Origin of the sequence: Streptomyces sp. bgisy159, from assembly GCF_965341775.1 — a bacterium.
Classification (GTDB): Bacteria; Actinomycetota; Actinomycetes; order Streptomycetales; family Streptomycetaceae; genus Streptomyces.
Map to the genome: position 1 here is coordinate 55,508 of NZ_CBDQZH010000023.1, position 57,671 is coordinate 113,178.

General features: G+C 68.8%; 40 protein-coding genes and 4 pseudogenes (2 of these 44 running past the window's edge). 33 read left to right on the forward strand and 11 right to left on the reverse strand.

What is annotated here, in order from left to right; genetic code table 11:
* The 28 genes and pseudogenes from ACSLTV_RS22100 to ACSLTV_RS22235 form a co-directional block, all read left to right on the forward strand.
* Positions 1 to 55 carry the end of a hypothetical protein gene (locus tag ACSLTV_RS22100; protein ID WP_435612732.1) on the forward strand. 734 nt of this gene lie to the left of the window's left edge, so 55 of the gene's 789 nt are visible here — the last part of the coding sequence; its start codon lies beyond the left edge, outside the window; it ends in the stop codon at positions 53 to 55.
* On the forward strand, positions 52 to 903 hold the full coding sequence (locus tag ACSLTV_RS22105) for a relaxase/mobilization nuclease (protein WP_435612733.1): 852 nt from the start codon (positions 52 to 54) through the stop codon (positions 901 to 903). Before ACSLTV_RS22100 ends, ACSLTV_RS22105 begins: the two co-directional genes overlap by 4 nt.
* Before the next feature lie 34 nt (positions 904 to 937).
* Positions 938 to 1,618 (forward strand): hypothetical protein, encoded by a 681-nt coding sequence (locus ACSLTV_RS22110; RefSeq protein WP_435612760.1) that lies wholly within the window; start codon positions 938 to 940, stop codon positions 1,616 to 1,618.
* Positions 1,619 to 1,643: 25 nt separating this feature from the next.
* Positions 1,644 to 2,402: a hypothetical protein gene (locus tag ACSLTV_RS22115; RefSeq protein ID WP_351728234.1), complete on the forward strand. Its 759-nt coding sequence runs from the start codon at positions 1,644 to 1,646 to the stop codon at positions 2,400 to 2,402.
* Positions 2,399 to 2,602 (forward strand): hypothetical protein, encoded by a 204-nt coding sequence (locus ACSLTV_RS22120; RefSeq protein WP_351728203.1) that lies wholly within the window; start codon positions 2,399 to 2,401, stop codon positions 2,600 to 2,602. Before ACSLTV_RS22115 ends, ACSLTV_RS22120 begins: the two co-directional genes overlap by 4 nt.
* A gap of 275 nt (positions 2,603 to 2,877) precedes the next feature.
* The gene (locus ACSLTV_RS22125; RefSeq protein ID WP_061915785.1) at positions 2,878 to 3,261 is read left to right on the forward strand and encodes a hypothetical protein; all 384 of its coding nucleotides are present in this window, start codon (positions 2,878 to 2,880) and stop codon (positions 3,259 to 3,261) included.
* The gene (locus ACSLTV_RS22130) at positions 3,258 to 4,058 is read left to right on the forward strand and encodes a DUF317 domain-containing protein (protein ID WP_435612734.1); all 801 of its coding nucleotides are present in this window, start codon (positions 3,258 to 3,260) and stop codon (positions 4,056 to 4,058) included. The genes ACSLTV_RS22125 and ACSLTV_RS22130 overlap by 4 nt, the downstream gene beginning before the upstream one ends.
* A 29-nt stretch (positions 4,059 to 4,087) precedes the next feature.
* Positions 4,088 to 4,444 (forward strand): hypothetical protein, encoded by a 357-nt coding sequence (locus tag ACSLTV_RS22135; RefSeq protein ID WP_058082617.1) that lies wholly within the window; start codon positions 4,088 to 4,090, stop codon positions 4,442 to 4,444.
* Positions 4,435 to 5,256 (forward strand): DUF317 domain-containing protein, encoded by an 822-nt coding sequence (locus ACSLTV_RS22140; protein ID WP_435612735.1) that lies wholly within the window; start codon positions 4,435 to 4,437, stop codon positions 5,254 to 5,256. The genes ACSLTV_RS22135 and ACSLTV_RS22140 overlap by 10 nt, the downstream gene beginning before the upstream one ends.
* Before the next feature lie 74 nt (positions 5,257 to 5,330).
* On the forward strand, positions 5,331 to 5,855 hold the full coding sequence (locus ACSLTV_RS22145) for a hypothetical protein (RefSeq protein WP_435612736.1): 525 nt from the start codon (positions 5,331 to 5,333) through the stop codon (positions 5,853 to 5,855).
* Positions 5,852 to 6,187 (forward strand): annotated as a pseudogene (locus ACSLTV_RS22150) (DUF317 domain-containing protein); the annotation flags it as partial. The gene ACSLTV_RS22145 and the pseudogene ACSLTV_RS22150, both read left to right, overlap by 4 nt.
* A 70-nt stretch (positions 6,188 to 6,257) precedes the next feature.
* Complete coding sequence (locus ACSLTV_RS22155) at positions 6,258 to 8,051, forward strand: type IV secretory system conjugative DNA transfer family protein (protein ID WP_435612737.1); 1,794 nt, start codon at positions 6,258 to 6,260, stop codon at positions 8,049 to 8,051.
* Positions 8,048 to 8,506, forward strand: coding sequence for an XF1762 family protein (locus tag ACSLTV_RS22160; RefSeq protein ID WP_079060030.1), 459 nt, complete (start codon positions 8,048 to 8,050; stop codon positions 8,504 to 8,506). The genes ACSLTV_RS22155 and ACSLTV_RS22160 overlap by 4 nt, the downstream gene beginning before the upstream one ends.
* A gap of 181 nt (positions 8,507 to 8,687) precedes the next feature.
* On the forward strand, positions 8,688 to 9,284 hold the full coding sequence (locus ACSLTV_RS22165) for a hypothetical protein (protein ID WP_061915769.1): 597 nt from the start codon (positions 8,688 to 8,690) through the stop codon (positions 9,282 to 9,284).
* Between the two features lie 193 nt (positions 9,285 to 9,477).
* Positions 9,478 to 9,948, forward strand: coding sequence for a hypothetical protein (locus tag ACSLTV_RS22170; RefSeq protein WP_356307320.1), 471 nt, complete (start codon positions 9,478 to 9,480; stop codon positions 9,946 to 9,948).
* 97 nt (positions 9,949 to 10,045) lie between these two features.
* Positions 10,046 to 10,453, forward strand: a pseudogene (locus tag ACSLTV_RS22175) (tryptophan synthase subunit alpha); the annotation flags it as partial.
* 38 nt (positions 10,454 to 10,491) lie between these two features.
* A complete protein-coding gene (locus ACSLTV_RS22180) occupies positions 10,492 to 10,785 on the forward strand; it encodes a tryptophan synthase subunit alpha (RefSeq protein ID WP_435612738.1) in 294 nt (97 codons plus the stop codon).
* The gene (locus tag ACSLTV_RS22185) at positions 10,778 to 11,254 is read left to right on the forward strand and encodes a hypothetical protein (protein ID WP_435612739.1); all 477 of its coding nucleotides are present in this window, start codon (positions 10,778 to 10,780) and stop codon (positions 11,252 to 11,254) included. Before ACSLTV_RS22180 ends, ACSLTV_RS22185 begins: the two co-directional genes overlap by 8 nt.
* A gap of 97 nt (positions 11,255 to 11,351) precedes the next feature.
* Complete coding sequence (locus tag ACSLTV_RS22190; RefSeq protein WP_203349165.1) at positions 11,352 to 12,215, forward strand: hypothetical protein; 864 nt, start codon at positions 11,352 to 11,354, stop codon at positions 12,213 to 12,215.
* Positions 12,212 to 13,483, forward strand: coding sequence for a DNA cytosine methyltransferase (locus ACSLTV_RS22195; RefSeq protein ID WP_435612740.1), 1,272 nt, complete (start codon positions 12,212 to 12,214; stop codon positions 13,481 to 13,483). The genes ACSLTV_RS22190 and ACSLTV_RS22195 overlap by 4 nt, the downstream gene beginning before the upstream one ends.
* Positions 13,483 to 14,601 (forward strand): DnaB-like helicase N-terminal domain-containing protein, encoded by a 1,119-nt coding sequence (locus tag ACSLTV_RS22200; RefSeq protein WP_435612741.1) that lies wholly within the window; start codon positions 13,483 to 13,485, stop codon positions 14,599 to 14,601. The genes ACSLTV_RS22195 and ACSLTV_RS22200 overlap by 1 nt, the downstream gene beginning before the upstream one ends.
* A gap of 66 nt (positions 14,602 to 14,667) precedes the next feature.
* Positions 14,668 to 16,038 (forward strand): DUF317 domain-containing protein, encoded by a 1,371-nt coding sequence (locus ACSLTV_RS22205; protein ID WP_435612742.1) that lies wholly within the window; start codon positions 14,668 to 14,670, stop codon positions 16,036 to 16,038.
* A gap of 261 nt (positions 16,039 to 16,299) precedes the next feature.
* The gene (gene pglW / locus ACSLTV_RS22210; RefSeq protein ID WP_435612743.1) at positions 16,300 to 20,988 is read left to right on the forward strand and encodes a BREX system serine/threonine kinase PglW; all 4,689 of its coding nucleotides are present in this window, start codon (positions 16,300 to 16,302) and stop codon (positions 20,986 to 20,988) included.
* 61 nt (positions 20,989 to 21,049) lie between these two features.
* A complete protein-coding gene (pglX, locus tag ACSLTV_RS22215; RefSeq protein ID WP_435612744.1) occupies positions 21,050 to 24,796 on the forward strand; it encodes a BREX-2 system adenine-specific DNA-methyltransferase PglX in 3,747 nt (1,248 codons plus the stop codon).
* Positions 24,797 to 24,819: 23 nt separating this feature from the next.
* Positions 24,820 to 28,719, forward strand: coding sequence for a BREX-2 system ATPase PglY (gene pglY / locus ACSLTV_RS22220; RefSeq protein WP_435612745.1), 3,900 nt, complete (start codon positions 24,820 to 24,822; stop codon positions 28,717 to 28,719).
* Entirely contained in the window at positions 28,719 to 31,637 is a 2,919-nt protein-coding gene (pglZ, locus tag ACSLTV_RS22225; RefSeq protein WP_435612746.1) for a BREX-2 system phosphatase PglZ, read from the forward strand. Before pglY ends, pglZ begins: the two co-directional genes overlap by 1 nt.
* A 121-nt stretch (positions 31,638 to 31,758) precedes the next feature.
* Positions 31,759 to 33,111 carry a BREX system ATP-binding protein BrxD gene (gene brxD, locus ACSLTV_RS22230; RefSeq protein ID WP_435612747.1) on the forward strand — a complete coding sequence of 451 codons (1,353 nt, stop codon included), beginning with the start codon at positions 31,759 to 31,761 and terminating at the stop codon, positions 33,109 to 33,111.
* Positions 33,112 to 33,164: 53 nt separating this feature from the next.
* Complete coding sequence (locus ACSLTV_RS22235; protein ID WP_435612748.1) at positions 33,165 to 35,312, forward strand: DEAD/DEAH box helicase; 2,148 nt, start codon at positions 33,165 to 33,167, stop codon at positions 35,310 to 35,312.
* 246 nt (positions 35,313 to 35,558) lie between these two features.
* On the opposite strand, the gene ACSLTV_RS22240 is transcribed toward ACSLTV_RS22235, so the two are convergent.
* The 3 genes and pseudogenes from ACSLTV_RS22240 to ACSLTV_RS22250 form a co-directional block, all read right to left on the reverse strand.
* Positions 35,559 to 35,972 (reverse strand): NUDIX hydrolase, encoded by a 414-nt coding sequence (locus ACSLTV_RS22240; RefSeq protein ID WP_435612749.1) that lies wholly within the window; start codon positions 35,970 to 35,972, stop codon positions 35,559 to 35,561.
* Between the two features lies 1 nt (position 35,973).
* Positions 35,974 to 36,280, reverse strand: a pseudogene (locus ACSLTV_RS22245) (NUDIX hydrolase); the annotation flags it as partial.
* Positions 36,281 to 36,346: 66 nt separating this feature from the next.
* Positions 36,347 to 37,243: a DUF5655 domain-containing protein gene (locus ACSLTV_RS22250; protein WP_435612762.1), complete on the reverse strand. Its 897-nt coding sequence runs from the start codon at positions 37,241 to 37,243 to the stop codon at positions 36,347 to 36,349.
* A 101-nt stretch (positions 37,244 to 37,344) separates the two neighbouring features.
* Here ACSLTV_RS22250 and ACSLTV_RS22255 point away from each other — a divergent pair.
* Positions 37,345 to 37,530: pseudogene (locus ACSLTV_RS22255) on the forward strand (DNA-directed RNA polymerase subunit alpha); the annotation flags it as partial.
* A gap of 198 nt (positions 37,531 to 37,728) precedes the next feature.
* On the opposite strand, the gene ACSLTV_RS22260 reads toward ACSLTV_RS22255, so the two are convergent.
* The 4 genes from ACSLTV_RS22260 to ACSLTV_RS22275 form a co-directional block, all read right to left on the reverse strand.
* Positions 37,729 to 39,174, reverse strand: a complete 1,446-nt coding sequence (locus tag ACSLTV_RS22260; protein WP_392366071.1) for an argonaute/piwi family protein — start codon at positions 39,172 to 39,174, stop codon at positions 37,729 to 37,731.
* Complete coding sequence (locus ACSLTV_RS22265) at positions 39,171 to 40,466, reverse strand: HNH endonuclease (protein ID WP_435612750.1); 1,296 nt, start codon at positions 40,464 to 40,466, stop codon at positions 39,171 to 39,173. Before ACSLTV_RS22265 ends, ACSLTV_RS22260 begins: the two co-directional genes overlap by 4 nt.
* Positions 40,467 to 40,715: 249 nt before the next feature.
* Positions 40,716 to 40,925, reverse strand: coding sequence for a hypothetical protein (locus ACSLTV_RS22270; protein ID WP_435612751.1), 210 nt, complete (start codon positions 40,923 to 40,925; stop codon positions 40,716 to 40,718).
* A 53-nt stretch (positions 40,926 to 40,978) separates the two neighbouring features.
* Complete coding sequence (locus ACSLTV_RS22275; RefSeq protein ID WP_435612752.1) at positions 40,979 to 41,518, reverse strand: hypothetical protein; 540 nt, start codon at positions 41,516 to 41,518, stop codon at positions 40,979 to 40,981.
* Between the two features lie 933 nt (positions 41,519 to 42,451).
* Between ACSLTV_RS22275 and ACSLTV_RS22280 the strand changes: the two genes are divergently transcribed.
* Genes ACSLTV_RS22280 through ACSLTV_RS22290 form a run of 3 tightly spaced genes read left to right on the forward strand, consistent with a single transcriptional unit; the run spans position 42,452 to position 49,526 of the window.
* Complete coding sequence (locus ACSLTV_RS22280) at positions 42,452 to 43,579, forward strand: hypothetical protein (RefSeq protein ID WP_435612753.1); 1,128 nt, start codon at positions 42,452 to 42,454, stop codon at positions 43,577 to 43,579.
* Entirely contained in the window at positions 43,576 to 46,884 is a 3,309-nt protein-coding gene (locus tag ACSLTV_RS22285; protein WP_435612754.1) for a hypothetical protein, read from the forward strand. The genes ACSLTV_RS22280 and ACSLTV_RS22285 overlap by 4 nt, the downstream gene beginning before the upstream one ends.
* Positions 46,884 to 49,526: a pPIWI_RE module domain-containing protein gene (locus ACSLTV_RS22290; protein ID WP_435612755.1), complete on the forward strand. Its 2,643-nt coding sequence runs from the start codon at positions 46,884 to 46,886 to the stop codon at positions 49,524 to 49,526. Before ACSLTV_RS22285 ends, ACSLTV_RS22290 begins: the two co-directional genes overlap by 1 nt.
* A 268-nt stretch (positions 49,527 to 49,794) precedes the next feature.
* On the opposite strand, the gene ACSLTV_RS22295 is transcribed toward ACSLTV_RS22290, so the two are convergent.
* The gene (locus ACSLTV_RS22295; protein WP_399019630.1) at positions 49,795 to 50,211 is read right to left on the reverse strand and encodes a peptide deformylase; all 417 of its coding nucleotides are present in this window, start codon (positions 50,209 to 50,211) and stop codon (positions 49,795 to 49,797) included.
* 257 nt (positions 50,212 to 50,468) lie between these two features.
* Between ACSLTV_RS22295 and ACSLTV_RS22300 the strand changes: the two genes are divergently transcribed.
* Positions 50,469 to 53,729, forward strand: coding sequence for an N-6 DNA methylase (locus ACSLTV_RS22300; RefSeq protein WP_435612763.1), 3,261 nt, complete (start codon positions 50,469 to 50,471; stop codon positions 53,727 to 53,729).
* 610 nt (positions 53,730 to 54,339) lie between these two features.
* Here ACSLTV_RS22300 and ACSLTV_RS22305 read toward each other — a convergent pair.
* The 3 genes from ACSLTV_RS22305 to ACSLTV_RS22315 form a co-directional block, all read right to left on the reverse strand.
* Positions 54,340 to 55,230 carry a DUF5655 domain-containing protein gene (locus ACSLTV_RS22305; RefSeq protein WP_435612756.1) on the reverse strand — a complete coding sequence of 297 codons (891 nt, stop codon included), beginning with the start codon at positions 55,228 to 55,230 and terminating at the stop codon, positions 54,340 to 54,342.
* A 257-nt stretch (positions 55,231 to 55,487) separates the two neighbouring features.
* Positions 55,488 to 56,296 (reverse strand): IS5 family transposase gene (locus ACSLTV_RS22310; protein ID WP_435612757.1). Its coding sequence is split into 2 segments (ribosomal slippage): positions 55,488 to 55,957 and positions 55,957 to 56,296, totalling 810 coding nucleotides; the frame shifts between segments, so codons are not numbered across the junction.
* 505 nt (positions 56,297 to 56,801) lie between these two features.
* A protein-coding gene (locus ACSLTV_RS22315; RefSeq protein ID WP_328919206.1) for a hypothetical protein crosses the window boundary here: on the reverse strand, positions 56,802 to 57,671 show its 3' portion. The gene runs 108 nt beyond the window's last position; the window shows 870 of its 978 coding nt (coding positions 109-978); the start codon falls outside the window, past its right edge; it ends in the stop codon at positions 56,802 to 56,804.

A 57,671-nucleotide genomic window follows, 5' to 3' on the forward strand; every position in this document is an offset into this window, starting at 1 on the left:
CGACCTTCATCAGCACCGGCCGCCCACCCGCACGTCGAGCGGGGTGCCGTCATGATCCCCCGCCTGCACGCGCGGACCCACTCGCCGCGCGACCCGCTCGCCGAGGCACTCGGGCGGCCCCTTTCCCCGAACGAGGGTCTGACGGAGTACACCATCGTCGCCCACTGGCCGGACCTGGACTACTACACCCCCAACGACGAGCAGAGAACCTGGACATCCGCTCAGTGGGCCGAGCACCTCGAAGATCCCTACCTGGAGCATCCGTTCACTGCCAGTGCGGACGACGACCGACGGGCGATCCTCCATCTCGACATCCGCCTCCACCCGGACGACCGGGAGCTGACCGGTCCCGAGTGGGCCGAAACCGCTCACCGGTTCGCGCGAGCCGCCGGTATCGAGATACCCGGCGCCGCAGAGCACGGCTGGCGGTGGATCGCCGTCCAGGCACAGCCCGGGCGCCTGGACCTGATCGCCAACCTGATCCACCTCGACGGCACCTGGCGCACCCCGCCCTCAGACATACTGCGGCGCCTTGCGGACGAGGCACGCCGCATCGAACAGGACCTCAACTTGATCCCCGCCCGCACCGGACCCGCGACACGCCCCGCTGTCCGTACGGCGCCCACCGCATCCGCGCAGTTCGCGAGCGTCCTTACGCAGCTCGCCGACGAGCAGGCCGGCCCGCTGGCCACGGTCCGCGGACTGAGCGAGCACACCGCTCACCGCATCGCCCGCCAGCCCGGAGCCGCCAGCACCGAAGCAGCACACGGTCTGGAGCTGATCGCCCGCCGGCTCCACGCGATCCAGCAGGACCTGGACACCACCGCGGCCCACCTGGTCCGCCGGTCCCGGATCGCCGCCGCACCGCCCGTAGCCCGGCACACCGCCCACAGATCTCCGTAGGAGCAACGCCTTCTTGCCCCATACCGGCCGCTTCATGGACATCCGCCGCGACTCGAGCTCCAGCGAACTCCTCGCGCGCGGCGACGACTTGGAGGCACACAGCATTCTCCAGCGCGCGGGATTCATCGCGGTCGTCCGCCTCCACGAGACCTACCACCGCGGCCCCGCCGGCCTCACCGAGGACGACGAGTCCCGTCTCGCCACCGATGCCGTAGCGCGCCTGCGGGCTGCCGGGTACCACGTCGACTGCGACGAACCTTTCGACACCGACGCCCGCCCCGCGCGCTATCCCACGCTCGGTACCTCGGTCTCCCACCTCGCCGAACGCCTGCGCGAAGCCACCGACACCGCCGAGGCAGCCGACATCCTCACCGCACTCACCGCGCCCCACGACGGCATCCTCGCCGGGTTGGAGGAAACCCTCGGCGCTCTGGCGGAGTTCTTCGACGGACTCGGCAACGCGACCGATCCGCACACCGCCCGGCGCCTGCGCTACCTCGCCGACGAATACGTCCGCGTCATCCACTCCGACCTCGCGTACACCCGCGAACGGCTGGCCGACCGGCACGCCCCTCACCCCGGCCGCCGCCCCTGCGCCGAGCAGGTGCCCGACCACGAGCCCGAACGCTCCGCCGTGTGCGCCTGCCCACCCCCGCCGCGTGCACTGCCGGCCCCGGCACCGCCGCCCGTCGGTGCCACCCGCCTGCGCCGCTGAGCCCCTGCAACTGCCCAAGGACACCATGCACGACCACGACACCTCCGAGCACCTCGCCTCGTACGCCGACGTCCTCGCCGGTGAACTCCCCGATACCTGGACCAGCACGCACCTGACAGCCGATGCCAAAGACGACCTCGCCGAACTCGCCGACCGGATCTGGGACCTGGACCTGGTCGCCGCCTCCCTCGGCGAGCACCCGCTGACGCAGGCAGCCGTCCTCAGCCGCCCCGACGGCGCCCAGCTCGTCCTCCTGGACCGGCACGACGGACGCGACGGCTTCCTTCTCGCCGCCGTCGCCCCGCGCGCCCTGCCCGACGAGGCGTACCGGGCTGTCCCTGAGCCCAACGGCGTCGCCCTGGCAGACGACCCGTTCCTGAGTGCCGAGCAGGTCGCTGGCGATCTGCTCGCCCGCTACGACCGTGCGCTCGCACAGGTCCGGCACAACGCCCTGGGTGGCATCCAGCCCTCCCAGCCGGACCGGATCGTCCTGACCTGGCAGCCGGACGGCAGCGTCGCCACCGCCCCCGCCGACGACCGGGCCGGCACGATCCTCGTCGCCCACGGCTTCATCCAGGACCCGCAGAGCGGCATCTACCGCCTGGGTGGTGACGACACCCAGGTCCAGGCCCGCGCCCTGCGCGAGATCGGCCCGCGCCTCGACGCGCTCGGCATCGGTACCGCCCTCCAGCACCCCGCCGGACGAACCGCGCCTACCTCAGCCCCGGCATCCATGCCGCCGACCCCGTCCGGCACCCGTACGCCAACCGCCAGGACTCGATGAACCAGGCGGAGGCCGACCTGGGCATCCCCTCCCTGCTCCTGACCGGTCATGACGTCAAGTGCACGCCCGGCGTCTTCGACGAAGCCACCTACCGGCGGGCCATGCACGGCCTCCGCACCAGAGCGGCCCGTCCCGCAGCGCAGCAACCGGCACCGGACGGCTCCCCGTCGCACTCCGCACCGGCCCGCTGTACCCCGTAAGACGCCCGAGCGGCCCCGGCACCACGCCGGGGCCGCCCAGCACACCGCCCGACTCCCGGAGAAACCCGTAGCACCCCGCACACCCCCACCGATCAGCAACCGGCTCAAGCCCCGGCTCGCCACAGCCCTGTTCCGCCGCTATCTGCGCGCTTGCATACCGACCGGTCCCGACCACACCTCCCCGCTGACCGGCGCCCGCCCGGGGGGCGTCCTCACCGAGTCACAGCGCGTCGGGCAGCGCCACCACCACTGACCGTTCACCGCCCCGGAGGAGCATGTCCCACCCCGCCCCCTATCCGGTGAGACTGGCCGACGAGATCACCCGCCAGCTCGGCCAGCTCGCCGACCACCTCTCGCAGCTTCCCCCGCCCCAGGCCGCGCAGGTCATCGCCCGCGTTCTCGACCCGGACGCCGGAGTCCTCGGCGGCGTCACTCACCTCGTCGCCACCGGAAGCGTGTTCGCCAAGGACCAGGCAGAGCGCGGCGCGCTCCCCGCGGAGGTGTGGCTCGCTCTGGGCCGTGCCTCGAACGAACTGCACGACATCACCCTCGACCTGGACGAACACAAGGACGCCCTGGCGCACGTCAGCACCCAGCCCGCCACCACCGAGGCGAAGCGCCCAGTGCCCGCACCGCTCGTGGTCCGGCGGCGCCGGTGAAGAAGAAGCAGTGGCAGGGCTGGGGGCCCGGCGAGCAGGCCGAGCAGCACTACCTCGTCCAGCCCCGTGCCCTGGCAGGCGGCGGCGACGTCCGGCACGTCTCGGAGTTCCTGCGTGCCTCGGGCTGGCGGGACAAGTCCAAGACCGGCGGCCCTTTGTTAATGGAGAGCCCGGACCGGACCGTCCGCGTCGCCTACGACCCTTACGTCCTTCCCGGCGGCTGGACCATCCACGGCCGGGCAGACGGGGCCAGCGGCGAGTGGTCGGCGCACCTGGGCCGTCAGGCCCCGGTGGAGATCGTCGCCGGCCTGACCGACGCCCTCACCCGTCCCCGCTCCGCACACGCCCCCAACGTCTGGGCTCCGCTGCAGGAACAGAACTGGCACACGCGTTTCGAGGGCGAAAACTACGTGGCGACCAGCCCCGACAGCACCGCGTGGATGCAGTACGGCCAGAACCCCGACGGCACGGCGATGTGGTGGAGCGGAGCGCAGGACAAGCAGGGCAACGGCTGGACGGCCCACTTCACGCCGAACACCCCGATGCACCTCGTGCAAGCCTTCTCCACCGAACTCGCTAGCCCCGACCCCGTGATGCGCCCACGCGGACGCGTCCCGCACAGCGCGCAGATCCGCACCTGGTCGGTATCCGTCGAGCCCTCCCAGCTCAGCGCCTGGCAGCAGGCCCGCATCACGGCCGCCCGGGCCGCCACCTGGGCCCGCAACAGCGCCCGAAGCACCAGACCGCGCACCACCGCCCGCGCCCACGCCGCCGACGGCGCACGAACCCGCCGCTGACCACGACACCCACCACCCCGAGGAGCCCGATGCCCGCACTCACCCCGGACACCATCCGCGCCGCGACCGACACCCTGTGCCGTCTCACCGAATACCTGCGCGAGAACCCCGACCCCAAGGAGGCGCTCGCTCTCGTCGAGCCCCTCCTCGACGAATACACCGGCCTGCCCATCCAGCTCGGTGACACCCTGCGCGCCCTCGCCCGCGCCGTACAGAGCCACCCGAACACACCGCGCAGCGAGAAGATCAGTGATCTGGTCACCGAGCTGCGTGCCGCGGCGTGGGTGCAGACCGACCAGTACATGCTCCACTACGTCCTGGACGAGCTGCGCAAGGTGATCGGCAGCGCCGCCGCGAGTGAGCCGGGGTGCGGTCGGTGCCGCTGAGCGAACGGCAGCTCGCCGGGTTCGCCGACAAGCACGCCTGGCGGATCCCCTTCGACACCAGCCCCCGCCATCTCGCCGGCCCCGGGGATGCCCGCCACGTCACCCACGGCTTGGCCGCCGCCGGATGGAGCGCCGTCTCCGACCCTTTGAGTGCCGAGATCGTCCTGCGCAGTCCCGACCTTCGCCACAGCCTCCAGTTCGACCCGCAGTCCGCCACCTCTGCATGGTGGCGGCTGCGGGCCGAGCCCACCGACACCGAGCCCGGCTGGTACGCCGAGTTCGGTGAACTCGTGCCCGCCGAGGTCCTCGCCGGCTTCACCGATGCCCTCATCGCCCCGCCGCCACAACAGCCAGACCCGTGGCAGCCGGTGACCTCGGCGGGCTGGCACCGCGACTCGGACGGTACGGCGCGCTCGCCGGACTCCATGTGCCACATCGAACTGCGCCCGTTGAGCGAATTCAGTGGCCGGTCGTCCTGGCACGTTGAGACCTGCGAGCCCGGCGACGGGCAGTTCCCCGGCCCGCGCATCTGGCACGCCTACTTCGACAAGGACGTCCCCGCCCACCATGTCGGATCGTTCCTCACCGCGCTGGCCGACCGCAGCCCGCTCCAGCGCGGCATGTACGACCGCACCGGCCACTACAGCGCCGTGCAGGAGCCCAGCCCGCTGCGCCCGCAGCAGGTGGTCGACGCCCACACCGCCCGTATCGAGTCGCTCCGTGCCCGGGCACGCTCCGCCCGCAGGCAGCAGACGAAACCCGCACCGACGCCGGCAAAGGCCCACACCGCCCAGCCGGCCGCCCGCCGCTGAACCGACAGGACCCCTTTCCCATTTCCGCCGATCACCGCGCCCACCGCGCCCTCCTCCGTCACCTCGACCATTACGTGAGCGACAGCAAGAAGATCCGCGACGCCTGGGACGCCTACTCCGACGAACACACCGACCTCGACGGCTGGCCCTACGACGACCACGCCTACGGAAGGCGCGCGAGCCAGCGCGACGCCGACACCGCCGAGGCATTCGAGCCGCTCCGGTACGGCGCCCGTCACCTGCTGGCCACGGCCGAAACGCAACTGGCCCACCTGCCGGAGACCAACGTGCAGAGCCGCTGGGTCTACCAGCTGGGCGTCCTGCGCGACGCACTCGACCGACTCGACGAACTGCACGAGCAATGGCTGGTCACCCGCGACGCCCTCCCCGCCACCGCCAAGCCCGGCACCCCGGACTTCGACGACGCACTCGCCGCACATCACGCCGAATCGTGGAGCTACCTCGACGACTGGGCCACCCACGGCAAGGCGCTCCGCGAGATCAACACGGCCGCCCGTAAAGCCCCTTCACCCCTGGCTCCCACACCGACACCGGCCCCGGCCACCGCGCCCGACCGGCGAGCTACGGCACGGAAGTGAGCACGCCCCCGACTCCCGAGACCGTCGAGGTCGACTTCATCACGCCGCGCCATCTGGTCGGCGGCGGTGCCCCCGCCTGGATCACCGTCTCCCTGCACCGCGCCTGCGGCTGGAGCCACGGCAACGACCCCCTGATACCCCGCGTCCTGCTCTCCAGCCCGGACCAGGAGACCCTCCTGCGCCTGGAACCCGATCCCGACGGACAGTGGTGGACCCTCAACCATGCAGCGGAGCCGGACCGGCCCGCCTGGTACGCGAGTTTCGGCGCCCGCACCCCGGTCGAACTCATCGCCGCCTTCAGCGACATCCCGCCGGCAACTCCAGGCCCGCCGCGCCCGCCGCCGGCCAGGAACAGCCGCAGCCGCTGAATGCCCCGCCCCCGCCCGGAAGGCACGTAACTCTTTGCCCCCCACCTCCTCCAACAGTTCCACCGACGGGTACGACATCGTCCTGCGCCTCCTGATCGGAGTCGCAGCCGTCGTCGTCCCCCTGTCCCACCTCGCCTGGCTGTCCGGCAACATCACCGCCTACCTCACCGGAGGCGGCTGGGCGCCGTACCAGCCGACCACCGCCCTGCTCCACCCCCAGCGCCTCTGGCCCCACGCTGGAGAAACACCCCTGCTGATCGGGGCACGCATCGTTCCCGTTCTCCTCCTCCTGGCCCTCGGGACAACAGCGGGCATCCTGTTGGCCCGGCACAAGAACCGCAGCGGCGGCCGGAAGAAGAAGATCACCGGCATGGCCAAGGCCCGGGACATCGAACCGATGATGGCCAAGGCGATCACCGAGAAGGCCCGCTCCCTGCGCCCGAGCCTGAAGGACGCCAAGCACATCGAGGCCCGCGACACCGGCATCCTCCTCGGCAACCTGCAGGGCACCAAGCAGGAGATCCGCATGGGCTACGAGGACGTGGCCGTCGCCATCATGGCGCCCCGCTCGGGCAAGACCACCTCGCTCGCGATCCCCTCCATCCTCGCCGCGCCCGGCCCGGTCCTGCTGACCTCGAACAAGGCCGCCGGCGATGCGTTCACCGCCACCTACGACGCCCGCGCCGCCGTGGGACGGGTGTGGTCGATGGACCCGCAGCAGATCGCGCACGCCGCACGCGAGATGTGGTGGAATCCCTTGGCGGACGCCAAAACCCTCGACGGCGCCGGGCGGCTGGCCGGCCACTTCCTCGCCGCCTCCGTGGACGCCTCCCAACAGGGCGACTTCTGGTCCAAGGCCGGATCCAACATCCTCGCGCAGCTCTTCCTCGCCGCGGCCCTGGACGAGCGGCCGATCACCGACGTCATGCAGTGGCTGGCCTTCCCCGCCGACCGCACCCCGCTCGACATCCTCCGCGACGACGGATTCACCGCCATCGCCGCCCAACTCAAGGGCACCGTGGAAGGACCGCCGGAAACCAGGGACGGCATCTACGAGACCGCCCGCCAGTACGCCGCCGCGCTGCTCAACAGCGAGATCGCCGCCTGGGTCACCCCGCAGAAGAACGTCCCCGAGTTCAGGCCGTCCGAGTTCGTCACCTCCACCGACACCCTCTTCCTGCTCAGCAAGGACGGCGGAGGCGGAGCCTCGGCGCTGATCGCGGCGTGCGCCGACTCGGTGATGCGGGCCGCGACCGCCCAGGCCGAACGAGCCGGAGGACGCCTCGACCCGCCCATGCTCGCGATCCTCGACGAGGCCGCCAACGTGTGCAAGATCTCGGACCTTCCGGACCTGTACTCGCACCTCGGGTCGCGCGGCATCATCCCGATCACGATCCTGCAGTCCTACCGCCAGGGCCAGAAGGTCTGGGGGGACGCCGGCATGGACGCCATGTGGTCCGCCTCTACCGTCAAGGTCATCGGCTCCGGTATCGACGACCCCGACTTCGCGGACAAGCTGTCCCGCCTGATCGGCGACCACGACGTCGAGACCACCTCGACCTCGCACTCCGAGTCCGGCAAGTCGACCTCGGTGTCGATGCGACAGCAGCGGATCCTTCCCGCAGACGAGATCCGCGCCCTGCCCAAGGGCACGGCCCTCTGCTTCGCCACCAGTCTGCGCGCCGCCATGCTCGACCTGCGCCCGTGGTACCAAGAGCCCGGCGCGGCAGAACTGTCCGCGGCGTCCGACCGCGCATCCAAGGCGATCACCGCCCGGGCCATCGCCAAGCACGCACCGGTCCAGTCCGACTTCGGGCCCGCCGCGTGAGCGAATCGCGCCTGCACCTGGTGCCCGTCCGCTCTCGGGACGCCAAGGAGTTCGTCCGCCTCTGGCACCGGCACCACCCGCCGCCCGCCGGACAGATCTTCTCCCTCGGTGCCGCCGACGAGCCCAACATCCTGCGCGCCGTGGCCGTGGTCGGCCGCCCTGTCGCCCGCCACTTGGACGACGGCACCACCCTCGAAGTCACCCGCACCGCCAGTGACGGCACACGCAACGCCAACTCCCTGCTCTACGGAGCTGCTTGGAGAGCGGCCAAAGCGCTCGGATACCGGCGGCTGATCACCTATACGCAGGCAGGGGAGAGCGGAGCCTCGCTGCGCGGCGCGGGGTGGCGCGTCCTGGCCCACCGTCCTCCAAGGCCGGGCTGGCACACGCCGTCCCGGCCGCGGACGGACCGCGGAACCTCGCAGATCGCTCGCACACTGTGGCAAGCGCCCTGACAAGACACGCTCATCGGCACCTATGCATCCCACGAACGCGACGACATGACGTCCGTCAGCAGCGCTGGACGCGGTCATCGCCGCGGCCGTCCCGCTCGGCAGGCGCGGTACCACCACGTGCAGGCTCGCCGGGCCCGCTGAAACAGCCACCAGATCCCGTTCCCCGATCCCCTGGACCACCGTGTCTCTTTTGGACATCCCCGATGTGTTCATCGGGTCCACCGACGACGGGCACACCTTCGTCATCATCAACCGCCGCATCCACGATGCCGACCGGCTGCTGACCGAGGCCGGGTTCCTCGCCCGCGAGCACCTCGGCCGCACGCTCTACCTGCTCCCCCCGGGCACTGCCCAGGACGCGCACGATCGCGCCGGGGTCGCCATGTACGGGCTCCTGGCCCACACCCACGACCTGATCGATCTCTGCTGGACGACCCGCTGGAGCCCCGGCAGTCCCGTCGCCGATCCGGAGATTCGTTTCCACTTCTGTGACGGCACCGTGGCGGTGACGGCCAGGACCGCCGCCGCCCGTTCCCTCTTGGAACGGCACGGCTTCACCCCGAACGGCTCTTCCTATCGGCCGCCGGACGGACTAGACGAGCGCCGCCTGCTCGGCGCTGTGACAGCTGCCGAAACCCACGCCTACACCCACGGTCTCAGTGTCCGCGTCGACCTCGGCATCCCCACGCCGTCCGACATCCCTCCCGCTCCCCGCCGCCCGTCAGCTGCCGCCCCCGGCTCACCGACCACGCCTGCGGCCCGCCGTCGCACCCGCTGACCCCACGCGGGGGGTCGGGGTGTGAACGATCGTCGAGCCGCGGCCAAGGGCGCGCGGCGGTACACACCTTCGCACTCCAGCCGTTGACCGCTTTCCCTCTTGGAGTCTTGCCACGTCATCCGACACCCCGAGCGCGCATGACCTCGCCTGCGCGCTTGCCGACCAGATCCGCCCCGGCGCTGCTCCCCGTGACGTGGTCGTCAGTTTCAGCGTCCGCCGACAGGCGGCAGCCAAGTACGATCACGGCTCCTGCGGCGGCCCCGTGACGGTCTTCGCCCAAGCACTGCACGCCCGCCTCTACGGCCTTCCCACGGACGACGATCCGCTGCCCACCGCCCTGGACGCGCTCCTGCAGGCCACTCACACCGCGACCGCCCCCGAGCAGCAGACCGCGATCCTGCAACAGCTCGCCGAGCAGCTACGCAACGCCACCGAGATCATCCAGCGCTACCAGTACCAGGCCCAATGGGACCGGCTCCCCGACAGCGTCGCCGAGCAGCTCCGGGACGCCCACGACCAGGCCGAGCAGGTCACCAAGACCCTCGACGCCGTCGCCCCCGCCTTCAGCAGCCAGCCCGCCGCGCCCGTGCCGCCTGCCGCGCAACCGCGCCACACCGCCAGCCCACCCGCGCCCACGACTCCACCGGCCGGGCGCCGCCGCTGACCTCCGGCGACAGCCCCCGCCGGGAAAGGCAGGCTCCAACCTGGCCACCGCCGATCCCCTCCACACCCGCCTCACCCAAGGACCCCGTGCGCTGGGCGTGTTCGTCCCCGCCGGCCTGTACCCGGCAACCGCACAGCGCCAGCACCTCGACCAGCTCGCGCAGGCAGGTGCCGACCTGTTCGAGGTCGGCCTGCCCACCGAGGACGCCGCCCTCGACGGCCCCGTCATTCAGACCGCCTACCACCGCGCCCTGCGCAGCGGAAACGCCCTCGACCACGCCGTGCGCGCCGTCGAACACGCCGCCAGCCTCCGGCCGACCGTTGTCATGACCTACTGGGAGCCCGTGAGCCGCCACGGCCCCGCGTACGTGGCCCGCCTGTTCGCCGACGCCGGCGCCGCCGGCGTGATGATCGTCGACCTGCCCGCCCACCAAACGGCCCGCTGGCACAAAATCGCACGAGCGACGGGCCTTCGCACCCCACACCTCATCCCGCACACCACCCCTGACCCCCTCCTCCCGGCCGCGGTCGCCGGCGCCTCCGGATGGCTCTACGCACCCGCCACCACGGCCCCACCGGCTACCGAGGCCCGCTCGACATCCCCGGACTCGCCGGCTTCACCCAGCGCCTACGCGCCGCGAGCCCACTGCCCGTGGTCTCGGGAGTCGGGATCTCCACCCCAGCCCTCGCCGCACGCGTCGCCCCGCTGGTGGACGCCGTCGTCATCGGCACCCCCGTCGTCCGCGCCCTGGCCACCGACCCTGCCCAAGCCCCGGACCTGACGGCCGCGTTCGCCCGAGCCCTGCACCCGACCACCCTCACGGAGACCCGTGCCTGATCGCTCTGATCGCTCCACCCTGACCGAGGCCCTCGACCGGATCGTGGCCGACGCCCTTGTCCTGCACCGAGCCCTGCGCACCAACGCCATCGGCCACGCGCACGCACTGGCCGCGCGGATCAACGACGCCCAAGACCTCGCCAGCGCCGCCCTGCGGCTGTTCCTCGACCTCGCCCAGCACACGCCGCACACCACGGCCGGGAAGCTGCTGCTCCTCGACCACATCGCGCAGATCGCCAAGGCCGCCCAGGACGCAAGCGCCGAACTGACCTCAGCCCTCGCCCGCGCCGTGGAGAACCAACGCCGCCGAGCCAACGCCACGAAGGGGCCGGCCATCCTCATCCGCCCCTCACCACAGCAGTTCATCGAGTCGGCCACCGACCTCCTCGACCGCATCCCCACCCTCCACCACGCCATACACCGCGACCGGCTAATCCCGCCCAGCCGGCTGACGCACCAGCCTCATTGAGGGCGCGCCCCCCATTTCCCCATCTCCAGGACAGACCATTTCAGATCAGCCTCAATTCCGTGCCCTTTCCCTGGGCGCGGGAGTTCAGTCCAGCACCCTGCTCGCCCTTTCCGCCGAAGGGATCCTCCCGAAGGTCGACTACGCGATATTCGCCGACACCGGATGGGAACCCAAAGCCGTTTACGCCCACCTGGACCGACTGGAACAGGAGATAGCCAAGCCCGCCGGCATACCGGTCCTCCGCGTCTCAGCCGGAAACATTCGCAGCGACGCCCTGAATCCGGACCACCGCTTCGCCTCCATGCCCCTGCACATCCTGAACAAGGACGGGCGGCCCGGCATGACCCGCAGGCAGTGCACCGGCGAATACAAGGTGAAACCAATAAAGCAGAAGGTACGCGAACTCCTCGGACACCCCTACCCCTCGCGCATCCCCAAGGGCGTGTTCGTTGAGCAGTGGGTGGGGATCTCCACCGACGAGTTCCACCGCGCCAAAGACGCCGACGTGAAATACATGCGCAACCGGCATCCACTCCTGGACCTTGGCTGGAGCAGAGCGGACTGCGTTCGTTACCTGACCTCGCTCGGGCTGGCGAAGACACCGAAATCGAGCTGCCTGGGATGCCCGTTCCACGGAAATGCGCAGTGGAGGCACATCAGGGACACATCCCCTTCCGAGTGGGCGGACGTCGTCGAATTCGATGCGGCCATCCGGCAAGGCAATGCCCGCGCCAACGCCTCGGGCAGCCGACTGCTCGGCGAGGCGTTCCTGCACCGCTCCCGCGTCCCGCTGAGCCAGGCGCCGATCGACCACGTCACCGCCGCCGAACGGGCAGCACTGCGCATAGACGCGGACGAAGCCGACGCGCTGGAGAACGGCGTCGTGGACGGCTGCTCCCCCTGGGCGTGCCGCGGGGACACGGACGTTCTCACCCGCGACGACTTCGGGCTGGCCACGTGATACTCGACCTCTTCGCGGGGCCGGGCGGCTGGAGCAGGGCACTGGGCGTCTTCGGTGTGCGCGACGTCGGCCTGGAATGGGACGAATGGGCCGGCAAGACGCGCGTGGCCGCCGGGCAGTTGACGATCCGGACCGACGTGGCCATGTATCCGACGTGGCCCTTCCTCGGCCGCACGCGCGGGCTGATCGCCTCCCCGCCGTGCCAGGCATGGAGCATGGCCGGCAAACGCCTCGGCCTGCTCGACCAGCCGCTGGTGCACACGGCAGTGGAGGACCTCGCCGCCGGACGCGACACCCGCGAGCGCCTCCTCGCCGCCTGCCGCGACGAGCGCTCCCTACTCGCGGCCGAGCCGATGCGCTACCTGCATGCCCTGAACACGGTCGGCGAGCCCGAGTGGGTCGCGATGGAGGAAGTGCCGGACGTCCTGCCGCTGTGGAAGCAGTACGCGGCCGTTCTGCGGTCCTGGGGGTTCTCGGTCTGGTACGGGATCCTCAACGCCGCCGACTTCGGCGTTCCACAGACGCGCAGGCGAGCGATCCTACTCGCCTCCCGGGTCCGTACGGCACAGCCTCCCGCCCCCACGCACGCCCAGGTCGCCGAGCCTGACTCGCTGTTCGGTCCGGGCCGCGCCCGCTGGGTCAGCATGGCCGAAGCCCTGGGATGGGGCGCGACCGACCGGCCCGTTCCCACCGTCTGCGCCGGCGGCGGGCCCGGCGGCGGACCCGAACCGTTCCCTTCGGGCTCCCGCAAGTCGCTCTCCGACGCCCGGGAGCGCGGCACCTGGACGCCCAGGCCGGACGGTGTTCTCCTGCAGTCCCGCCGCGAAGGAACTGGCTGGAAGGCACGGCACGGCGCACGGCAGAACCGTGCCGCCGACGCTCCGGCGCCGACCTTCACCACCGATGCCCACCGCTGGTCCTGGTCCCTGCGCAGCAACAACCAGGCCAACGCCACCGTCCGCCCGCTGTCCGAGCCGGCGGGCACGCTGTTCTTCGGGCACCGCGCGAACGAGTGCACCTGGGTCGCCGAACCCGCCTCGCCTCCGACCGACGACACGGACACGTCGGCGGTGCCGGAGCCGATCCGGATCACCGCCCGCGAGGCCGGCCTCCTGCAGACCTTCCCCGCCGACTACCCCTGGGCCGGCAACAAGGGCCAGCAGTTCTCCCAGATCGGCAACGCCGTGCCCCCGTTGCTCGCCGGCCACCTCCTCGCCCCGCACCTCGGCGTCACCCTCGACCCCGACGACTTCACCCTCGCAGCCTGATGCCCCACGCCCCCGAACCCGAAGAAGACGACCTCGACGCCATCGCACCGCCGCAGCCGGTATTCCACGTCGAACAGGCCCTCCTCGGCGCCCTTCTCCTGGATCCACACCGTCTCAGCGACGTGACCGGCATCGCCGCCGACTCCTTCTCCACCCCCGCGCACGCCGCCCTGTTCGCCGCCATCAGCACACTGCCTCCGCCCGACCCCGCCGAGCACGCGAAGAACACCAAGTGGCTCGACCAAGTGCTCGCCACGGGCCGCCAGCAGGCGCGCGGACTGACCGCCTCCTACCTGCACACCCTCGTCCAAGTCTGCCCCTGGCCCCGCCACGCACCGGCCTACGCACGGATGGTCGAGGCCGAACACGCCCGCCGACGCCTGCAGACGGCCGCCGAACGCCTCACCCAGATTGTCAACGACGCGTCCCTCCCGCACCCAGTCGAGACAGTGCTCGCCGAGGCCGACGCGCTCACCGCGGTCGTGGACGACATCACGAGCCGCTTCCCGCCGCGCGCCGGAGTGCTCCCCCGCACCGCGGCACCGCCGCCAACCATCACCACCGACCACACCGAGGCAGCCGAGGAGGAGCAGCTGCTCCTAGCAACCGCCACCGCCCACCCCGCCGACATCGAGTCCGTCCGGTGGCTGCTCCCCGACGACCTCACCCGGCCCCTGCACGCCGGCCTGTGGCAATGCCTGACCGCCCTGGCCCGCCGCCGCGAGCCCGTCGACCCCGTCACCGTCCTATGGGAAGCCCAACAGCGCGGCCTGCTCGACAACGCGAGTGAACCCAGCAAGGTGCTCCGCCTGCTGGCCGAACCGGCCGGATCCGTGGAGCACTGGGCCGAACGCGCCCTGCAGCGCTCCCTCCTAGCCACCGCCGACCACGCCTGCCGGCGCATCTCGGCGTACGCCGGAGACCCGGCGAACACCCCGTTCCAGCTCGTCGTCGGCGCCCGCCGCGCCCTCGCCGACATCAGCGCCGTCCGCACCCGCTGGCAGCACGCCACCGGAACCGTCCCGCCACCACGACCGCGCCCGGCAGCCGCCACTCGCGCCGGCCCGCCGACCACGACGGCCGCTCACGCCACCCGCGCCGCGCGAGCAACCCGATAGCACCCCGCACACGCCGGTGGCCGGACCCGAAGGCCCGGCCACCGGCAGAAGAGACGACACCCCCACGTGACTCCCCCTATCGACGCCCACGTCCGCCTCGACACCCACCCCACCCATCCCAGCGCCGTGACCGCCGTCCTGACCGGCAGCCAGGCCCGCATCGCTCTCATGGCTCTGGAGGCAGCCGACTGGACCGTCGCAGCCGACAACGTCCTGGTCCTAGCCCGCATCGACCACGAGGAGCCCTACTGGGCTGAGGACGCAGCCAAGCACCTGTCCGCCGACGGCATCACCGTCGAAATCACCCCTCGACTCCGGGAGGCCATGGACGAGGAATGGACCTGGGCGAACTATCCGATGCCGTGGTGCACCCGCAGCGAGATCCGCGAGGTCTCCAACCACGCGCAGAAGATCCACGACGACATCCGCCACGGCCATCTCCTCATCCACGCACACGCCCACGACGGCCACACCACCGTCGCGGTAGGCACGTACCTCCACCGGGGCGGCAAGTCCGTCTACCTCCACGGCGAGGACCACCTGCGCCAGGTCGCCGACACCTTCGACTCACCCACTCAGGCCCTGCTCGCCTTCGAGAAGATCCACGGCACCGACATGCGCCCCGGTCCGGCACCCCTGACCGACGCCGAGCGCGCCGCCGTCGAGGCCCGCGCCACCTTGGACCTCGGCGCAGCGAAACCCGGGCCTCACCGCCCGGAGCCGAAGACCGTCCCCGTCTACCTGGCCGATGCCGGCGACCACGACGCCCTCCTCGACTCCTTCCTCGACAGGCACAGCGAGTTCGAGAAGTGGCGGACCTGGTCCGACGACACAACCCACGCCATCCACGAGTCGCAGACCCTGCGCATCGAGCGCGTCCACGAGACCCCGGCCCACGAGACCGCCTGGACCGTAGCGGCCTACGAGACGCCCGTCTCCGACCGCATGTGGGTCCTCACCGCGACCGGCTCCACCCCCGCCCCGGTGATAGCGGAACTTCTGAATCACCTCGCCGACGGCGACGGCTGGGACACGACCACCGGCGTCCTGGTGGACGAGAAGACGGTCACCGCGGCCACCCAGCCGCTCTCCGACGCCGGATGGAAGCACACCGTGGACGGGCGATGGATCCGCTGGACATCCCCCGACGGGAACGTGGGCATCCGGTTCGACGCCTCCACGGCACAACACCCGAATCAGAACCTGGCCACCTGGACCGTCTGGGCCGGCCCCGGACCGGACCGGCCCACTTGGGCCATCACCGCGTCCCCGCATACCCCGAGTTCGCTGCTGGCCGATCTCTCCGAAACCCTCGCCCACGAGACCGGCACGCGCCAGGCAGAGCCTGCGGGCCGCGAACACAGGACCAGCCTCGCTACCAGTCCGCCGACCACGCCCACGGTTACGGCCGACCCAGCCGCCACACGTGCACGCTGATCATTGACGCACACGAGCGCGGCAACATGGCGCGGGATCGCCGGTTGGCCAAACCGGCGATCCCGCGCACATTCGTTCGCGGCGCACTCTGCCCCGTTCCATCAACGCCAGGTCTGGGATTCCGCGGCCTCGGTCGTAGCACGCTTAGGCCGCTCTTGATGTCAGTGACACCCTTTAGGATTCGGTCCGAGGGTTGAGCTGTGCTTCCTGAACGCAGCGGCAGGAACTACGGCAGGCTTACAGACACGGACGGGGAGCCGCATGCTGGAAGACCGGTGGACGACGGTCACCGAGTCCGAGTATGAGCACGAGCGCCGTGGTCTTGAGGCGATCCGCCGACGTCTGCCAGATGAGGAGCCGTGGCGTGCCTGGACGAACTTCATGTTCACCGCGAACAGCGGGCACGTCCGTGAGGTCGATCTTCTGGTGGTAGCGCCGGCCGGGGTCTTCCTGGTCGAGTTGAAGGACTGGCACGGCTCGGTCCACGGCGGCGGCAACGACTGGGTGCAGACCACGCCCAGCGGGACCAGCCGTCGGCACGGCAATCCGCTGCACCTGGCGAACCGGAAGGCCAAGGAGCTGTCGGGCCTGATCAACGGCGTCTCCGGTCGGCCCGCGCACCGAACGAAGATCTGGGTGGGTGAGGCTGTCTGCTTCACGGACGACAAGCTTCAGGTGAACCTTCCGGCTGCCGACATGAACGGCGTGTTCACGGTCAAGCAGCTGGTGGAGATGCTGGCCGTGCCGCCGGGAGACGTCCGCTACCAGATCACAGCCGAGGCATCCCGCTTTGTCGATGCAGCCCTGAAGAAGCTCCGTATCGCACCGATCCGCCGCCAGCACGAGGTGGGCTCCTACCTCCTGGAGGCGAAGGCGTTCGACTCCGGGCCGTCCTGGGCCGACTATCTGGGACGCCATTCCCAGCTGCACGATCTGGCACGGGTACGGGTCTTCCTCAGTGAACGTGGTGCCTCCGACGACGAGCGGCGCTCGGTGGAGCGTGCCGCCGCCCGCGAGGCATCGGTACTCAGCCGTTTTCGTCATCCCGGTGCGGTACAGCTGAAGAATTATCTGCCGTCGGGGCATCCCGCCGGGCCCGCGATCCTCTTCGACTACCACCCGGAGACGCTGCGCCTGGACGATTACCTGGTCCAGCACGGTGAGGGTCTCGACCTGCAGGGGCGCCTCGCGCTGGTGCGGCAGCTTGCCGAGACGGTGCGCTCCGCGCACTCCCGGCGGGTCCACCACCGCACGCTGTCGGCGCACGCGGTGCATGTGATTCCGCGCGACCGCGGTCCACGCGGGCGGGAGCTCGGCGAGGAGCAGCGCTGGCTGCGTCCGTGGACGCAGATCGCGGATTGGCAGATCGCCACTGGGCAAAGCTCCAGCCGCGGCCGGCCGCTGACCCTGGCTCCGACTAACGTGACGGGGTTCCATGTCGCCGAGCAGGCAGATCCTTATCTGGCTCCGGAGCTGAGGATTCCGAAGGCCGATCCAGTACGCCTCGATGTGTACGGGCTCGGCGTGCTCACGTATCTGCTGGTGACCGGGCAAGCGCCTGGCGCGAGCCAGAGCGAGGTCATGGCACGTCTGGAGGCCGGCGAGAGTCTGCGTCCCAGCGCGCTCGTCGACGGTCTCAATCCGGACATCGACGATCTGGTGGAGGCTTCCACCGCGTACGAACCGGGTCGGCGTCTGTCCACGGTCGACGACTTCCTGGAGATGCTGGAGTACGTCGAGCAGGCATTCGTCGAGGAGGTCCCGGGCGGCGGGGATGCGGCTGCAGTCGCGGGCGGGGACGGCGGTTCAGCCGCAGGCGTGGGCGAGGAAAGATCCGAGCCGGAGAAGGACCCGCTGGAGGCCGTGGCCGGGGACGTACTGGCCGGACGCTGGGAGGTCGTGCGCCGCCTCGGTACAGGCTCGACCGCGCGGGCCTTCCTGGTGCGGGATCTGGAGGGCGAGCCTCGGCGCAGCGGCGGCCTGCCGGTGGCAGTGCTGAAGGTCGCGCTGAGCGAGGCCAAGCATGCTGTCCTGGATCGTGAGGCGGAGGTCCTGGGCCGGATCCACAGGGACTCCAGCATCATTTCGCTGTACGAGCCGCAGCCCCTGACATTGGCTGGGCGCCGGGTCCTGGTCCTGGAGTACGTGGGCGACAGCCGGGAGCTGAAGGACCAGGACGGCAGTGCGAGTAAGGGGCCGCGCCGCAGGGAGGACACCGTTGCGCGCCAGCTGCGGGACAACGGCCGCTTGGGCATGGACCAGCTGGAGGCGTACGGGAAGTACCTCTTCGGTGCTGTGGAGCACTTGGAGGCGGAGGGGATCTGGCACCGGGATCTGAAGCCGGACAACATCGCGATCCGGGTCCGCCCCAACGGCACCCGTCAGCTGGTGCTGATCGACTTCTCGCTCGCCGGGTACCCGGCGAAGGAAATCGAGGCGGGCACCGAGGGCTATCTCGACCCGTTCGTGGGCGTCATCACGCGCGGCTCGTACGACGGGCACGCCGAGCGGTATGCGTTGGCCGTGACGCTGCATGAGATGGCGTCGAACGAGCTGCCCCGCTGGGGTGACGGCTCGGTCACGGCCCGGCAGACGGATGCGAAGGAGTGGCCGTACCCTCAGCTTGCGGCCGACGCCTTTGAGCCGGCCGTCCGGGACGGCCTGGTGGCGTTCTTCCGTAAGGCGCTGGCCCGGGATGTGAAGGACCGCTTCCCGGATCTGAAGCCGATGGAGCGTGCCTGGCAGCGGATCTTCCTGGACGCACAGCAGACGACGGCGCCGAGCAACGGTCACGGTGAGAAGTCGGGGCGCGGGGCGAAGGGCGGCACCGACGCGGTTGCGGGGTCGGCGGCGCAGTCGCGGATCGGGCGGGAGGACGACGACGTCTCTGCCGAGCAGGTCCGCGACCAGCAGGCCGAGCGCGCCGACCGGAACACGCCGCTGTCGGTGGCGGGTCTGACGGTCGCAGCGCAGTCGCAGCTGTTCGCGATGGGGCTGAACACCGTCGGGGACGTCTTGGACTACTCGGCGAAGAAGTTCCTCACCGCGCCGGGCATGGGCTCGCGCACCCGGGAGGAGATCCAGCGCCGGCAGAAGGAGTGGAACGCGCGCCTGGGCAAGGCGGCTCCCGCGCCGCTCAGCGCGGAGGCCCGCAAGGCGGCGGGCCAGGAGCTCTCCGACCTGGAGCGGGCGGTCGCAGAGTCGGTCGCCGCCGACGGGGACGGCGTCGACCCGCAGGTGCTGGGCGGCCTGAGCCTGGACGCGCTCGCCGCCCGTCTCGTACCGAAGCCGTCCAGCGGTAGTGCCCGCTCCAATGCCAAGGAGCGCGAAGCCATCCGGTTGCTGCTGCGGCTGCCTGATGAGACAGGGACGCTGCCCGGGGGCCTGGCCTGGGTTCGGCAGCGGGACGTCGCCGATGCGGTGGGCCTGACCGCGGGCCGGATCCCGCAGATCGTGAAGAAGGCGCGCGAGCGCTGGTACAAGGACGCGGCCCTGGGGCTGCTGCGTGAGCAGGTGGTGGAGCTTCTGGCTGAGCGCGGCCGGGTGGCCCCGGTGATCGAGCTCGCCGACGCGCTCATCGCCCGGCGCGGCACCCAGCACGTGGAGCGGCGCGACCGGCGTGCACTCGCCCTGTCGCTGCTGCGTGCGGTGGTCGAACGAGAGAGTTACGACAACGAGTCCCCGCCGCTCTTCCGCTACTTCCACGCCCGCATGCCCAAGGGCGCCGATCCGGTACTCGGCCTGCTCGCCCTGGATGTCCGGGAGGACGTGGACGGTCCGGACACCCCGGCGCTGCCCGCCCTGCAGGAGTACGCGCTGAACCTGGGCGTGCGGGCCGACCGGCTCGCAGCGCTTGAGTCCCTGCCGACGGCGAGCACGGTCCTCACCGAGCTGGACGCGGTGCGACGGCCGCCGGGCAGCCTGGGCTGGGACGAGCGGCGGACGGCCGAGATCGCGGTCGCCGCCTCCACCCGGGCCGCGCTCACCCCGCGGTTGGAGATCTACGCGCGCGACCTGGACCTGGTGCGTGCGCTGCGGATCACCCAGGCCGGCGTGGTCGCCGTGCAGCCGGGCGTCGAGGAGGAGCGGCAGCCGGGCCTGACGGTGGACGCGCTGCACAAGCGGGTCGCCACCCGCTTCCCCGACCTGGGCACCGATCCGCTGGCGCCGCGCGAGCTGCCCACGGGCAGCGCCTTGGTCCGCGCCCTGAAGGAGGCCGGCTTCGAGCTGAAACTGGCCACCCGCTACGACAAGGTGCTCCGGCTCATCCCGGATCGCACTTCTGGGGACGCCACTGCCGGGCTGACCTCGGCGAGCTGGGGTGCCTCGGCTGCGCGCCGCTCGGCCCCCACTCAGTACGACGCGGACGCGGCCGTCGCCGCTGCCGTCAAGGCTGAGCAGCGACTTATGCACTCGGCGCGGCAGGACGGCTTCCGGGTCCTGACCGTGCCCCAGCGGCGGGCCGAGGACGCGGTGCAGCGGCTGGCCGGTGAGCCATACGGGGCTCGGCCGGTGTCGGTGACCGGACTGTTCGTGGCCGAACTGCGCGGCGTGGTCGGCGAGGCTGCCCGGCCGACCTGGGAGACCGTCCTCAAGGCGGACGCCGCCGAGCCGGGTAGTCGGGCTCACCAACAGCTGCGCATACGCACCGACAAGGCGTGGGGGCGGATCGAGCCGCAGCTGCGGGAGCAGCTAGCGGAGGCCGATGGTCCGCTGTTGCTCACCGACACTGCGGTGCTGGCCCGCTACGACGCGCTCGACCTGCTCGGGCGCCTCTCGGAGGAGGCTCGACAGGGCGGCAGCCCGCTGTGGCTGCTCGTGGCCCAGTCCGATCCGGCACGGGCGCCGCGGTTGGCCGGGCAGAGTGTTCCCTACCAGGCGGGGTTCGACGAGTGGATCGTTGTGCCTGACGCCTGGGTCGCGCGCAAACACCTCGAACCGGACGCCTGACCCGCCTCCCCCTTCTAGCCTGATCTTCTCCGTCTTCTCCCATTCTCGACTGGAGCCGTTCGTGATCGACCGCCAGACCCTCCTCGCCGACCTACAGAAACAGGTCACGGCGGCAGAGACCGACCTGGAGCAGCAGGTCAAAGCCGTCCCTGAGGTCGGGACGCGACTGCGCGGTGAGTATGAGCAGGCCCGGAAGCTGGGCCGCACGGCGGCAACGTGGAACGCCTGGCTTGGCGAGCGGATCACCCAGGTCGCGGTGGCCTGGGTGCTCGGCACGGTCTTCGTGCGGTTCAGCGAGGACAACCGGCTGATCGCCGAGCCGTACATCACCTCCCCCGACGTGGCGGGGCGGGAGACCGCCCAGGCTCGGTTCGAGGAATACCTGGAGGAGGACGCCGACCCGACGTACCGCGGATGGCTGGAGACGGCGTTCGCCGAGCTGGGCGCCGGGCAGGCCGGGCGGCTGCTCTTCGATCGCGATCACAACCCCCTCTATCAGATCCCACTGTCGCACGACGGCGCCGGCGCGCTGCTCGCATTCTGGCGGGAGCAGCGCACCGGTGAGGTCAGTGGGGAGGAAGGGGCGGGTGGTCCGGCCCTCGTGCACGACTTCAGTGACCCGCTGAGCGAGGACGGCACCGAGGGCTGGGACACCCGATTCCTGGGCGACCTGTACCAGGATCTAAGCGAGGCGGCCCGCAAGACGTACGCGCTGCTGCAGACGCCGGAGTTCGTGGAGGAGTTCATCCTCGACCGGACGATGACCCCGGCAGTGCGGGAGTTCGGCTTCGAAGAGCTGAAGATGATCGACCCGACCTGCGGGTCCGGCCACTTCGTGCTCGGCGCATTCCGGCGGCTTGTGCGGATGTGGGCTGAGCAGCGGCCCGAGATTGACGCTTACGAGCGGGTGCGAGCGGCCCTGAACTCGGTCCACGGGGTGGACCTCAACCCGTTCGCAGTCGCAGTGGCCCGTTTCCGGCTCCTGGTCGCGGCGATGGCCGCGAGCGGCATGCGCACCTTCGAAGAGGCGCGGCGCTACGAGTGGCCCATCCAGCTCGCGGTGGGCGACTCGCTCATCAAGGACCGGCAACTGGAGCTGCAGTTGGGGCTCACCCTTGAGGGGGAGGACGGCAGCGCAGCCGGTGACCCGCTCGCTGACTTCTCGTACGCAACAGAGGACGTGCACGAGTATCCCGGCATCCTAGAGCAGGGGCGCTACCACGTGGTGGTGGGCAACCCGCCATACATCACGGTCAAGGACAAGCAGCTCAACCAGCTGTACAAGGATCTATACAGCGCTTGCAAACTGCAGTACGCGCTATCCGTGCCTTTCGCCCAGCGGTTTTTTGAATTGGCTAGACAGGGCGGAAGCGCCGGAAACGGCTACGGCATGGTCGGCCAGATCACAGCGAACTCCTTTATGAAGCGGGAGTTCGGCACCAAGCTCATCGAGGAGTATTTCGCCCACAAAGTTGAACTCACCGAAGTGATCGACACGTCGGGAGCATACATCCCGGGGCACGGGACACCGACGGTGATCCTCGTCGGACGACCGAGGGAAGGATCTAAGCGACAAGCGACGATCCGAACTGTACGCAGCGTTCAGGGCGAGCCCTCGGCACCGTTCAATGCTGAGGAAGGACTGGTGTGGACAGCAATCGTCCAGCAGATCGAGGAACCGGGATCTGTCAGTCAGTGGGTTTCCGTCGGGGACCTCGATCGCAACCGATACTTCGCCAAACAGCCTTGGGTACTCGCAGACGGTGGACAAGAGATGCTCGGGAATCTCGAGGAAGCAAAAGCGAGGCGTTTGGGCGAATTGTGCCGCTCGATTGGACGGTATACGCATACAGGTAACGACGCCGCGTATTTCAGCCCAGTTGGGACTTGGTCGCGTTTCGGAGTAAGCCCTGAACACATCACACCACTTGCCGAAGGCGACTCCGTTCGGGATTGGGAGATCTCAGTTACCACGGAGTCAGTATTTCCATATCGCAGAAGTGACCTCAAAGCCGAGCTTTCAGCCGATATTTCACACCACCTCTGGGTTCATCGCACAATGCTGCGTGAGCGACGGGAGCCAGGGGGAACGCATGAGGAAATTGGGCTCACATGGTATGAGTGGAGCCGCTGGCACCCGGAACGATACTCCGTCCCGCTGGGAATCTCCTTTGCTTTCGTGGCCACACACAATCATTTTGCCCTGGACCGAGGCGGCAAAGTATTCAAGCAGTCCGCTCCAGTGATCAAGTTGCAGAAGGGTGCGACGGAGGAGGAGCATGTGCAGCTACTTGGGCTGCTCAATAGCTCCACTGCCGGATACTGGATGCAGATGGTAAGCCAGAACAAGGCGGGGGCTGACAACAACAGCGGGGGTGGCAACCGATGGACACCGGCCCAATTCATGGAAAGGTACGAGTTCACCAGCACGAAACTCCAGGAGTTCCCACTCCCCGCTGAATACCCCACCGCCCTCGCCACTGAGCTGGACGCTCTCGCCCGGCAGCTCTCCGCGGCGACCCCCGCCGCCCTCGCTACCGCAACCGTCCCCACCGCCTCTGCTCTCCGAAATACCCAAGCCCAGTACAATTCCGCCCGTGCCCGGATGATCGCCCTCCAGGAGGAGCTGGACTGGCAGGTCTACTCCCTCTACGACCTGCACTCCGAGGATCTGCGCCTGGCCGATGCCTCCGCCGTGCCCGAACTCGCCCTAGGTGAGAGAGCCTTCGAGATCGTGCTGGCTCGCCGAGCCGCCGCCGGGGAGGCCAGCGACGAATGGTTCAAGCGCCTCGGGTCCACCCCGATCACGGATATCCCCGAGCACTGGCCCGCCAACTATCGGGCGGTCGTGCAGAGGCGGATCGAGGCCATCGAGTCGAACCGCGCCATCGGCATGGTGGAGCGTCCCGAGTACAAGCGGCGCTGGGCCACCGATGGCTGGGACACGATGCGGCAGAATGCGCTGAAGTCCTGGCTCCTCAACCGGGTCGAGGATCGCGCGTACTGGTTTGATGCTAGCGGCAACCCCACCGTCACCACCCTCGCCCGCCTCGCCGAGAACCTGTCTGCCGACGAGGACTTCGCGTCGGTCGCCGAGTTGTACGCGCCCCGGCAGGATCTCGTAAAAACCGTACGGGAGCTCCTGTCCGAGGAGCACGTGCCGTTCCTGTCTGCACTGCGGTACAAGCCGACCGGGCTGAGGAAGCGCGCCGACTGGGAGCAGGTTTGGGAGTTGCAGCGAGAGGAGGACGCGGCGCCCGACGAGCCCGCCAAGCGGAAAGTCCGTCAGCGGACACCCTTGCCGCCGAAGTACACCTCAGCGGACTTCCCGAAGCACAGCTTCTGGCGAGCGCGCGGCAAGCTCGACGTGCCCAAGGAGCGGTTCGTGTCGTATGGCACGGTAAGCGCGCAGTCGCCGGAGCTGTACGGGTGGGCCGGCTGGGATCACCTGGAGCAGGCCCTCGCGCTCGCCTCGTACATCCAGCAGGCTGGGCTCAGCGACGACGACCTCGTGCCTTACCTGGCCGGGCTGCTTGAGCTGCAGCCGTGGCTGGAGCAGTGGTATGGCGAATACGACCCGGAGTTCGGGGCGTCGCCGGCTGCCGAGATTCTGGCTTTTAGGCAGCAGAAGCAGGGTGAGCTCGGGCTGACCGACGATGCGCTGCGGGCCTGGCGTCCGTCCGCCGCCAGCCGTGGATCCGGCGCGCCGAAGAAGCGCGCGAGCTCGAAAGCCGCCATCCAGACGTCCATCGCGGACGCCGACACGGACACCGTCACCGTTGCCGTCAGCGGCGCAGAGTCCGCCTGAGCAGGGCGAGGAGCAGACACACCATGGCTTTCATGAACAGGAACAATCCTCGTCCCGAGGACCGGCCGCTGCTTCGGGAGCTGATCGACATCCCGGAGTCGGTGTCCACCTCCGACTTCGTGTTGAAGCTGAACGAAGCGGTCACGCCCGAGGGGGCCGAAGCGGCGCTGAAGGACTACGTCGTCACCGACCGGCTGCTCGGCAACTTCGACGAAGCCCTCGACCTGATCAAGTCCGCGCTGGACAGCCGCTCGTCGAAGGCTGCCTATCTACACGGCTCGTTCGGTTCCGGTAAGTCGCACTTCATGGCGGTGCTCTACGCGCTGCTGTCGCGGAACCAAGCCGCCCGGGCGCGCCGCGACCTCGACCCCGTGCGAGCCCGGCACGCCTGGCTGGATGCGGACGACCGCAAGTTCCTGCTGGTGCCTTACCACATGCTGGGCTCCAAGTCGCTGGAGCAGCGTGTGCTCGGCAAGTACGTCGAGCACGTACGGAAACTCCACCCCGGCTGCCCGCTGCCGCAGGTCTACCGGACCGACGGGCTCTTCGAGGACTTCGCCGAGCAGCGCCGCCGGAACGGCGACGAGCGGGTGATCGAGCAGCTCGCCGATGCCGGCGACGGCCAGGAGGACGAGTGGGGCGACTCCTTCGCCTGGACCACCGAACTGCTGGATCAGGCGGTGAACGCCCCGGAGGAGCACGAGAACACCAAGGACCTCGACCTGGAGAACCCCTCCACGCCGCGGGAACTGCGGGCCCGACTCGTGCAGGACCTCACCCAGACCCTGTTCCCGTCGTTCTCACGTAACGCCTCCGAGGATGCCGACGGGTTCGTCTCGCTGGACAAGGGGCTCGGCATCATCGCCGCGCACGCCAAGTCCCTCGGCTACGACGGGCTCGTCCTCTTCATGGACGAGCTGATCCTGTGGCTGGCCTCCCGCATCCACGACCAGAAGTTCGTCTCCCGCGAAGCCGACAAGATCACGAACTTTGTGGAGGGCGGCGACGAACGGCGCGCCATCCCGGTGGTGTCATTCATCGCCCGCCAGCGCGACCTGCGTGAGCTGGTCGGCGAGGAGATGTCAGGGGCCGCCGAGGCCGCCGTCCAGGACAGTCTGAAGCTCAGCGGCGGGCGCTTCGACAAGATCGTCCTGGAAGACCGCAACCTCCCACAGATCGCGCAGGCCCGCCTGCTCAAGCCCACCAGCCCGGAGGCCGAGGCGAAGGTGGAGACTGCGTTCGCCGAGGCCAAGAGGCTCGGTCCGGACGTATGGGACACCCTGCTCGGCCACGACAAGTCCACCACCGGCGCGGACGAGGGCGCGTTCAGGCGGACGTACCCGTTCCCGCCGGCGTTCATGGATACCCTGGTACACATCTCCGCGGCCCTGCAGCGCTCCCGCACCGGCCTGAAGCTGATGAGCCAGCTGCTCGTCGATCACCGCGACGACTGGCGGCTCGGGCAGCTTGTGCCGTTGGGCGATCTGTACCCGGCCATCGCGGGCGGCGGCGACAAGGCGTTCAGCGGGGAGACCAGTGTTCACTTCGAGGCTGCCGACAAGCTGTACCGGGACAAGCTGCGCCCGTACCTACTGAAGACCAACCAGGTCACCGAGGACCAGGTCGAGGCGTACCGACGCCGCCCCGAGACCCTCGGCGACCCTCAACTTGCGGCCCGCTGCCGCGACTTCACCGGTGACAGCCGACTGCTGCAGACCCTGTTGCTGTCTGCGCTCGCGCCCAGTGTGCCCGCGCTGGCCGACCTCACTCTGGCGCGGTTGCATGCCCTCAACCACGGCTCCATCACTACTCGCATCGCGGGGACCGAGGTCGGCAGGCTGGAGCAGAAGGCGAAGGAGTGGGCGGCGACCTTCCCCGAGATAAAGGTGACTGGTACCGGGCCGGGTGCGGTGGTGCGCCTGGAGCTCACCGGCGTCGATCTGGACGCCGTCCTCGCCAACGCCCAGGTCCACAACAACCAGAACAACCGGCGTGCCAAGATGCGCGGTCTGCTCAAGGAGGCGCTCGGCGTCAGCGACGGGCCTGGCGGCTTCGACGCGTACGACGTGCTCAACCTGGTGTGGAAGGGCACCGAACGGCAGGTCGAGGTGGTCTTCGGTAACGTCGCCGATGTCGACTCGCTGCCCGAGGCGACCCTGCGGCCCAGCCAGGAGGACGCCTGGCGGCTCATTGTCGACTTCCCCTACGACGAGGGCGAGTTCGGGCCGATGGATGACCTGCAGCGGCTGCGTGCGCTGCGGGAGAAGCCGGGTGGTGACTCGCGCACGCTGGCCTGGCTGCCCACTCACCTGACCGATGCTTCCCGCGGCGACTTCGAACGCCTCGTCGTCATCGACAAGGCCCTCGCTGACGAGACCCGTTTCGACTCCGACTTCGCGCGCAGCCTCAACGCCGACGACAAAGAGCGCGCCAAGGGCATGCTCCAGTCGCAGCTGCTCATCCTCACCGAGCGCGTTACCCAGGCGCTGCGGCAGGCGTACGGGCTCACGCAGAAGCAGGAAGGGGTCGTCGACCTGAGCTTCGACACCCACCTGGTCGCCCAGCAGGGCGTACCCGAGCTGCGGCTTCCGCTCGGGGCAACTCTGGATACCGCCGCCCGTGACCTGGCCGGCAAGCTGCTCGCCCATCAGTACCCCGCCCACCCCGACCTGGACCCGGACGGCACTGGCAGGCCGGTGAAGCCTGCCGAGATCAAGACCGTCTTCGAGTATGTGCGCAAGGCCGCCGAAAACCGTGACGGGCAGACCGAGGTCGACAGCAAGGACCGCAAGACCATGGCGCGGATCGCGGGCGGTCTTGGGCTCGGCGCCATGAGGGAGGCGTACTACCGGCAGTCCACCGCCTGGCCCGACCACTTCAACGACCGAGCCCGCCGGAACAGCACCGCCGAGCCGACCCTGGTCAAGCTCTCCGACTGGACCGACCTTCCCGAGCCGCGCGGATTGCCCGAGCCGCTGCGTCGGCTGCTCGCCGCCGCGTACGCGGAGATGACCGACCGGGTATGGGTGCGCGGCGGCGTCCCCATCGAACCCGCGCCCGCACCGCACGAGCTGAAGCCGGACTACGCCCTGCGCGAGCAGCAATTGCCCACGGAGAGCGACTGGACAGAGGCGCGCAAGCGGTTCGAGACCATGCTCGGCGACCAGGCGCCGCAACTGCGGCGCGGCCGGATCGTCAACCAGTTCGCCGCACAGATCAAGCAGGCTGCCGCCTCACTCGGCCAGGACGCCGGACGGCTCGTCGGGGAGCTGGAGAAGCACCGTGACTTCCTCCAGTTGAACGACGACTCCCCCCGGCTCGTCCTTGCCCGCCGGGCGCAGGAGCTGGTCAAGGAGGTGACGGAAGCTGGCATCGAGGCGAAGACCGTCGTGGACCGGCTCGCCCGTTTCCCTCTCGGCGACTTTTCCGCACACCGGTACGGCATGTCGTTGAAGAGTGCCGGGAAGGTAGCCAGCGCGCTGCAGAACACCAGCTGGGACCAGCTGGGCCTGGCCGACACCCTCGGCGTGGACGGTGCGGCCGTCCTGGAGCGGGTGCGGGATGCCGCCGCTGGCGACCCGGGGGATTACCCCGATCTGCCGGGCGTGCTGCACGCCAGCGGCCGGGAAGTGCTGTCCCTGCTGAGGTCTCGCCAGAGCACGGCCGAGCGCCCCCAGCCGTCGCCCACTCCTCCGCCGAGTTCCGACAGCGTGGACCTGAACGGCGGCTCCGCCCACCCGCAGGTGCTGCCGGAGCCGCCGCAGCAGCCGGGGCCGCGCACACCGTCCCGGTCCGTGGCCCGCTCCGGCGGCGGGCGGACTACCGCCGCCCGGGCCGCCGCCGAACTGCAGGCGGAGATCGCGGCGCTCGCGGCCGAGCACCCGAACGCCACCGTCGAGGTCATCTGGAAGGTCGTCGACTGATGTCCGACACGGTCACCGCAGTCACCGCGACCGCCGGCCCCGCCCGGCTGTCGGCAGGAACCGTCCGTCAGTACCTCGCCGCCCGCAGTCGGCTCGGTGACGGCACGGTCCGCGTACTGCTGCTGCGGGCCGCTCCCGTCTGGGACGGGCCCGCCGTGCAGCGTACGGCGGGCGGGCTGCAGGCACGGGTGGTCGTCGCGCCCTCGGTGCTGGCCGTGCACGAGCAGATCCTGGGCCACCTCGACGCGCCGACTCCTCCCGACCCCAAAGTCCTGGTCGTCCTCACCGACCGCGAGGACACCGACCTCGACCCCGGGCTGCTCGCCCGCGTCTACGGCGGAAGGATCCGGTCCGTCGACAATTGGGAGGTCGTGCAGGAGGCGTTCGACGCGCGCGGTCTCGACGGGCGGCTGCGCAGGGAGACCTGGGCGGCCGAAGCGCTCCTTGACGCGGCGGCCAGCCGCGGTTGGCCCTCCCTCGGTAAAGGACTGCTGTCCCGAGACGAAGCCCTCACCCGACTGGCCCGGCGTCGGCTCCGGCTCGGCCGCCGTGACACGGACGCGCTGGGCGGGCCGGCCGCACACGACGACGGAGACCGCATCGACCCCATCACCCTGTTCCGGTGGACCCACATCCCAGGCGGCCCCAACCTCCTGCGCGACCTGCGCGGACCGGAACGGGCCGGCCTGGCCCGCTTCCTCGCCGAACCCGAACAGGCCGGCTCCACCGGAAAGATCATTACCGCCCTGGTAGACGCCGACCACGGGGCGGACGCAGCCGCCTACGCGGTCGTCTGCGCGGCCCTGTGGGGGCACGCGGAGGCCGACCACGACCTGTACCGGGCGCGCGGGCGCGCCGAGCGATGGCTCGGCGACCAGCCCCCCGCCCAGGGCGACGACCTCGACCGACTCCTTACCTCCTTCGGGCAAAGCGGTGAGGCGTACGTCCGCGGCCTCGTCGACCGGGGCGAACACCGGCTCGCGGACCCGGTCCTGAGCAGGGCCGCACAGCTCGTCACACAGTTCGGGGCGCAGACCGCCGCCGCTGCCAGTCCGCTGCTCGCCGCCGGACTGGATGCCCGCTTCACCGCCGCGGGCCGCGCCCTCGCCGACGGCGGTCCCGAGACGGTCACGGCTGCCATCACCGCGCTGGCCGAACACGCCCTGGCCGTCGACGGCGCCACCCAGGCCCGTATTGAACGGGTACGGATGGCAGCGCGGCTGCGGCGGTGGCTGGCGTCCCAACCTGAAGTCGACATCGCCTCGGTGGCAGACGGCGCCGACCGCCAGATCCGCGAACTCGGCTGGGTAGACCGAGCCTTGGAACACCTGGACGCGGGCGGCGACGCAGATGACGCACTCGCCAACGCCTACAGCCGGATCGGCGAGCAGGTGCGCAGCAAACGTCGTGAGCTGGACCGCGCGTTCTCCGAGCGGCTCGCGGTGTGGACCGCAGATGGCACCGCCCCCGGCGCCATGCTCACCGTCGAAAGCTTCCTGGACCGGGTCGTCGCGCCCGTCGTGGACTGTCCCGGCCGACGGGTCCTGCTCCTCCTCATCGACGGAATGAGTGCGGCGATCGCAGCCGAACTGGGTGAGGAACTGCACGCACACTGGTCCGAGTTCGACCCGCTGCAGGACGCGACCGGAGCACCGGTGAGGCGCGCCGTGGCCGCTGCGCTGCCCACTCTCACCACCGTTTCCCGCACCTCGCTGTTCGCTGGCACCCTGATGAAGGGCGACCAGAACGACGAAAAGCGGCTCTTCCCTCAGCACCCGTGCTGGAAGGGGGCCCCTGCGGCTGTCTTCCACAAGGACGATCTACGCAGCCCCGACACCGGCTCGCCCTTCTCCACCGCCCTGACTGAAGCGCTCGCCGACGAGCGCACCCATGTCGCGGTCGTCCTCAACACCGTCGACGACCGGCTCGCCAAGGAGCAGAAGCTTGGCGACGGCGCTTGGGAGATCAAGGAGATCGGCGGCCTGGAACCGCTGCTGCGGGCCGCCCGCGCCAACGACATGACCGTGCTCCTCACCTCTGACCACGGCCATGTGGTCGAGCGACGCGGCAGCAAGATCGACACGGCCGCCGGCGCCATAGGGTCGGCCCGTCACCGCGCCCCCGGCGGACCCGTCGCACCGGCCGAAATTGAGCTGGCCGGACCACGGGTGGTCTGGCCGGAGCCCGGATCGCGGATCGTCGCGCTGCGGGACCACGACGCCCGGTACACCGCGCTCAAGGCGGGCTACCACGGCGGGGCAACCCTCGCCGAGTTCACCATCCCCCTCCTCGCCCTACTGCCGTTCGGCGCGGAGCCACCTACGGGGTGGCGGGAGCTGGGCGACCTTACGCCCGGATGGTGGGAGCAGGACAACGACGCCACCACCGGACTCGAGGCCGAGACGAAGGCCGGAGCCGATGCCATCGCGGCACCCGAGGCCACCGCTGCACGCCCAAGCCGCAAGCAGGCCAAGAAGTCAGCCCCGCCCGTGACAGAGGGCGCTATCAGTCTCTTCGGCGAGGACGAGGTCGCACCCTCCGCACCACAGGAACCTGTCGCCCCTGTAGTGAAGCCTGCGGCCGTACCCGTCTCCGATCAAACAGAGGACCCTGCCACCGCACTGGTGAATCGCCTCATGGCCACCGAGCTGTACCAGGAACAGCTGGCACTGCTCGCCCGTGTGCCACGCGACAAGGCGGTCCTGCCGAAGGCTCTGGCCGCGCTGGTCGAAGCGGGCACCTTGCCCATGACCGCCCTGGCCGAACGCGCCGGCCAGCCCGCCACCCGAGCCCCTGGCTTCGCCGCGACCCTGGCCCAGCTTCTCAACTATGACGGCGCCCAGATCCTGGAAATTCTCCCCGACAACCGCACCCTGCGCCTGCACCGGGGCCAGCTGATCGAGCAGTTCGGACTGTGAACCGGGGGTCTGCGGCCATGCCGGGCGGTGCAGTCGGCCCGCCCGGCCGCTCCGGGCACCGGCGGCGCGGTGCACGCACGGGTGTCCGGCCAGGTGGGCAGCCGGATGGGAGACTATTCGGGTGAACGCGTTTGGATCTTCAGCATCCGGGGCTGCCACCCCGGTCAGCGCGGTGCGGCGGCGTGCTGTCGTGGACGCGCTGCGGCGCGGCGCTGTCCCCGAGAGCGGCCTCGACCTGCTTGCCACCGGACTAGACCGCTTCGAGCGGGCCGTCGATGAGGAACTGGACACTGTCGCCGCAGGCGGTTCGGTGTTCAAGGCCGTGCGCGGCGAGTACGGATCCGGCAAGACCTTCTTCACCCGCTGGCTCGGCGAGCGCGCCAAACGGCGCACCTTTGCCGTGGCCGAGGTGCAGGTGTCAGAGACCGAGACCCCGCTGCACAAGCTGGAGACGGTCTACCGGCGACTCACTGAGCGCCTGGCCACCGCCAGCTTCCCGCCCAGCGCCCTGCGGCCGGTCGTGGACGCCTGGTTCTACGCACTCGAGGAGGATGCACTCGCCGACGGCGCGAGCGAGAGCGAGCTGCCACAGGCCGTGGACCGGCTGCTCACTGCCCGCCTGGCCGAGGTGTCCCGACACGCCCCCGCGTTCGCCACCGCCCTGCGCGGATACAAGCAGTCCCTGGATGCCGGCGACGAGGCCACCGCCGCTGCGGTGATGGCCTGGCTCGGCGGCCAGCCGCACGTCGCCGCAGCCGCCCGGCGCAGTGCAGGCGTCCGCGGTGACCTCGACCACTTCGGTGCCTTCGGCTTCCTTCAGGGCCTGCTCACCGTGCTGAGAGACGCCGGGCACGCCGGCCTCGTCCTCGTCCTGGACGAAGTAGAAACCCTGCAACGGGTCCGCTCCGACGCCCGCGACAAAGCACTCAACGCGCTGCGGCAGCTCATCGACGAGGTCCACTCCGGCCGTTTCCCCGGCCTGTATCTCATCATCACCGGCACGCCCGCCTTCTACGATGGGCAACAGGGCGTACAGCGACTCGCACCGCTCGCCCAGCGCCTCGCCACCGACTTCACCACCGACCCCCGCTTCGACAACCCGCGGGCCGTCCAGATCCGGCTGCCCGGATTCACCGAGGCATCACTGACCGGCCTGGGCGCCACCATCCGCGACCTGTATACCGAAGGCTCCCAGTCCCCCGACAGGATCAAGCAGCTTGCCGACGACGCCTACCTCACCGACCTGGCCCGGGCTGTGGGCGGGGCACTGGGCGGGAAGGTCGGAGTCGCACCACGGCTGTATCTGAAGAAGCTGGTTGGCGACGTACTCGACCGGATCGATCAGTTCCCCGACTTCGACCCGCGCAGGCACTACAAGCTGACCGTGGGCAGCAGTGAGCTCACCGCCACCGAACGGAACTTCGCCGCGCCCGCACCGGCCGCCTCGGCTGACGACCTCGACATCGACCTCTGACGCCCCAGTTCCCGAAGTCCCGAACTCTGACGAACAGCCCTGGAGTTGCAGACGTGCAGGAGCAGCCGCGCGGCACTGACCCGCTGGAGCGCCTTGACCCGGTAGTCCTGCACCACATCGTCAACACGCTCGGGTGGCCCGATCTGCGCCCGCTGCAGAAGGCGTCCGTGCACCCGCTGATGAACGGTGAGGACGCGGTCCTGCTCGCGCCGACGGCGGGCGGGAAGACGGAGGCCGCCACCTTCCCCCTGCTGTCCGCCATGCGAGAGCAGCGCTGGACCGGCACCTCCGTCCTCTACCTGGCCCCGCTCAAGGCGCTCCTGAACAACCTGGTGCACCGGGTCGACAGCTACGCCCAGTGGCTGGGGCGCCGAGCCGCCCTCTGGCACGGCGACACCCCCGAGTCCGTACGCCGTCGCATCCGCACCGAATCCCCCGACTTTCTGCTCACCACACCCGAGTCGCTCGAAGCGATGCTCATCAGCGTCAAGACCGACCACGCACACATGCTGGGCCGGGTGCGTGCCGTCGTCGTCGATGAGGTGCACGCCTTCGCTGGGGACGACCGCGGCTGGCACCTGCTTGCCGTGCTCGAACGCCTGGAACGGCTCGCCGGCCACCGCATCCAGCGCATCGGGCTGTCCGCCACAGTCGGCAACCCCGACGCCCTGCTCATCTGGCTCCAGGGCGCACGCCCCGCCGATCGCCCCGGCCGGGTCGTCGCCCCCGGCGTGACTCTGCCCGCCACAACCGGGACCACCGAACACCCGCGCCCCGCAGGGGAGGTGGAGCTCGACTACGTCGGATCGCTCGCCAACGCCGCCAAGGTGATCTCCGCCCTGCACCGGGGCGAGAAACGGCTCGTCTTCTGCGACTCCCGCAAGCAGGTGGAAGAACTCGGTGCGGCACTGCGCGCCCGCGACGTCACCGTGTTCCTCTCACACGCCTCGCTGTCCACCGACGAACGCGCACGCTCCGAGCAGGCATTCGCCGAAGCCCGCGACTGCGTCATCGTCTCCACCTCCACCCTGGAACTCGGCATCGACGTCGGCGACCTCGACCGTGTCATCCAGATCGACTCCCCCGGCACAGTGGCCTCGTTCCTGCAGCGCATCGGCCGCACCGGGCGTCGCGCCGGCACATCCCGCAACTGCCTGTTCCTCGCCACCCGGCCCGACACCCTGCTCCAAGCCGCCGGCCTGCTCACTCTGTGGGCCCGTGGCTGGGTGGAACCCGTCACCCCGCCCCCCTCACCCCGCCATCTCGTCGCCCAGCAGATCCTCGCCGTCACCCTGCAGGAACACCGCGTCGGCGACCGGTTGTGGCCCGAGCAGTGGAACGGCCTGGCTCCCTTCGACCAGTCTGCCGCGCCCCTCCTGTCGCACCTGGTCGCGGAAGGCTTCCTCGACAGCGACGGCGGCATGCTGTTCATCGGCTCCGAAGCCGAGAAGCACTTCGGCCGCCGGCACTTCATGGAGCTGACCGCCTCCTTCACCGCACCCCCTGAGTTCACGGTGCTCGCTGGACGCACCGAGATCGGCACCACCGACCCCACCGTCCTCACCGAAGAACGACCGGGCCCGCGCCGCCTGCTGCTGGCCGGCCGCAGCTGGCAGGTCACGTTCATCGACTGGGCCCGACGCCGTGCCTTCGTGGAACCCGTCGAGGACGGCGGCATCGCCAAATGGCAGGGCAGCGAAGCCCGCGGGCTGTCGTACGTCCTCACCCGCGCCATGCGCGACGTCCTGCTCGGCACGGATCCCGACGTCCGCCTCACCCGCCGCGCCGTCGCGGCCCTTGCTGAACTCCGCATGGACCGCGCACCCTACGAAGTACACCCGGCGGGCACCCTGCTGGTCCGCGATCCGGACGCCACCCGCTGGTGGACCTGGGCCGGGTACCGCGCCAACGCCACCCTCACCGCCTCCCTCGGCAGCCTCGCCGACCCCGTACAGCGCCCCACTGACACCCATGTCCGCCTCCGTCAGGACCTCTCCCCCACCGACTGGAAAACCGCCCGCGCCGAGCTCCCCGACTCCCTCACCCTGCCCACCGTTGACCCGCGGGCAGTCCGCGGCCTGAAGTTCTCGGCGGCCCTACCGCCCCGCATCGCCACCACCACCCTCGCCGAACGCCTCGCCGACTTCGACGGCGCCCTCGCCGCAGCCCGCGAGCCCGTACGGATGGAATGGGGCACCTGAACAACCCGGAACACAGGCGAATTTTCGGGCGGCTGAGGCCCTTCTCGGCCTGGAGGACGCTCGCGCTCATCTCGATGTCGATGCGGTGGCCGGTGCTGTCTACCCACCTAGGCTTTCACCACGAGGGGCAGGCAGGTCCTGCTCACCGAGGTTGAGGTCCGCCTCCACCAGCCACGCCCCGGTTCCAGCCTTGATTCCAACGCACTTACTCGAGCTCAAGAGATCACCCATTTGAGCTGGAACCACTCAGGTTGCCATGACTGCGTCCAGATGCGCTTGCACCGGCTCGAACAGCCCATATGGCACGTACTGCGGAATATCGTCATGGGCGACCCACGCAAGCTCAGCCAACTCCTCGGCGTCCGCGACATAGGCAGTACCGCCCACCACTTCACAGGCCGTGTACGACATCAACCGACCCGTCTTCGGGTGGACCCGCTCGCCGAGCAGCTTCATGGCAACCACCTCCACCCCGGTCTCCTCGTGGGTCTCTCGTACGGCGGCGTCTTCGCGGCTCTCACCCGGCTCAATTTCGCCGGCCGGGAACTGCCACGAGAGCTGTCCCTCGCTGACCCGGCGCCGCACCATTAGCACGCGCCCCCCGCTGACGACGATGGCCGCGGCGATGCCCGGCTGCTCCTCCGCGTTCTGCTGCGTCACGCTGCTCCTCCAGGACAGCCAGGATGGGTGGGAAGATCGTATCGACGGGGATAAAGCGGGTGACCGAGTTTCTTGGGACCCATATGACGTCGATGTTCTCGACTGCGTCGGTGTTGCTGGCTTCGCCTGCCAGGTATTCGCAGAGGAAGTACTCGCACAGCACGCCGGTCACCGGATGAAGCCGGTTCCCAAGGCGCTGCCGGACCGCACAGTGGACACCCGTTTCGTCGAAGGTTTCCCGCACGGTGGGTGGTCTCCGCCTTGGCTCCTGGCTTGATGACACCGGCCGGGAACTGCCAGGTGATCCCGAAAGGCATCACCCGACAGGCCCGGACCGACCACGTGAGCAGGCACGACCGAGAAACCGCCAGCGATCACGCCGCCGCGTAGCTCGCCAGGAACAGATCTTGCGCCCGCTCCACATCCCTCGGCGTACGCAACTGCACCTCCAGATCACCCGTCCCGTGGTGACCGAGACCGGAGACATCCCGGGTGAATCCCGGGACAAGGTCGACTTCCTTCGGGTCGACCTTCAGGTAGACCAGCAGCTTGCTCCGCTGTGGCGGACAGAGGCAGGCGAAGTTCCGCAGCCGCTGGTACGCCCGGTACGTCTTGCGCTCGACGCGGTTCACACCGTCCCCGAGCCCGAGCAGTGCCTCATCGACCGCGCTCGCCAGCTCAACCATCGACGCGTCCTGGACGTCGGCTGTCGCCCGGGCAACCGCCCGGCGGCGGGCCCGGCGTGCCGCCTGCATGCCGCCGCTCCCGGACGCCACGGTCTCAAGCCCGAGCAGGTCGCTCCCGAAGAGTCGGTAGCGAACCAGGTCGATCGAACGCCGGTGCTCGTGCACGGCATGCACGTCGTAACGCGTGAAGTCGCCGACGATACATATCAGGCGAGGGCTGCTCCACAAGACATTGGACGCGGCCCTCATCCCGAGCCGGTCGCGGACCAGGTGCTCGATCTCGGCACGGTGGTCCATTAGCCACGCCAGGTAGAACAGGCCCTGGTTGATGACGCCGGCGTCGACGCCGCGCTTGTACTCGACGATGACTGGCGATCCGTTCTCGTCCAGCCCGAGCGAATCGATCCGGCCCCTGTGGACCAGCCCGGTGCCGTACTCGCTCGCCAGGAAACGGACGCCTAGCAGCGTCTCCATGTGCGCCTCGACGAGACCCTGCACATCTGCCTCGACCTCAGCAAGACGCGGCATGACCTCGCTCACGCCGCTTTGCGATGCGTCCGTCCGGAACAACTTCAAGCCGACCACCCCCGTTATCGCATAGGAGATGGACAACGTCGGACGGGCGGAGAATTGTTTCCGCAACCAGCACGAGGCACGTGAAGAACGTGTGCCGGAGGCCCGATCGACTGGTTCAGCGCTCCGAGGCTTACCTCCCGGACGTCCGCAACTTCGGTGCGAAGTCCATCGCCGAGGTCATGGAAAAGCTCCCCGGGATGGGCCTGGCCCTGAAGGACAGCCCGCCCGGATTCAACCCGCCCGCCGCCGCCTTCGACGCGGACGCGGGCTTCGTGGAGACCGAGCAGTACCGCTGAGCCGCGCGCCGGTCATAAGACAAAGCGTCCAGGGACAGGAGAACCTCACCGCTGTTTCGACGCCCTCAGGGGACCTCGGGCGGGTCGCGCCAACGTACAGCCAGGTGGACAGCGCCGAATGCCGCAGGTCGTACAGCCGTTTCGCCGGCAGGGAGCTGACGAGAAGGGGGCGTTGCCCGAGGCCGGCACCTCGTGCATTCAGATATAGAACTTGAACTGAGGCAGTGGCTCCCGGTCTGCGGGGATCTCCCTCATGATCTCGCCGACCAGCCCGGAGAACTTGATCGTGATCGGCAGGAGTCCGCCCAATGCGGCCGAGTTCCAATTGAGCTTCGTGAGCGCGAGGACTTCCTTCAGCAGAGCATCTCGCGAAGAATCCTGTCCGACATGGTCTGCGACCTGGAGCGGCGCCGGAACGTGCATCCCGTGGAACTCGTTGAGCGCGGATATGTAGCCCGTCGTGTACAGGTAGTCCAAGTCACCGAAAGTGAAACGGGTTCCGCGCAGCGGCGGGTACTTCGATGTGGTGATGAGACGTACCCGGCTCTGCACCTCAAGCGCCATCAGGTCGTAGCGCCGCACACGGGACTCGATCGCCGCGCGGAAGCCGTCACGTTCGTCCGGCCAGTAGCGCGAGGTCTTGTGGACCACGATGCGAGCCGGGGTCTGCTTCATGGCTGCCTCGTACCGGTCGAGTACCAGGGCCATCAGCTGGTGCGCGCCGTCAGCCGTCAGGTGAGGCGAACGACTCCCGGTCTTGTTCGGATCCCACTCGAATTCGTGTCCCCGGAGAACCAGTCCTTCCCCTCGCTCGTCAAACGCCTGCACGAGACTGGTCTGCATCGTCGCATCCGCGCTACCCAGTGGCCGATAGAAGCCGATGCCGACGTAGCAGGTCCCAGGCGTAAGGCCGTACGGACTCCACGGATAGCCTCCCGCCTTGCAGTACATCGCGGTGAAGAAGTTCCAGGCGATGCGGGAGGGCGGTGTCCTGTCGCGCCCGTCGAGCGTGGGCGCTCGGACGATCTGCGTTGGTATGCGGAACTTCATGGCGCTCGCCTTGAGAGCCCGGCGCAGGTCGCGATGGACCGCGCCGGTCTCTTTGCCGGTGTAGTCGGCCGTGCCGCAGCGCGTCACGATCTGGTCGGACAGCGCGATCACGACGTAGTCGGGGACGCTGTCACGCTCTGCCAACTGCCGGAACTTGGCCTCGAACAGGGTCAAGGCAGCGTGGAAGCGGTCCTTCTGCGACTTGATCTCCAGTACCTGCCGCAGTTCGGTCTGCCCCAGTTCTTCATTCCACGCGTCGTCGAACTCCAGCGACGAGAAGAACCCGCGGTCGGGCATCCACCCAGGGAACTCCGGGTTGTTCAGATCCCCGCGTACGCCCTCGGCGCGACTGCTCATCCAGGTACGGGCCGCCTCGACGAGCTCGGCGGTACCGATCAGCCCCACGCGCAGCCGGGTGGGATGGCGGCCCGATGCCGTCCAGGAACGCGGCCCGTAGCGTGCGATGCCGGCCTTGGGGTCAATGTGCAGGCCGTCGTCGGCGAACTGCAGCAGCGGTTCGGGAAAGTAGGTGCTAGCGATGAGCGACGGGGAGCCGGCGGGCGAGATCCTCGGTGGAGCAGGGCGTGCCGTCATCGCAGCGTTTCCTCCGCGTCGTCGTCTTCGTCGGCGGCATCATCGTCCTCGCTCAGACGCTCCGCCTCGGCCCAGGTGAAGAGGTCGTCCACGTAGTCGACATTCTTGAAGGGCATGTCGTGCTCGGGGGGAATGCCCGGCCAGCGCACCTGTCCGCTACTCAGCGATGTCGAGACGATCAAATTCTGCCTGTCCGTGCCGAAGGGGAAGAAAATCCGCGGAGTGCTCCTGCCGAGGAAGTCCCGCCAGAACTGCACTTCGCCCAGGAGGTCGTGGTTGAAGAGGCGGGACTTCTTCCGGGTCACCTGCCGCCCGATGTACTTGGCCTGTATGGACTCGAAGCCGTCGGAGGTGACACGCAACTCGGGTCTGACGCTCAGGCACCACTGGTTGTCACCGATGAGGAAGAAGCGCAGCGAAACAGCACGGTGAAGCCAATAGTTGCGAGCCTCCCCGGTCGCTCGCTTCTTGGGCTGCCATACGACGCTCCGGGTCGCCCTGCTGGCATTCAACGGCCGGTACGGCACGGAGCGTTCAACGCCAGCAGCCTCCGGTTCGAAGTAGTAGCGGTGGTGGTCGTGGTCGAGCCGCAGTCCGAGACGTCCGGTGAGTTTGTTCAGCGACCGGTTCAGCAGCGCGACGTACCACCCCAGCCTGTCGGGATCCGTCCACCACTCCTTGGTGGAGAAGCGCTCGGTCTCCGTGCACGCCACCACGTCGACGAACGGGTTGCTGGTGTCCCGCAAGTCCTGGAATGCCCACAACCGCCCCTCACGCAGGATGAACGGCGTCATCGTCCCAGCAGATGCCGCGGCTGGCCGGACCTCGTTCTCCCGGCCGACAGAGCAAGGAGCTCCGTAGATGTAGCGCGGCATCTGCGTAACCGGCAGCACGTTGCTGTACACGGTGTCGTTGACCATCGGGGGCAGCTCCGTCGGCACGTTGGAACGCCCGCCAAGCCTGCGCTCGATCCGCTGTTCGTGAGTCTCCTTCATGGCGTGCAGACGCTCCACCGTGTACTTCGCCAGCGCACCTTCGGAGTCGATCAGCTGGTGATGCTGATTGCACAGCAAGATCAGGTTCTCGTACCGATTGCGCTCCTCCGGCGTCAACGGTGAATCGCCCCGCGGACCGTTCGGGCTCTCCGCCACGATGTGGGCCATCTCGCCAAGCACCACAACGGGGTCTTCCGGCGTCCCCTGAGCCGTCAGCAGTAAGCCGCATCCGGGAAAGGCGCAGATATTGCCGGAACGCTGGGTCAACTTGCGTTGCTGCGCGACAGGTACGGCCACAACACCTCCTCCAGGTAACCCACATGCTACGGACGACCTCTGACAAAGGCCCTCCCTCGCCACAGGAGTGCGAACCATCGGGGCTCCGCTGCGTCGCAGCACCCGCTGGTGGGTCGTCACCGCGTCGGCCCAGCCTCTGATCTGCTGACCACTGGTTGTGCTGTCTTCGCTCAGTCCCTCGACCTGCTCGGCGAAAGTCCGGTGTGGACAAAGTCTCACACCGACTCCGGCGAACCGTCAGATTGATCGTCACCGCACGAACTCCGATGGTGACATCGACCGGCCTGCGCCGGTAAGGGCCGTGACACGCATGAGTTGGCGGCACACGACGGGTACGGCGCCGTCGCGCGATCGCGGCGCAGCAGTGATGGTGAGTGTCGTGCCGGCGATATGGAGGTCAGTCACGGTCACCGACGCCAGGTCCGGCAGCAGCAGGTCGAAAATTTGATCACGTAACACACGCCGCATGATCGATCTGAGGCATGGTCCGCCCGTGGCGGTTGTGGTCGGGGCTACTTGACCTCGCCCGAGAAGATCGCGGTTTGGTACTTGATGGCCTCGGGCGTGACCTTGATCTGCACCTTGTGCGCGTCCTTCGGGAGTGGGCAGCCGTCCTTCCAGGTGGCGTCCTCCCCCGGGTCCACGTAGCTTTTCGCCCCCCAGGTCGCCGACCCCGCCGCTTCGAGTCCCTGGGTGCTGTCGTAGACCGGCTCGCCGTCGGCGCAGGAGAGGGAGAACCGGGTGAGGTCCATTATCTCGCTGGCGCCGTTGTGCACGGTCACCTTGAAGGCGACGAAGGGCTGCGGCTTGACAGAGGCGTACTCGCTCGTGACGCCCCGAGTGAAGTCGGACACGGTGGCGGTCGTACCGTCGGGCGACTTGGCCCTGTGGCCCAGGGCGACGGTCAGGGTGCCGCTGTCCTTGGTCTGCTCGTTGCCCTTGGCGTTGCCGTCGGTCTCCTTGGATGCGGTGCTCGCGCCGTGGCCGCAGGCGGTCACGGAGCCCAGGACTGCCACGAGTAGGAGGGACAGGCACACGGTACGCGTCTGCACACGGGTCTCTTTCCCTGTGGTGGAGGCTACTTGACTTCACCGTAGAAGATGGCGGTGGGCATGCTGCTCATGCCTCGTCGTGCGGGCTGATCTCGATCTGCGTCTTTAGGGCGGGCTCTGCATGTACACACCAGGCTTGGCCTGCCGGGTGAGCACACGCGAAGCGTCGCGCTCCCTGCGCGGGAGACTCACAGACGATATCCGCCTCCCCAAAACCACGAAAACGGCAAACGACGCCGCTATCGGGACGCACCTTGCGGTGCCCTCGGGCATATGCGCGCGGGTAGCCGACGGCGCCCTGCACGCCCCCTGTCGCCACTGCGAGGTTCGCCCGCCGGACCCCATCGCTCGAGAGCAGCCCGCACCAGACCTCCCAGGACGCAGCCCGATGGCTCACTGCTCGTGTCCGATCGGTGCAACCCGAGCGAGGTACCGGGCTCGCTCCGATGCCATTTTTCGGCTCGCGAGAGGCAGGGGCCGTCATATCTAAGCTCATGCGGGCGACTCCGGAGACATCGGCAACGGTGCTACGGCATATCCCACCACCCACCACTGACAGCGCGGGCCGCGCGCCTTCCCGGAGTCGAAGGCAGAGCGGTTTTCAGAGATCCCCATCGAAGCATCCCGCAGGCCGTAGCGCCGCCGACCACAGTGCTGTCCGGCAGCGCCAGCCGACGATAACCGAAATCATGAGCGGGTCAATCGCATAGACATTCGAATTCCGAGAGACGTTGTCAGTGCGGTCGGGTATACCGGTCGGCTATGAATGTTGCTCAGGAAGCGGCTGCGTCGGCCTCCGGGGGTACGCAGGCACCATCGGTTGACGGCGACTTTCCAGATGACCACCGCCCCGCTGCTGCGGTCCCTGCATCGCGGGACGCCCGCCTCGGCGGAGAGAGAGACTCGCGGACCGCTCAGGACGACTACCTGCTGGTGGAGCTGCTGTGTGCCGCGTTGGTGAAAATCCGCCTCGAACGACAGCGGGCCGGCGTTCAAGCCCGCGGCACGGACGGGTCGGGGCCATTGCCGCGTGCCTGGCGTGATGCACGCGGCCGGTTGTGGTGGAAGGCGCAGTCACTGGGTTTGGAAGGCCCCAGCAACGACCTGGAGCTGTTCGACTGGTGCCGTCGCCCGCTGGGATCGTGGCCTGTACCGCTGTCGCTCACCGAGGGCGATCTCGAAGTGGTGCTGCTGGAGGGTGATGCCCTGTCTGAGTTCGCCGAGCAGGCGGCAGACCTGATCCAGCACGCTGACGTCGAGGCGGAGCTCGTTCAGAATCAGGTTTTTGCCGCCCTGATGCTGTGTGCCCGGATGAACGGTAAGGACGACGACGCTGTCCAGCGGGTCTACTGCCGGTTGCGGCGCCTGCTGATCGACCATCCGGTGCTCCCGGACCGCGAGGTCCAGGCGCTGGCGCGGGAACTCCCGGCAGCGGACTCCGACCATGACTCGTTCCTCGCGAAGTTCGTCCGCGTCGCCTACGTCCACCACCCGGTCCAGGCGCCGGGAAAAGTTCGCCTGCGGCGCTGTGCCGACTGCCGGAATCCGGTTGACGACGGGGCCGTTGGCTGTGGGGCTCCCGGCTGTACAGGGGTGCCAGAGCGGTACGAGGTGACGTGTCTGGGCGCGTATTGGGCCCAGCACCGGGCAACCCGCCAGTTCTTCCACGATCCGGGACTGCTGGAGGGACGGCTGCTGGACCGCCTGGGCGAACTCGCCGACGGCACACTGTGCATCGAGGACTGGCCGTGCCTGGACGCGTGGGATATGGCGTTGGCGTTCGAGGCCCGGGAACCGGGTGCAGAGGCGGAGCTCTGGGCCGTCGATGCCAAGGACTGCTCAAGCCCTGCCCTACTCGCCCGGGGCTTTCGTTGCGATCCACGCGTGCCGGCGCGGCGACGCATCATCGTCATCCCCATGCACCGCCTCAGAACTCCCGGCTACCGCACGGACCTTGAGCGCGAACTGCAGGGCCGCGTTTCCGGCGTCGAAGTCCTCGACGAGAAGACGTTCCTGCGGCAGGCCACCGTCCGTGCACGTCAGGGAGGAGGAACGCGATGAGGGACACCCGCGCCTGGAGCAAGCAACTGGTGAAGGAGCTGACGGACGACAGCGTGCGCCCCCTGCTCGGCCCCCTCAGGCCGTGGGAAATCTGCGCGCTGGAGATGGGCCTGTCGTTCCTGGACGACCATCTGCCCGGCCAGGGCGTCGGCGCGCTGTGGCCGGTGCTGTCCGGTTACATGCGTCTGGATGAGGACCTGGGTCCGCAGCTGCGGACTCTGCGGGAGGTGATGGGCCCGCTTGCCAAGACCGGAACCATGCGGGAGAAGCTCGATCAGTACGTGAAGCTGCCGGTACAGGTGCGGGGCTTCGAACCCTGCGACATGCGCGGCCACAAGCCGGAGTTGTCGACCGTGTTCACCCGGCGGTCCACCCCGTACGCCGCGGCCCGTCATGACCTCTACCGTCAGACGCTGCAGAAAATCGCCCCCTACCAGACGGCGTCCCCGTACCGGCCGGTGCCGCCGGGTTCGGTGTGTTCTTTCGAGCGGGCCGACGGCAGGCGGGAACAGATCCGCGTCCCCGAGACTCTCATCCCGGCGCCGGCACCCGCGGTGCTGTCCGCAGCAGTCTCCCGAGTGCAGGAGCCCATCCACCTCACGCGGAATGACTTCCAGTGGGCTGCTGAACAGATCGATAAACTCCTGGAAGCCCATCCGGAGATCGAAAACCGGGACTTCGTCAAACGGTTCGAGCAGATGGAAGCCCTGCTGGCCGACCACACCGAAGGTCATCTCCTCGATCAGCAGTGGCGGATGACCATTGACCGCATGTGGCACGTGGTCGGCCTGATGAACAGCGGCAAGTCGACCCTGCTGGACCTGATCGCCTTCATCGTCGCCCGCCGCGGCGGCAAGGTCGGGTTCGTCCTCGCCTCCGGCAGCGACGTGTTCGCCAAAGTCAGCTTCCTGCAGGCCCTGGGCATCGATGCCGTGCCCATCTTCGGACGCACCCGGGAAGGCGTCCACAAGGACCGGTTCTGGCGCTCCCTGCTCCACGACGGCGAGACGACATTCCCCACGGGGCTGGACCCTGCCGCGGCGTTCGCCGACGACCAGTGCTACCTAGAGGAGCTGCGGCTGACCAGCAGGACCGACCGGGCCCCGCTGCCCCGCGAGGAGCGGCCCTGCACAGGCCGTCTCACCGTCGTCGGCGAGAGCGGGCGTCGAGACTGCCCGCTTCTGTCCCAGTGTCCTTCGCATACGGCGGCACGCAAGGTTGCCGAAGCACAGGTGTGGGTGACGACCGCGGCGGGCCTGGCCTCGACGAGGATGCCTCAGTCCCATATCGAGGTCCGCGTCGCCGAAGCGGCACAGCACCACCTGTCCGTCCTGCTCGTCGACGAAGCCGACACCGTGCAGCAGCAATTCGACGACCGGTTCCTGCTGCACGAGATCCTTTCCCAGCCCGGCAGGGGCTGGAGTCACCGGGTAGGCGACCGAATCGGGCAGCGGCTGGAGCACTCCTGGTTCCTCGATCTGCTGAACCCGGAGGTGACGGCTGGCGACAAACATTTCCGTCGGCACGATCAGGCACTGACCGAGCTGTACCGGCTGGTCATCGCCTCTGGTGCGGACGCACTGCGCGACGTCATCGCCGAGGGTCCGTTCACCGGCTACAGCCTCATGCGGCGCTTGGCCCGCAGCCTTCACGGCCTTGGTGAACGGACTGACTTCACGGACAAGGCGGAACAGGAAGAAGCCGCCGACTACTACTTCGAAGCGCACTTCGCCTCGCTGCTCTCCGCCCCGTTTCAGGCTCCTGCGGCGAACTGGGCCGAGCTGATCGAGGCGATGACGGCAGCCCACGACACTCGTGTCTCAGCCCAGGAGGCCGCAGAGGCATGGATCACGACACACCAGCCCGCCATCGACGAGGCGAAGGTCCGAGGCACGCTGGCGGAGTACGCACAACTGCTGCAGGCCGGGGTGTGGGCCGCGCGAATCACGACCTCCTTCTTCGAAGTCGCCCAACGGCTGCACGCCATCAGCTCCTCCCCGATCGGCGACGGAGAGGACTTCTGGAGCCGGCAGCCGCCACGTGACCTGATGCCGTTCGTGCCCGAACAGGCTGCCGGGAACCTGATGGCACTTCAGTGGCAGCCCAACCCCGGTGGTGACAGCGGGTCGTTCAGCATCCTGTGGCTGCGCGGGGTCGGCCGCTGGTTGCTCTACCACCTCCATGATCTCCTGACAGCCGAGGGCATCGAGGGACCGCATGTCGTCCTGGCCTCCGCCACCAGCTGGATGCCCGCCTCGCCCCGCTTCCACCTGGACGTCGCCCCGAACCTGGTACTCCGGGAGCCGGCCAAGGCCAGGGCGGCGCTGAAGGAGAGCAAGATGTTCTTCCGCCCGCCGCGCTACCCCGACGGCCGTCCCGTCTTTACTTCGGGCACCGGCGGCGACCCCATTCGCCATGCCCACGCGCTGTGCACGGCCGCCGACTGGATCTGCAACCCGGCCCCCGGTGCGCGCGAGTCCCTGCTCCAGCAGGCCCGTCTGCGGCTGGCCGAAGACCGTCAGCAGGTCCTGTTCACCGTGCAGAGCACCCGCGATGCCCAGACAGTCGCCGACTACATCAACCACAAGACCCCGTACACGGCCCTGCACGTCATTCGCGACGACGACCCGCCCACCCGGCACAGCATCCCGAGGCGCCGCCTGCCCACCTTTGCCGCGTCCGACGCCGACATCCTGGTTGCTGCCGAAGGCGCCGTCCAACGCGGCCACAACATCCTCAACGCCCGCCGCGTCGCAGCCCTCGGCGCGGTGTTCTACCTGGCCCGCATCCACCCACCCGCCGACGATGCCACCTTCCCGCTGTCCCTGCTCAGCCGCGAGGCGATGCGCCGCCTCCGCGACCCGATCGAGCTGGCCGACCCCTCGGTCGATCCCGTCGACCTCGCGCGCAAACTCCGCCACGGCGAACGCCGCCGCTGGCAGCAGCGGGTCGGAGAGCCGGTCCTGTTCTCCCGCCTGACCGACCCGGTCGAACACGCGGCGTTCGTCGGCAACTTCCTCGTCCCGCTCCACCAGACAATCGGCCGCGGCATCCGTGGCAACGAACCGGTTCTGGTGTACCTCTGCGACGCTGCCTTCGCGCCCCGCACCGCCACGCTCGACGAAACCGCGGCCGACACTCCCCGCACGAGCGTGATCGTCGCCGCCCAGCAACTCCTGCACGGTTGGCTCACCGATCCAGGCCCGACCGCCACCGCGGCACAGCGCCTCGACCATGAACTCGCCCGCGCCTGCTGGGGCCTGGCCTCCCATCTCCTCGACAACATCGACTGGGGTCACCGCTGATGCCCGCCTACCGCGCCACCCAGGCCACCGTGCTCACCTTCGCTACCGGGGCCAGCTGGCCCGTCACCGGCTACCGAGCGACCTGCCCACCGGGGATGCTCAGCCTTCTGCAGGACGCCTGGGAAGCCCGCCCCGGCCGTCGAAAGCGCAACGGACCCGACAGCCTGCCCACCAGGTCGTTGAGGGACTTGATCACCCTCATCGACCCGGAGATCACCTCCGTGCACTGGGACCCTCGCCATCCGGCCTGGCTGCGCGCGCGTACCGAGATCGACCCGGATCTGCTGCTGATCGCGCTGTCGGCATGGGCCTCCGCTCATGTGGCGCCCCAGGTGCCGGACACCGACTGGTACGGCCGTCTCGAAGGCGCCGGACAGTTCGAATGGATCCCCGAAGACCTCGACCTCGCCCAGCACGGCCTTCATCTCAACGGCACCGCCAACCCTCCCGCGCACGTCTTCGACCTCCTGCCCAGCCTCGTCGCCGAACATCTCACCACCACCGATCTTCAGCTCCTGGGCCACCGCCGTGACCTGCGGCTCGGCCCCACCCAGGCCGACGGCCGCCGCGCCCTGCATCTCGGCCAGCCGGAGCCCCTCATCGATGACGACGGCGCGGCCGGAGCCAGCGTGGACGTCCTCACCCTCCACCTGGAAACCGTGCCGGGGGTCCCTGAAGTCCACCTCCACCTCGACCTGGGCATGACCCGCTTCGCGACGAACGCGCTCGACTACATCCCCCGCCGCGGAAACGGCGACCCCACCGCCAGCGTCCTGCTCTCCGCCAAAGAGGGATTCATCCACCGCCGCGAACGTCCCATGCTCCTGCAGAGCTCCGTCATCATCCGCCGACGCGGACAGGACAGCTCATGGACCTGGCAGCCGGGCGTCGCCAGCATCCTCGCCCGCCTCACCCACCACGAGCCGCCCAGCCTCGACGAACTGCGCGCCGCCCCGGGCAACGCGGCGGCTCAGCCCTTCGCCGCGCACATCGTCCACAGCACCGGCATGACCTACCGCCATCCGAACCAGGACGGCGCCCCGCCGGCTCGTGCCACCCACGACCACCCTGTCGGCCACGGCTACCAGCCCCGCGACCATATGGAGGTCCTCACTCAGGTCGCCCGACAACTGGAGGACAAGGGGCTGGTCCCCCTGACGCCCAGCCCCAAGGCACGGACCCGGTCGAAGACACGCCTGCCGATGCATCTGCCCGACTCCCCCACGTACGAAATCGAAGTCTGGGCCTCTTCCGACCGCACCTGGCAAGGTCTACAGACAGCTGCCGCCGACAAACTCGGCCTGACTCCCGCCACCTCAACAGCGGCGTGCGCCAGCTTCACCGGACCGATCAACCTCACCCTCCACCGCCACGACCCGCAAGACTTGGCCGCCGGTCTGCCACGCTCCACCGAGTCAGACCCGGCAGCCCGGCGGGCCGCCTACGAAGCCAGCGAGGTCGAACGCACGGCGCGAATCACCCGTGCATTCCCCCGCCTCGCCCACCCCATCGCCTGCATCGTGGAGATGGAAGGCGCGGCCTACTTCTCCCGCACACACCAGCGCGACCCCAAAACCCTCTTCAAGAAAGTCCTCCCGAGCCTGCGCCGCAACGTCCAGGGCCTGCGCCCCATCCCGCCGGCCAACCCCAATCCCAGCAAAGCAGCCCTCGCCAAGCGTTTCCTCGGCACCGACTTCGCGACCACCGACATCGAGCGCGCCACTTCCGCCCTCCGGGACGCCCTCCGCCAGGCCGGACACCTGCCCAAACTCCCCGCCCCACCCGGCATCGAAGGCCCCTTCGAGCTGATCACCGTCTGGCTCGCCCCCGCAGGCGAGCGGATGCTCGTGCCCATGCTGATCCGTCAGCACACCCACGAGGAACCCACGGCACAACTCATGACGACGACGGGCAGCCCCACCGAGCGCCCCATGCCGTTGACCGCCCTACCGGAAGCCCTCGTGGCCGGCCGCGGACGCGTGCCCCGTACCGCACGCGCGGCCCTCGCCGAATTCCTCACCAACGCCCTGTCGCTCGACTCCACCGCCAATCGCCTGCTGCTCGTACGCCGCGCCCGGACGAGCGACAAGGACATCTGGCCCTGGCTCCAGGACAGCCGCATCACCTTCGACCAGCTCGTGCTGCCGGGCATCGACCTCACGGCCCCCAACGCGGACCCAGACCGCCGTAAGCCCGGCGACCAACCGGGCCTGCGCATCATCCGGCTACGTGAGCGCAGCGATCGCTCTGCGGTGCCCAGGGCCTTCGGTGTCACCCAGGAAATGGTCAGCGCCGGCGACGACACCGACGAGCTGATCCCCGTCACCCGTCACGGACGATTCTCCGGCCTGGTCGAAGTTGGGGAACGCGCCTTCTGGGGCATCAACCCGCGCCCCGATCAGAATCAGACCCCTCTCACGATCACCAAGTTCGACCCGGCCCAGACCGGCAACCGGACCTGGACCTGCTCCAACCCGACCTCCCTGGAGATCGTGCCCGCCTTCCTCCAAGACGGCGACAACCCGGCCGACTGGGCCATGTACGTCCAGGCCCAACGACGCCTCCACGCCCACACCGACATCGCCACCACGTGGCCCGCCATCGTCCACCTCGCCGAGCTGATGGAGGAATACATCGTCTGATCGGCCAGCCCATGCCGCTGCTGACTGGTCAGGTCACACGCGCTAGCCGGATGGGTATGAGGCCATCCGGCTACGCGTCACCGCACCCAGGTAGATTCCGCCGAAAGCCGCCCAGGTAGCAATGGCGGATTCTTCGGCGGGCCGTTGTCGTCACCGTACGAACCGCAGCGGCCATGCATCCACGTCGCGGACAGCGGACACACAGATCGTCCCACGTCATTGAGGGTCCTCCCCGCCCACGTCCTCCATCGTCACTGGGAGCTCCGGGTCAGGAGTCGTACGCCCATGCCCGGCCGGTCTGCCGGTACTCCTCAACGCGGATAGGCAGAACCCCTGACTGCATACGATCCGTGTACAGCAGGCCGTCGAGGTGGTCAATCTCGTGCTTGACGAGGCGGTCCAGGCCGCGCTGGTAGACGTTGGTTACCGTGGCACCGTTGAGGGATGTGGTCTCCACGGTCATTCTCAGAGGGCGAGACACCTTCCCTCGCACGTTGAAGAAGGACAGGTACCCTTCGTACTGCTCATCGCTCTCCTCCGACACATCCGTGACACGAGGGTTGAGGACGACGATGGGGCCAGCGCCGGACTCGGCAGGCTGAACGACAGCAGCAGCACGGGTAATGCCGATCTGAGGCGCGGCGATCCCCAGCCCTTGGCGAAGGTGTGCACCTGGGCGATGCACTCTATGAACGCGAAGAGTCTGTCCACAACACGTTCCGCGCCATCCCGCTCGGCGGGAAGGTCGAAGGGACGTGCCGGCTCACCGAGGATGGGGGCGCCCGCCTGGACGACCCCGAGGTTGCGCGTCTACTCGCTGGGCCCCTTGGCGCACCAATCATCATCACGTTTGTCACGGGGTGAGATGATGACCGGCGCCCGGCTGGTGGGTGGCCGCCGGGCCTGGGAGGGTAAGTGGCTGGGGTCGAAGGCCGAGCACTGGTGGATGCCTGCTGGGCTGTAGCGGATCTACTGCGGAGCAGCATGCCGGCCCATCAGTACCGCGACGTGATACTCCCGTTCACCTTTCTGCGCCGGATGGACTGCCTGCGCCGGCATGAGGTGGGCCTGGGGCTGAAGGTGACGGCCACGGAGGGGGAAGGCGGCGTCGCGGCCGCAAGCTCGGACTCGGCGCAGGCCGGACTGGACGAGACAGGCGGAGCTACGGACACTCGGGACAGCCTCGGCGGATTGCTCACCGCGGTTGACGAGGCGTCACCGGATGCCGAGAAGCTGCTCGCCGAAGCACTGAAGGGCTTTGCGCGAGTGTTCTCCGCCGAGGTCGTGGAAGTACTGGACGCGTTTCAATTCGCCGCTGAGGTACAGAGGCTGGCGAGCGCGCGTGTGCTGCGTGGCGTTGTGTCCGGGTTCGCAGAGCTCGATCTGAGTCCTGATGCCGTCTCCGACCAGGAGATGGGGTCGGCGTACGAAGAACTGGTCTGGCGTCTCGTCGAGGCGGCGCCGGAGCGATCGGGCGAGCACGCGAGCCCCCGCGACGTGGCCACGCTGGCCGCCAGACTGCTGCTCGGCCCAGACGCGGCGACGCTTGACCGGGCGGGCCGGCCCATCGCCGTCCATGATCCGTGCTGCGGCACCGGGGGCATGTTCACCGCCGTCGAGGACTACCTGCGCGGCCTGGACAGTCCCCCCGAGGTGAGGGTCTTCGGCCAGGAGATCAACCCGGAGAGTTATGCGATCGCCCGCTCCGAACGCATCATGAGCGGCACGGATGCGACGGGCATCTGCTTCGGGAACGTCCTCAGCGACGACAGGCACCGAGGTGAGACGTTCGACTATCTGCTGTCGAACCCTCCGTGGGGGGTGGAGTGGCGACGGACACACAGCGAAGTGAAGCGCGAAGCTGAGGAGTTGGGCCACGACGGCCGCTTCGGGGCGGGGCTGCCGCGTATCAGTGACGGTTCCTGGCTCTTCGTGCAGCACATGGTCGCCCGTATGCGGCCTCCGGCCGAAGGTGGCGGCCGGGCAGCCATCCTGCTCCCTGCCTTGACGCTGAACCGGGGCGGTACCGGATCGGACGAGGCGAAGCTCCGGCAGTGGCTTTTACAGAACGACCTGTTGGAGGGTGTGGTCGCCCTGCCCACGCATCTGTTCGTCAACACCGGTCTCTCCGCGTCTCTGTGGCTGCTGTCCAACCGCAAGCCGCCCCGGCTGCGGGGCAAAGTCATCGCGTTGGATGCCCGAGGCCACTTCGCGACCCTGCGCGAGACGCTGGCGAGTAAGCGGCACTATCTGACGGACCAGCACATCGCCCGCCTCGGCGAGCACTACGAGGTCGCATACGGGGGCAACTTGGGGGAGCAGCAAGAAGCCGATGGTGAGGACGGGGCGTTGCTCCTCGACGTTGATGACCTTGGCTATCAGGAGGTCACGGTCGAGCAGCAGCTGCGGCAGTACTTCGCGGTGAGCGACGACACCGTCAGCGATGCCGAATCCTGGCCGACACGTGCATCCTTCGACGGAACGGATGCCCTGGTGGGAGCACTTCGTGCGTTGAACGGGCAGAACTGGCCCACCTGGAACGCGTTCGAGGGCGCCTTCTCCACGGCCCTGAGGAACGCAGGTCTGTCGGCGGAGCTCCCGCGTTCATTGTCGCGCCGGGTACGACAGGCGGTGGCCGTATCGGCCCCGGAGGGGGAGCTCCAGAAGGACACGCGGGGGCGTCCGCTGCCGGATCCCGAGCTGCGGCACAAGGTGCGGGTGCCGCTGGGACAGGATGTGGACGAGTTCATCGAGCAGGAGATCGCGCCCGAGTACCCGAACCTGTTGCGCGATCAGATCGGCGTCGAGACCGGCTACACGTTGCCCCAGGCCCCCTTCCTGTTCGGCGTGCCCGGTACGGGCTTCGGTCCACTGTCCACAGTGGCACGGCGCGTGGGAACCGGCTCACCCGGTAGGCGGCCCACGGGCCTGCCTCTGCTGAGCGGCCGAGACCTCCAGACGGTGGCGACCGCGGCGGAACTCTCGGAGTCTGCCCGGCCAGGGCAGGCTGTGGCCATCTGTACCGGCGGTGACGTGGTGGGACTCGCGGGCAACTGGCGTGTGTTGCCTGCGGAGTTCGGGGACGCCGTGACCGGTCTGACCGTGCTGCGTCCTATCGGCAACAACGGCCGAGCCTTGTGCGAGTGGATGCGGACTCGGGCGAGCGAAGAGGACGGCCCTTACTCGCGCGTGTCCATGAACTCGCCCGTGCCTGTCGAGCTGATCAAGGACCCTGAGTTCAACGCGCATCTGGACGACCTCGACCACGGCAGAGCGGCGCTCGCCGTCACGACCTCAAGAATCCTGCCGAACGTGTTCCAAGGTATGCAGGCTGGTCTCGACGAGATGCGCCGTGTCGCCAAGGCATCCGCATACGAGGCGCGCATCATCGAAGAACTTGTCCAACCGCTCGGGGACCCGGTCCGACGGGCCGAGTGGACCTACCCGTACCACGTCGCGGCGCTGGCCCGGCAGTACCGCATCGCCACGACGTCGGCCCCTCGCAAGGATGCTCTCCTGAAACTCGCGGAAGGCGTGGCGCGCTGTGTCGGGGTGCTTGCCGTGGCGGTCCAGATACACCGTGACCAGGGCTACGTTGACACCCTTCGTAGAAACAGATCCCTCTCGCAGGGCGGTGCGACCTTCGGGACATGGGAGAAACAGATCGAAGCCCTGGTCAAGGCCGGGCCTATCCCCGAACTTCCGGAGCTGGAGGGCTCCCTGGACCCTGGTGGGGTGCTCGGAACGCTGCGCGAACTGCGCGGGATGCGGAACGACTCCAGCCACGCGAGCAGGGTGCAGCCGGAACACAAGCTGGAGCGGGAGGTCGAGACGCTTCAGCCGCTGGTCGTGGCGGCCCTGGAATCGGTGGGCTGGCTGTCCGCCCTCCGCTGGGAACTGGTCGACACCTGTGCGTACGCCGGGAACGGCGGATTCACCCTGATCGGGCGACGTCTCCAAGGAAGCCATCCTGACTGGGAGCCTTTCGAGCGCTCGTTCCCCGACACCCTCGACCCAGACCGCATCTACGTGGAGGGCCCCTCATCCCCGCGACCGTTGCCGTTGTGGCCCGTGGCACGGGCCGAGGTCTGCGAGGACTGCGACGCACGGGAGCTGTTCCTGTTCCACAAGTTCGACAAGACGAGCGGGGACATCACAATGCGCTGCGGCAGGGATCACAAGTTCCCTCGGGACGACACCTGAAGTCGTGCCACGCCCGCGGCCCTGGACTCCAACGGGTTCGCGCGTCGGGCACCCCCGCTGAAGCGGTGGCCGACGAACTGGTCGCGCCCGGACTTGCCTTCGAACCGGACCGATGTCAGTGCGAGAGCCGGGCATCCACGAGTAGGCGCGCACGATGAGCACTCCGTCCCGGCGTCACTCGACGAGTTCGGCCGGGGCCTGCCTACGGGCGCTTGGCCCTGCCCCGACACATCGGCTGGGGCCCGCACGACGAGTACGACCTAGCCGGCGCACCGTGGACTGACTCGCATCAGTCGGCGCGGTCAGTGACGGCTTCGGTCTCCTCCCTTCCCCCCCGATGGCTCAGGGAGGATGCGGGCTAGCATCGCAGGCCGCCCGGCACCCGAAGCACCGCTAACGATTACGGCGAGCTGATGACGGCTCGGGCAAGTGAACGCAGCCTGCTTCGAAGCGGGGCAACATAGTGCGGGATCGCCGGTTGGCCAAACCGGCGATCCCGCGCATCATTGATGGTCCACCGCCATTACCTGCCCGTACGTCGGAAGGCACGACCACCACGACATCCAAAGCAGCCCCCCGTACGCCTTCACGTCGCAAACACACCGGACGGCTACGCCGCCGCGTAACTGGCGCGGAAGAGGTCCACGGCCCGCTCCATGTCCCGCTCGGAGCGCAACTGCACCTCCAGGTCGCCCGTGCCGTGGTGGCCCAGCCCCGTCACATCCCGAGTGAAGCCAGGTATGAGGTCGACCTCCTTCGGGTCGGCCTTCAGATAGACGAGGAGCTTGGTCTTCTGCGGCGGGCAAACGCAGGCGAAGTTCCGCAGGCGCTGATACGCCCGGTACTGCTTCCGCTGCACCCGGCTGACGCCGTCCCCGAGGCCGAGCAGCACCTCATCAACCGCCTCCGCCAGCTCCGCCAGCGAACCGTCCTGCTCTCGAGCGGGCGGCAGCCCGACCGCGCTGCGGCGAGCCCGCCGCGCGGCCGGCGTCCGCCCGGTGACGGAAGCCACGGTCTCAAGTCCAATCAGGTCCTTGCCGAAGAACCGGTAGCGGACCAGGTCGATGCTGCGCCTGTGCTCGCGTACGGCGTGCCCGTCGTAGCGTGTGAAATCGCCGGCGACACAGATCAGCCGGGGTGCGCTCCACAGCACCTGGGACGCGGCCGATACCCCGAGTCGGTCGCGTACCAGGTACCGGAAGGCGTCCTTGTGCGCCATCAGCCACGCCATGTAATACAAGCCCTGATTGATCACGCCGGCTGCGGTGCCGCGCTTGAACTCCACGACCACCGGCGCCCCGTTCTCATCGAGCCCCAGCGAATCGATCCGGCCACCGTCAGCGCAGTCGATGACGTACTCGCTCGCCAGGAACCGCACCCCCAGCATCGTCTCCATGTGCGCCTCGACGAGGCCCTGCACATCCGCCTCGACCTCGGCAAGACGCGGCATGACCTCCGTCACGCCGCCATTCGTCGTGTGAAACAGCTTCAGGCCCGACACCTTCCCCTCCTCGGCTCGAAGATCGAGAACGCAGGAGGGGGGTAGATCTATTTCCGCGTGGGCGCACCGAACAGGTGAGGAGATGTGAGACGGTGACCACCTGGCACAGTCGGGCACCCCCGCATCCCATCCGTCCCAGAGGGGCCCTCGTCCCACATACGTCCCACAAAACCCCTGACAGCGTGTCAGCGAGGAAGAACGTGGCAGGTCAAAGCACCTGCCGACGAGATGCGCCAGGGGCCTTCTAACTGATCATTTCAGAATGAGGTTCGGAGTCGTCTCAAGCAGATGATGCTGCAGGCGAGTTGGAGCAGTCCGAGGTGGAGGTCGGCTCGTATCTCGTAGCGAGTCCGCAGGCGTTTGAACTGGTGAAGCCAGGCGAAGGTTCGCTCGACGACCCACCTGGTCCTGCCCAGGCCGGATCCGTGGGCGGTGCCCTTGCGGGCGATCTTCGGCGTGATGCCGCGAGCGCGGAGCAGGCGACGGTACTTGTCGTAGTCGTAGCCGCGGTCGGCGAACAGCCGCCGTGGTCGATGACGTGGCCTGCCCACCAGGCCGCGGATGCGGGGAATCGCGTCCAGCAGGGGCATGAGCTGGGTGACGTCGTGACGGTTTCCGCTGGTCAACGACACCGCCAGGGGCGTTCCGTGCCGGTCGGTGATCAGGTGGTGCTTGCTGCCCCGGCGGCCGCGGTCGACCGGCGAAGGTCCGGTGTGAGCCCCCCTTTGAGGGCCCGGACGTGCGAGCCGTCGACCGCGGCGTCCTCCATGTCCAACAGTCCGGACTTGCGGAGTTCCGCGAGGAGGATCTCGTGCAGGCGGGGCCAGACGCCGGCCTCGGTCCAGTCCCGCAGGCGCCGCCAGCACGTCACGCCGCTGCAGCCGATCGTCTTGGTCGGCACGTCAGCCCAGGTCACACCCGTGCGGAGCACGTAGACAATCCCGCGCAGGGCCGCACGGTCATCCGCCGGCAGCCGACCGGGATACCGCCGGCGCCGCGGCGGGCGAGGAGGGAGCAGCGGGGCGACACGAGCCCACAGGTCATCAGGCACAAGATCATCCGACACCTGCAGAACTCTGCCGCCCACCAGGCCAACTGCCAAGCTCCTGAACCAAACTCATTCTGAAATGATCAGTAAGCACCTGCTACACAAGGCATCCCGCACCTCTTCCCCGCCGGCCTGCGGCATGCCTCCGGGGCCGCGCCGGCGGCTGAGCACACGAAGGGCCGGCAGCCAATGCGATGCTGTCGGTGTTGCCTGCCGGCCGGAAGATGGCCGTGGGCGCAGGTCAGCAGGTGAACCAGGACGGCGAACAGCACGAAGACGGCCGCCGCTCCCCCATGGGGCGAGGCGGTCGGCAGGGCGCCTGAATCTCAACCTTACGGGTACGGGCTGTAGTTGAACTAAGCACATAGAGTGCGCGTGAAGGAGGAGGGTGTGCCCAGCCCGGATCCGGTCGTGGGTCATCATTAGGTCCTTTGTCGCGAGCACCGGTGGTGTAAGACGCACCCCTGGCCGATTCCCGGATCGGGTCAATCGGATCGCCGTACCCTGACCTCCGACTACACCGTCAGAAGTTGGCCAGGCGGATCTCGTAGCAGTCGCCACACATGTCCATGTCGGGGACGAGTTCGGCGGCCTGGTCACAGAAGGTGCAGACGCCTTCGTATGTGGATCCACAGTCGAAGCAAATCCAGGAGTCCTCTCCGGGCGAGCTGGCCAACGGAGTGCTGATCACGGAGTAGGCGCCGCAGCTGCTACAGCCGTTGAGGTCGCCGCCTCCGTCGGTGATGCTGACGTGCTTGCTGGAGCCGATGAACTCCCACGCGGCATCCTCGCCGGTGCCGTACTGCCTCGCGCACAGGAGGCAGGCGAGATCCTGGGCTCCTGCGTCGAGTACGACGGTGAACTGACCGCAGGAGCGGCACGAGGCCGTCGAGCTCTCATAGCCGTCCAACCGACTGCGCAGGGTCTCCATGCGCAGGGCGAGGAAGTCCGTGAGGTGCTTGAAACCGTCGCGTACCTGCTCCATGTGCTGCTCAACCGACCATGCCTCATCGGTCTCGTGGACCTGGGGCAGGATGTCGGTGTTGATGAAGCCGACCAGCAAATCGAGTACGGGAACGGTGCGCGCCTGTACGGCGAGGACCGTGTCCTTCAACCCGAAGTGCATGATCCGGTTGCGGAGGCTGCCCAGGGCCCTGAGGCCAGCGTCCTCCGGATCGATCGTGCTCTCGATCCGCACAGTGTCACGCAGACGTTCGATCGCTGTTTTGACGCCGCAGCTTTTGAAGTCACCGGCCTCGTGCTTGCGCTGGTCGAACAGCTCCACCTTTGTCCACACCAGCGCCGGATCGTGCATCTCCAGCCGGGCCTTCAGCAGCGTCTCAGCCGCAGCCTGGAGGTGCAGGACCGCGTACTTCATATCGCGCGGTCCCGG

What these genes read in the sequence shown, in the direction of transcription:
- ACSLTV_RS22120 (WP_351728203.1), top strand. Translation starts at nt 2,399, where the DNA reads ATGAACCAGGCGGAGGCCGACCTGGGCATCCCCTCCCTGCTCCTGACC.
- pglZ (WP_435612746.1), top strand. Translation starts at nt 28,719, where the DNA reads ATGTCCGACACGGTCACCGCAGTCACCGCGACCGCCGGCCCCGCCCGG.
- ACSLTV_RS22125 (WP_061915785.1), top strand. Translation starts at nt 2,878, where the DNA reads ATGTCCCACCCCGCCCCCTATCCGGTGAGACTGGCCGACGAGATCACC.
- ACSLTV_RS22290 (WP_435612755.1), top strand. Translation starts at nt 46,884, where the DNA reads ATGCCCGCCTACCGCGCCACCCAGGCCACCGTGCTCACCTTCGCTACC.
- pglY (WP_435612745.1), top strand. Translation starts at nt 24,820, where the DNA reads ATGGCTTTCATGAACAGGAACAATCCTCGTCCCGAGGACCGGCCGCTG.
- ACSLTV_RS22115 (WP_351728234.1), top strand. Translation starts at nt 1,644, where the DNA reads ATGCACGACCACGACACCTCCGAGCACCTCGCCTCGTACGCCGACGTC.
- ACSLTV_RS22180 (WP_435612738.1), top strand. Translation starts at nt 10,492, where the DNA reads ATGGCTCTACGCACCCGCCACCACGGCCCCACCGGCTACCGAGGCCCG.
- ACSLTV_RS22135 (WP_058082617.1), top strand. Translation starts at nt 4,088, where the DNA reads ATGCCCGCACTCACCCCGGACACCATCCGCGCCGCGACCGACACCCTG.
- ACSLTV_RS22105 (WP_435612733.1), top strand. Translation starts at nt 52, where the DNA reads ATGATCCCCCGCCTGCACGCGCGGACCCACTCGCCGCGCGACCCGCTC.
- ACSLTV_RS22200 (WP_435612741.1), top strand. Translation starts at nt 13,483, where the DNA reads ATGCCCCACGCCCCCGAACCCGAAGAAGACGACCTCGACGCCATCGCA.
- ACSLTV_RS22285 (WP_435612754.1), top strand. Translation starts at nt 43,576, where the DNA reads ATGAGGGACACCCGCGCCTGGAGCAAGCAACTGGTGAAGGAGCTGACG.
- pglW (WP_435612743.1), top strand. Translation starts at nt 16,300, where the DNA reads ATGCTGGAAGACCGGTGGACGACGGTCACCGAGTCCGAGTATGAGCAC.
- ACSLTV_RS22110 (WP_435612760.1), top strand. Translation starts at nt 938, where the DNA reads ATGGACATCCGCCGCGACTCGAGCTCCAGCGAACTCCTCGCGCGCGGC.
- ACSLTV_RS22260 (WP_392366071.1), bottom strand. Translation starts at nt 39,174, where the DNA reads ATGACGGCACGCCCTGCTCCACCGAGGATCTCGCCCGCCGGCTCCCCG.